The sequence below is a fragment of the Serratia aquatilis genome (assembly GCF_044865145.1).
In the GTDB taxonomy this organism is placed as follows: Bacteria; Pseudomonadota; Gammaproteobacteria; order Enterobacterales; family Enterobacteriaceae; genus Chania; species Chania aquatilis.
This window is the reverse complement of sequence record NZ_CP173186.1, coordinates 403,699-461,369: the sequence shown is the minus strand read 5'-3', so window position 1 is coordinate 461,369 and position 57,671 is coordinate 403,699. Positions and strand designations below refer to the sequence as shown.

Genomic DNA, 57,671 nt, shown 5'->3' with positions numbered 1-57,671 from the left:
TTCGCATGCGCCATAATGGCGGAGGCAATATGCTTTCTCATGGCTACCTCTTCAATAACGCTGAGCCAGGAAAGCCGCCAAATGGTAGCGGGTTACCTTTCCCCCAACGCGGTTCACAGCCTGTAGAAAGCAACCCCGAGCAAACGTCTTTCGACGGGTCACTGACAGGCTTACCATCAACATCAAAATACCGGGTTCCGGTGTATCCACAGGATGCACCGCGATACTGGCCACGCATGCACCAGCTACAAAGGCTGTGGATCTGCCGGGTCGGGATCACGATACCTTGCAGATCGGCGGGGGAAGACAGCGCAAACTGAATCACGGTGCTTGTGCCGGTGAGTTTCCGGTCGATATACCAGACGTTGACCTTTTCCTGTGTCGGATCGGCGTTGGGGTTGCCCTCTGGAAAGTTTCTGGCGTCAAGATAATGAGCGTAAGTGTCGCGGATGGTGACCTTGAACAGTGCCAGGTTCTGATAGGCCAGGCACATTGAACCTACCGTACCGTCGATATTCCCCACGGATAGCGTAGGGCTGGGTGCGGTACCATCGCTGGTCACCTCCAACCCTTCAATTTGCACCGGCCACGGCTTGTACTCTCGCCCTGCCCACCAAATCGATTTTGCTGGCAACTTGGCCGGATCGTCGGCCTTTTCCAGCTCTTCAGGGGTATATGGAATAGCGTGTCCGTGAAAGTACAAGACCGGCCCACCGTACTGACTGCCGTCAACGTCAAACAGGCGCACTTTGCTCCCAGGTTCTAATACCTGGTGATCGGTTTTAATAGACATGATGATTTCCTAAGGATGGAAGGCGGTTTCGAACGTGGCCGCGAGTTGATACATCGGCTCACCGCATGAGTTGTTACCCATCGCCGTCACCTGATAGGTTTTGCAGGTGTACAACCCCTGTTCAAAATGGGGCGTTGTCCACTTAAAGGCCTTATATCCCGCGTGCCGTTTAAAAAAGCCCCTGATTTCGTTGATGCGCTGCCAGTTACCGGTAAAGGTCATCGGCCAGTTTTGGGATTCACTGTTTAGCCCATCGCCGACGCGCTGCTTATAACCGTCGCCAAACTGCACCTCACGAACGCGGAAAGTGTGCTCACCAACAGGGTTAACGCGAGCTGGATGGGTAAATGTTTCCAGTGCCATTATCGTCCCCCTTTTATTGCCCTGGCGATCCTGCCGCCTTGGCCTAAGTCGCTACCAATCAATGCCCGGTAACGGTTATCAACAAACGCACCGATCTCACTGCCGAATTGCTCAAACCCTGAAGGTGCAGAGGTAGCCACGCCCCCGTTGCTATCAATATTGATAGTAACGATCGGCGCTCCACCACCCGCACTTGCCAGACTTGTCTGCCTGCCACCGACAGCGCGAACCCCCAGCGAACCATCAGCGGCACGCGTTAACGGCATAATGGCTTCCGGCCCGGCTTCCCCCATCAGGCCCATACCTTTGGCAAAGGCAAAATAAGTCGGAGAAGAAACGATACCGTTGCTGAAGGCACTAAGGCTTGGCGAGTCATAAACGCCGCCTTTAGCGTGGGGCACTACACTAGAGAAAAAGTCGCCGACTTTCCCTAAGCCCCCTCCAAAACCAGACAGGAATGATCCCATCCCTTTGATCGATTCTACGATGGCCATATTGAGCATGATTTTTCCGATAGCCCCTGCAACACTGCTTGCCCATTCTCGCCATGTGCCCTTGTTGCCATTTAACATTTCCGCAATGTTATTTACCATACCGCCCATCGCGTTCTTTCCCGCTGCTGCCACTTGCTCAGAGTAGTTCGAGGCAGTTTTAGCCCAATCCCCCAGGCCTTTGCTTAACCCACCCAACCAGCCTTGGTCTTCCTTAGGGTCTTCTGCCGTTTTTTTCCCATCAGCCTGGGTGGGGGTCACGCCTACACCATTATCCTTAGCCGGGTTAACCTCTTTGCCACGCGGCGTGTCTTGCACCATCAGCATGGATTGGGAGCGTGAAAACTCCACTGTGGACATTGATGCAAATTTTAAGCGGGCGCTAACATCGCCCAACTGCGCTGTAAGTTTAGTCAGGTCGCCCGGAGTAAGGGCCTCTACCACCGCCATTGCGGTGCTACGAACACTCACTAACTGGCTGCTGACACCCACCATTGCCAGTTGGCTTTGTGACGATGCACTTTCAAGCTTCCGACTACCTTGTACGAGGGCGTTAACGTAATCAGTAGTCAAGCGTGTTGCTTTGATGATTTCAGATTGAAGTGATACTAACCCGGCAGAAAAATCATCAATTGGTTTGCCAAGATCTGTTGACATAATTACCTCATAAAAAAACCCGCCGAAGCGGGTGGTTACCGAGCCAGTTGCTTGAAGCGGGCCTCAATATCAGCCCACTCGTCTTCCTCTTCCTGTTCGCTCCATTTGATTAAGGCGTCCGCGAGATCGACTTTGCCACCCTGAGCGTTATAGGTTGCTGCAGTAATCTGCGCTGCGTGGTAGTCACTACGCTCATCACCGATCGGGTTGATTTTGTCAAACTCCACCCACAGCCGCAGTTCGCTCACGCTCATGCTCTGCTGCAATTCGCCCAGAGTCCTGCCCAAACGAAGCGCCAGCTTCATCAGGAATTGGGTTTCTGGCTCGCGGGCTTTTTTGCTGCTTCCTCAATCGAGGTCTGCAGTTCAATCGCCTGACTGAGGAGGCGGGCATGAACAGGGCCATAAAAATCGATGACCTGATCAATATTCTCCTGCAGAAACACCGGTTGAAACTTCTCATCCAGTAGCACCTGAGTAAACAGCAACGCATCAGCACGCAGGTTGCGTTGTGTCTCTTCCGAGATGGACAGTTTTGCTGGCTCTTTCCCCTCTTCAGCAGGCACCGGCGTTATAATATCGCGCCATAGTCCCCAGGCCTGCTGCGAAGGCTCGCGCAGGATCACTTTTGCGCCTCCCCACTCGGCCACGCAAACCTCTTTGGTACGAAACCCGGCCATCGGCGCAGAGATTAGCGCCCTTAAATCAATTTTTGCCATTAGATATAACCCTTTATCAAGCCGTGACGGTCACAACACAGGTTGCGGTTTTAGCGTGGTCGTTGGTTTTTACGGTGATGGTGGCACTGCCCGCTGCCATCGCGGTGATCTTGCCTGCCGAATTCACCATGACTTTTGCTGCGTCGGAAGAGCTCCAGGTAACCGCGCGATTGGTGGCAGATCCAGGTGCAATGGTGGGCACCAGCGTTTCACTATTGCCCACCGACAACTTGGCGGTAGTTTTATTCAACAGCACGCCGGTTACCGGAATGTTGACAGAAAAGACTTCAATCGGTTTGCCAATAATCCGTAGCGTGTAGGAGGCAGAAACGACACCGCTGACCCCTGCCGTCCAACTGTTCTGGCGTACTTCAGCCAGGTACAGGTAACCGTTGCCTGACGGAAAAATAACGCGCACCGCACGGCGGGTATCGGTGTTATAAGCCTCCATCAGTGAACGCTGCGCTTCTTCATATGCCGTCCAGTTGCGGCTAATCGTCATTTCCGCTGGCGCTGATAAACCGTTGGTCATTTCTTTCTCGGTCGAGCATAGAGTGGTGACGTCAATGTCGTCTTTCTGCCCCCCGGTAAAGCTGAGTTCTTTGGTTGAACATGAGGCACTGAGCCAGGTGATCCCCGACTGTTCCACACTGGCAACCTCTGCAGCAGAGATGCTGAAAATCGTACCTTGTGATTTTTCGTAGTTACTGGTCATAGTATTTCTCCAAGCATAAAAAACCGCCAAGATGGCGGTCGGGTGATATCCCCTTCATACTTCAAGTTGCTTGGGTGTTAGCTGCCTTCGTTAACCCTAGTCACATAGTTTATCTATGCTCCTAGGGCTTCACTCAGTGGGCGCCTACAAGCAACTCGAATTTTTTTGGGTATAGAAATGGTTTTTTACTGAATGTAGGTAATTGAATGCAGCAAATCAGCAGAACCCCAGGTTGGGGTCTCTTCATCGCGGCGGTAGTTGTAGCCCATTGGTTTCAGGCTTTCGATTAACCCATCGAGTGCCGATATATTCTGCATGGCCGGGTAAATCTCCTTTTCCATCCATGCGTCCAGCGCTGAGTCAGGGCTGGATGATTTCAAGAAAATCTCAACGTGCAATACTGCCTGCCAACGATCGCCATCGAGATACTCCCCGGTTGATTTAGCCTCTGTCAGGTAAACTGCAACAGCCGGTAAATCTGTTACATCCACCAATGCCGGGCGACCATCAAATAGAGTGGCACCGGTGAGCGTTTTCTTTAGTGCCTGCAATAAAACGTTTCGAATTGAGGTATGAATAGTCATCGCTTAATCACCTGTTTTTACTGATTATTGAGCATGTCTGCTCACTCTGGTTCACCTTCAGGCGGTATTTCCTACCAGCACCTTTTTTGCCAGTTCAAATCGAGCCTTGCGGTCATCAATGCCATTCAGCCCCCCATTAATCAGCCGCGTCACACACTCAATATCGCGGGCACATTTACCGCAATTACGCGACTGCCAAAACCATCCGGCAGAGTGCATAGCGTGAATATCCAGCTCCAATAACTCAGGCTGCCCGACTAAATCCAGCTTTAGACCGGTGCTACATGCCCGGTAGTTATCCAATCCGGTCAGTTGCATTGGGCCGCGTCCACGATAGCGCCAGCCGTCGCCCGGAGCCTTGTTCCCCATGCGCCCGCCGTATACCAAGTTGGCAATGGCCTTCTGGCGATTGAGCGGCACTGATTTTTCACCGGCTTGTCGGCCCAACATGGCAATCTGATCTGGCGATAGCCGATGTCCGAACGTCGTCTTTAGCGACCGTTGGCTGTAATTAAATGACTCGACTGAGGCAGTAAACCCGGCCGATTCATGTCCTATCTGGGCGATAAACATTGCCTGCTCGATCGGAGTGGCGATGCTGAACGCGTTGAAGGTGGCCTCAACATGCGGAAACCAGCGCGTTGCTAACCCGGCGCTGATACCAGCCGCCCTTTGAAATTGATCTTGTGTCATTCGGATTACCTTGAATTTACCTTGAAGAGCTTTACTACGTTGCCCTTCGCGCACAAGACGAGCAGACAGAGGACAACGTTAATAAATAATTCAGCCGGGTCTGTCGTCCCCTCATACGCTCCCAACAGGATGCGAATAGATACCGAGCCAGTGGCGAACATCAGCCCCCAGGCCAGCAAGCCACCCCAAAGAGCAAATTCGGCACCGTTGCGGTTAAACAGAAACAGACGAACAAACGTGACTGTACATACAACAGCATTAATAAATGTCTCGGCATCATGAAGCGACATCGTCGCCCCCTTTTTTCTTTAGAAGCCCACCGCCGTTGATCATTATCAATACGCGGATCGCACAACCCGCCGCCAGTAATGCGCCTGCGGCATCCGCCCCCCGGTCGTATCCTGCCGGAAGGAAATCAACAATCCAGGCAGCGGCCGGTTTGTACATGGTCAAGCCAGCGGTAAAGCTACCTATCGCCAGCACCAAGCGGGAACGGATGCCATACTCTGAAGCGGAGACCACAAACAGGATCGCCCCTGCAAACGCCCCCAACACAACGTCAGCCGGTAATCCGGCAAAAAAGGTCAATATCGCAATGCTCGTTACTGTTCCGCTCGCCGCGGTTGTTCCCGCTACCGTTGTGGCAGTAACTGGTTCTGTCATATTCGTTCTCCTTTGTTCGCCGCCTGACGAACGCCGGGCGCACAAATGAAAAAAGCCCACCGAAGTGAGCTTTTAAAAATTAAAGTGATACTGCTTTATCCTGTTAGCGACTGACTGCGTAACCACTTTTATCAGACTACAATACTTTTTGCGTACGCGTTAGCAAAAAACTAAGAAAACTTTATATTTTTACTAATTAACTGAAAAACCAGTAAATTAAAGATAAGTTAGATCTGAAGATTTTAGTATCAATGAAGGGACCACGAAAACGACAAGGCCCGGGACGGGCCAAGTGATGTAACCAGGCTATAACTTGAAAGATAGAGGAGTAACTCTTTGAATTTTATAACTGAAGAGATTGAAATCATTATCGAGCAAGCATCGTCATGTAGCCACGCGATCTGGCTGAGGTTACTTCGACCATTAAAAATCGAGTTTTACATCTAACATCGCCAGACACCCGCCGATGAACCCTTCTGCGGTCTGCATTTCCTTCCTGACGGTTCCATCTGAACACTTACGTTTGCTGGCTATTCTGCGTAATGACACCCCATGGATGTGATGCCAAACGATAAGGTCATACTCGTCGGGTTTGTACTTCTTCAATCGTGCCACGCAGCCATCAATAATCAGACCATCATCATCAGAGCATGATTGCTTGCCGCAGGGCTTAGGCGGCAGCAGACCTTTAAAACCGGCGGCAATAGATGGGTAATCAATACCGCTATTTTCCCTGGCCCATACCCCCCACCGAGACAACACATCGTACATATCTCTCATTACCTTACCCCACAGTACACAATTGCGCCGAGCGCCACTAACCAATCAAAAGGCTTAAGCCGCAGAGCGGCAATAGAGGTGGTGTGAATGGCGAAAACCACCACAGCACAGCTATTGGCAGCCCGAATGCCTTTGCTTTTCATACTTCACATGCTAAAATCTAATTTAAATTAGATAATAAATACAAATTTATCATTGGTCAACAATAACTAAGATTAATTAGTTTTTACACATCGGCGGATTAGTAATGGATACCATCGGACAGAGAATCAAAGCCTTGAGAAAGGTAACGAAGACATCGCAAAAAGCACTGGGTAAGTTCTGTGGTGTGAGTGATGTGGCGGTCGGTTATTGGGAAAAAGACGTCAATGCCCCCGGTGGCGAAGCACTTTCAAAACTGGCAAAGTACTTCAATACCTCCATCGATTACATCCTGTACGGCACCGAGTTTGAAGGTTCCCTGATCACCAAAATGCTCCGAGTTCCGGTTATATCCTGGGTACAGGCGGGGGCATTTACAGAATCCAGACCGGATGAGGTTTTAAGTGAGACCAGCAAATGGGTTGAAACATCCTTACGCATTAGCAATAACTCGTTCGCGCTAGAGGTTAAAGGAGATTCGATGACCAACCCTTACGGGCTGCCAACCATTCCCGAAGGGGCGACTGTTATCGTTGATCCCGACGCAGAACCGACCCATGGCAAGATAGTTGTTGCGCGCCTGGGCGGTACCGATGAAGCAACGGTAAAAAAACTCGTTCTAGATGGGCATCAAAAATTTCTGGTCCCGCTAAATCCACGCTATCCAAACATTTCGATCAACGGCAACTGCGTCATTATAGGGGTTGTCAAAGGTGTGCAGTACGAGTTATAGCCCTTTACGCTTTATAAAAAGTTTAGTTTGGTGTTGGTCACTAGCCTTAGGAATTAAGTTAATCTGCCACCAGCGAACGGACTGGGCACTCGCGACGTAGCCACCCATTTTTGTTGTGCGGAGTGGCTGGCTACCTGAAATGTTTGGGATTCTACAATCGGCGATTACGCTTGAATATGATAAAATCGGTTTCTTTGCGTGCCGGGATACTTGCTAGGGATACTTGCTATGAGCTCAACCAATCAGGAAAAGCTGCTCGCGCAGGCTGAACAACTCTGTCAGCAACGCAATGTGCGACTGACCCCGCAACGGCTGGAAGTGTTACGCCTGATGGCTGAGCAGCCCGGTGCTATCAGTGCCTATGATTTGCTGGATCTGCTGCGCGTGGCGGAACCGCAAGCTAAACCACCTACGGTATACCGTGCTCTGGATTTTCTGCTGGAACAAGGATTTATCCACCGTGTCGAGTCTGCCAACAGCTATGTACTGTGCCATCACTTCGAACAACCGATGCACACCTCTGCTCTGTTTATCTGCGATCGCTGCGGGCAGGTTACCGAGCGCACTACCGAAGGGGTGGAAGAGACGTTACATCAACTCGCACAAGAGTCGGGGTTTGTGTTACGGCACAGCGTGGTTGAAGCTCACGGTTTGTGTTCCTGCTGTGTTGAGGTAGAAGCCTGCGAGAATAAGCACGACTGCAACCACGATCACAGTATTGTGACAAAGAGAAAATAAGCTCCACGTCAACGCACAATGTTCCCGTTATCGACCACTGGATCAAGTCCGCAGGTCCGCCAGCCAAACGCGTTAAGTCTCATCGCAAATTAGCTGCTGGCGGAAACCAGGTGCCCTGAACACTATGGCGGTGCCATATCCAACCCAACGCGGCACCTCGCAGCGCCAGAAATACTGCCAGAGCTAACCACAAACCATGGTTACCCAATACCGGCAGGGTCAGCAGGGTAAGCCCATAGCCAATCGCCGCCACTGCCATACTGTTGCGCATTTCAGTACCACGGGTGGCACCGATAAACATGCCATCCAGCAAATAGCACCAAACACCCACCAGAGGTAGCACAACCTGCCAAGGTAGATAATGACTGGCCAGTTCGCGAAGCTCGGGCAATGAAGTCAATGCTGCCACAATCTGCTGCCCGGCAATCAGGTAAACTATGGCAAAACCACATGCGACCAGACACGCTTGCCGACAAGCAGCACGCCATACTCGGCGCAATTGACGATCGTCCCGTGCACCATAGGCATAGCCCGAGTGGGCCTCTACCGCGTAAGCAAAACCATCTAGAGCGTAGGCAGTAAACGTCAGCAAATTCATTAGCACCGCATTAACCGCCACCACGTTTCCCCCCATGCGGGCCCCTAGGATGGTAAGGGCAGCAAAACAGAGTTGCAGTAATAGCGAGCGCAGCATAATGTCGCGGTTAAGCGCCAATAGCTGGCGCAGATTGCCACGCCAGGCGGTACGCAACATTGCCAGCGAAATACCGCGTAAACGTAATACCCGCCATGCCAAATATAGTCCCAGCAGCAAGGTTGCATACTCGGCAACCACCGTTGCTGCAGCCGCCCCCTGAACATTCCAGCCCAGTCCCATCACCAGCCAGATATCCAATACGATGTTCAGCAGATTACCGCTAATCAGTAAAATTACCGGTGCACGTATATACTGAACCCCCAACAACCAGCCCAACAGCACCATATTGGCTAATGCCGCAGGGGCACTCAACCAGCGGATCTCCAGAAATAGTTTTGCTTGCGCCAACACTTCCCTATCGCCACCCACTACGTGCAGCGCCAGCGAGATCAACGGCGTACGCAACACCACGATAGTCATCCCTGCCAACAGAGCCAGTAAAAATGGTTGCATAAAAGCGCGTGCCAATTTCAGTGGGTCTTGTGCTCCCAACGCCTGTGCTGTGAGGCCGGTAGTGCTCATGCGCAAAAACAGCATTAGCATAAACAGGAAGCTGGTCACCATTGAACCGACGGCGACACCACCAAGATAGCTCGGGCTGTCAAGATGACCGATAACGGCTGTATCCACCAGGCCAAGCAAGGGAACCGTTATATTGGAAAAGATCATCGGCAGTGCCAGACGCCACAGGGCTTTATCGGTATCACTGGTGAAAGCAGAAAACAGGCGCATAGCGATATGTTCCCGAGGAAAGTAAGTTGGATAGGGGTTCAGAAAAGATATCGCCCCAGAGCTAGCTGGGGCGATATATCCGTCATCTTTCAATCAGCCGCTTTAATGGCCGTAACCTGAAACATGCCGGCAGATAAAATGGGCGGCTACATACTCTAAATAATTCGAGTTGCAAGAAGGCGGCAACGCAACGAATCCCCAGGAGCTTACGCAAGTCAAGTGACTGGGGTGAGTGAGGAAAGCCAACGCACATGCACATGCAACTTGAAGTATGGCGAGTATATCGGTTGTAACGCTTAAATCCAGTTACCGTTGCGGATCACGCCAACGGCCAAGCCTTCGATAGTAAAATTCTGCTGACGCAGATCAACGACTATCGGCTGAAAGTCACTGTTTTCAGGCAGTAGCTCAACAACGTTACCGTGCTTCTTCAAGCGTTTTACAGTGACTTCGTCTTCAATACGGGCGACAACTACCTGGCCGTTACGCACATCCTGGGTTTTATGCACCGCCAGCAAATCACCGTCGAGAATGCCAATATCGCGCATTGACATACCGCTAACGCGCAACAGGAAATCGGCATTAGGTTTGAATAGGGAAGGATCGACTTTAAAGTACCCTTCGATATGTTGCTGAGCCAGTAGAGGCTCACCTGCCGCGACACGGCCAACCAAAGGCAACCCCTCTTCTTCTTCCATCAGCAAGCGGATACCACGAGAGGCACCGGAGACGATCTCGATTACGCCTTTGCGGGCCAGCGCCTTCAGATGCTCTTCAGCAGCATTTGGCGAACGGAACCCCAGACGTGTTGCGATCTCGGCACGCGTCGGTGGCATACCCGTTTGAGAAATATGATCGCGAATCAGGTCATAGACCTCTTGCTGTCTGGTCGTTAGTGCTTTCATTCCGCCCCCTGTTTGTTTATACAGTCTTGCTGTGAGTATATACAGGTAACTCTTGATTGGGAACCTAAGAATGAATAAAAATCAGGGATTAGCGCCCCCATTGACAACATTATCGCTTCAGTTTCCAACGAAATGCAGCCAAAGCACCGAGCCCCAAACAAACAACGCCAGAATAATCGCCAACGATACCGCCGCAGAGCCCATGTCTTTTGCTCGCCCTGATAATTCGTGATAGTCCGTCCCGATACGATCAACCACAGCCTCAATAGCACTGTTGAGTATTTCGACAATCATCACCAGCAGCACCGAACCAATTAATAAAATGCGCGCTATCGCCCCGACATCCAGCCAGCTCGCCAGTATGATAGCCAGCACGGCGGCAACCAGTTCCTGACGGAATGCGGCTTCATTGTGCCAGGCGGCGGATAACCCTTTATATGAATAACCCACGGCTTTGACGATACGCTTCAGGCCAGTTGCTTGATTTGCCATGTTAAGAGCACCTTTTACAGAGGTAAGTGATATAGCCACCATCATTCAGGCTGCGGGCTTATGACTTGCTATTTACTGAGTAACGCAGTGGTCAGTGCTGCAAGCTGGCATGCATGCGGTATAATCTAGTTAAGTCTATCCTTTGCCCTTGATGGCTCTGGATTTCCCAACACCAAAGACCCATTTTCCGGTTTCTGGTATGCTTGCGGCGGATTGCTAACAAGAGGCTTCATGTTGTTATGTCAGGTTGGCGTATAATTTATTATAAGTTATTGAGTTTACCAATGAAACTGTTGGTAAAAAGTAAGGTTATCCCTTCAGATCCGGTCACGGAGTTAGGGTTGGATCCCTCTCGGCCGATTTTGTACGTTTTACCCTATAATTCCAAAGCGGATTTGTTGACTCTGCGCACCCAGTGCCTGGAGCAAGATCTGCCCGACCCCCTTAAACCGCTCGAAATCGATGGCACCATTCTGCCTAGCCACGTGTTTATTCACGATGGTCCGCGTGTATTCCGTTATTACACGCCTAAAGAAGAGTCGGTAAAACTGTTCCATGATTATCTGGACCTGCATCGTAGCAACTCGGACCTTGATATTCAGATGTTGCCGGTATCGGTAATGTTTGGCCGCTCGCCGGGGCGCGAAGGCCATGGGGCACCACAGCTGCGTCTGCTGAACGGTGTGCAGAAATTCTTTGCCGTATTATGGTTGGGCCGAGACAGCTTTGTCCGCTTCTCCAATACCGTTTCTTTACGCCGCATGGCAACCGAACACGGTACAGATAAATCTATAGCACAGAAACTGGCTCGTGTGGCACGTATGCACTTCTCGCGCCAGCGTTTGGCCGCCGTCGGGCCTAGCCTGCCTGACCGCCAGGATCTGTTCAATAAACTGCTGGCTTCCAAGGCGATTGAAAAAGCCGTTGAAGACGAGGCGCGCAGTAAAAAGATCTCTCACGAAAAAGCGCAGCAGAATGCGATTGCATTGATGGAAGAGATTGCCGCCAACTTCTCCTATGAAGCGGTGCGTCTGTCCGATCGTGTACTCAGTTGGACTTGGAACCGTTTGTATCAGGGCATCAACGTCACCAATGCTGAGCGCGTGCGTCAATTGGCGCAAGATGGCCACGAGATTGTCTATGTCCCCTGCCACCGCAGCCATATGGATTATCTGCTACTTTCTTATGTGCTCTACCACCAAGGGCTGGTGCCACCGCACATTGCTGCGGGTATCAACTTGAATTTCTGGCCTGCCGGGCCGATTTTCCGTCGCTTGGGCGCGTTCTTTATCCGTCGGACTTTCAAAGGTAACAAACTCTATTCCACCGTCTTTCGTGAATATCTCGGTGAGTTGTTCACGCGCGGTTACTCGGTTGAATACTTTGTTGAGGGGGGACGTTCCCGGACTGGCCGCCTGCTGGATCCGAAGACCGGAACTCTTTCAATGACTATCCAGGCCATGTTGCGTGGCGGCACTCGCCCAATCACGTTGGTTCCCATTTACATCGGCTACGAGCATGTGATGGAAGTGGGTACCTACGCCAAAGAGTTGCGCGGGGCGACCAAGGAGAAAGAGAGCCTGTTGCAGATGCTGCGTGGCCTGCGCAAACTGCGCAACCTCGGCCAGGGTTACGTCAATTTTGGTGAGCCGCTGTCATTAACTTCTTACCTTAACCATCACGTCCCGCAGTGGCGCGACTCCATCGATCCAATCGATACCCCACGCCCAAGCTGGTTGACGCCAGTGGTCAACGATCTGGCGAGCCAGATCATGGTACGCATCAACAACGCTGCCGCTGCCAACGCCATGAATCTGTGCTCCACAGCATTATTGGCCTCGCGCCAGCGTTCGCTGACCCGTGAGCAATTGATTGAGCAGTTGGATTGCTACCTGCAACTGATGCGTAATGCGCCTTATGCTCGTGACGTAACGGTGCCTTCACAAACGCCGGAACAGTTGTTGGATCACGCGTTGAACATGAACAAGTTCGAGGTGGAAAAGGATAATATCGGTGACATCATCATTCTGCCGCGCGAACAGGCAGTACTGATGACGTACTACCGGAACAACATCCACCACCTGCTGGTTCTGCCATCGCTGATTGCTACTATCGTGATGCATCACCGCCGCGTGTCACGGGTTGAACTGTTGCGTCAGGTGAGCCTGATTTATCCGATGTTGAAAGCTGAGCTGTTCCTGCGTTACGAGAAAGATCAATTGCCGCAGGTACTGCAGCCGTTGATCGATGAGCTGGCACGTCAAAGGTTGATCTGTGATAAAGGGGACGATCTGGTGCTGAACCCGGCACGTATCCGTCCACTGCAACTGCTGGCTGCCGGTGTGCGTGAAACCTTGCAGCGCTATGCGATCGCCATGTCGATCCTCAGCGCAAATCCAAGTATCAACCGCGGGGCGCTGGAGAAAGAGAGCCGCATTATGGCGCAACGTCTGTCGGTGCTGCATGGCATCAACGCGCCAGAGTTCTTCGACAAAGAGGTGTTCTCCACCCTGGTGGCCACCCTGCGAGAAGAAGGCTATATCAGTGACAGTGGAGATGCCGTCCGCGAGCATACGATGGAGGTCTACACCATTCTGAGCGATCTGATCACCCCGGAAATCAAGCTGACGATAGAAAGCGTCAGTATGCCGGAAGAAACCAGCACGCCGCAGATAGCAGCCAAAACGGAAAAAGAAGACGAGTAACGCAGGTTACCGACTGACTGGGCACCCAATGGGTGCCCAGAGGTTGATGACAAAGTCGCCTTCTGACCCGAGATACTCGGGCCTAGCGCACCGAGGGGCGCTCCGACGGCTTACGCCGTTACGACCCCATCGGCACGCTCTCCCTAATAACGGGGTTTGTCAGCAGTCTGTGGGCACCCAATGGGTGCCCTTTTTACCTCTGCAGCAGGGTAATCAGAGATAGCTGAGCGCAATACCGATAAACAGCACCAGCCCGACATAGTTGTTATTCAGAAAGGCCCGGAAGCAGGCGTCGCGATCGCGGCTGACTATCTGCTTTTGTTGATGAATAAACAGTGCGCCAGCCAACAGCAGCGACCAATAAAACGCGCCCCCCAGATGCATCAACCAACCCACACCAAGCATCAGCAACAGCGTAACAAACTGCAGTATACCGACAATTAACTTGTCATGACGGCCAAACAGCACGGCCGTAGACTTGATACCAATCTTTAAATCGTCATCGCGGTCGACCATGGCGTACAGGGTATCGTAAGCCACCGTCCAGCAAATATTCGCCATGAACAGCAACCAGCAGCTCAAGGGGAGCGACTCACTGACCGCAGCATAAGCCATGGGGATCGACCAGCCAAATGCCGCACCGAGTACCACCTGCGGCAGATTGGTAACCCGCTTCATAAACGGGTAAATCCAAGCCAGCGCCAATGCCGCCAACGACAGCCAAATAGTCATGCTATTCAGTGTCAGTACCAGTGCAAAAGAAATCAGTACCAATGAAACAAACAGAATTTTGGCTTCTTTTTCACTGACGCGGCCACTGGGCATTGGCCGCCCAGCCGTGCGCTTCACATGCCCATCAAATGCGCGGTCAGCATAGTCGTTCACCACACATCCGGCAGCACGCATTAGAAAGACGCCAAGCACAAAAACCAGCAACACCGAGAATGATGGAACCCCTTCTCCCGCTAGCCAAAGTGCCCATAATGTAGGCCAAAGCAACAACAGCGTGCCGATGGGTTTATCAATGCGCATCAGGTGGCTATAGGCCTGCCACTTACTTTGAACTACGCTCCCTTCCACGATTTTTCTCCCATTATCATACCGGAGTACCCTTTTCCACGGCGTACAGTGGAGAAGCCGGTAAAAATAGCTCCGTCAGCAACAGTGGTTTCCCCGCCAGGCAGAGCCGGGAACGCCGCGCCCACAATGCATTCTGGCGGCCAACGTTGATATAATCACGGGTCAGGCTGTCACTACTGAACAAATAGCGGCCTAGTGGCACGGTTCCCAGATCCACCAGCGCCTGGTCCGGTCCGGTCAGCGTTTCCAACGGGATCACTGTCCGCCCCAATAACCAGGGTTCCCCATCCCCCAGCAGTACGATTTCACGCAACCAATAACGCTCACTATGCGGTAGATGCGTGGCCTCTTCGGTCAGGCTGTCACGCGTAACAAAACATTCGCGCTGCGGTTCTACATGCACGCGACCACAATGGCCTTCGAAACGGCGGGTCATGGATCCCAGTTCCATCAGCCAGTCACTGACAGAAGCAGGTATTGAGGAGTGCTCAGACAACCACTCAATGGGCGGTAGGATGGAATCCCTATTACCAGACATTGTTCTACTCCATGCCGGAAACCGCGCAGAATGGCCTCGTTCCAGACAATACAAATCGTTAACAGGTTGCTATTGTAACGCAGAAATACGAAAGCGGCAGGTCGATTCGTTAAGAAGTCTGTCTGGTGCTTAACCTGAAGGATGGGGAGGAAAACGCTACGCCGTTGTTGGGAAATAACTCAGCGACAGGCAAAAAAGGTGCGCCGAAACGCACCAATCATAAAGCCAGCATCGACGGTGTGGGGTATTACCCCTTGCCTTTCACACTGCCAATAAATGTATCACGTGCAGTAGTAGAACCCAGTTTTTCAGCCTCATTCATCAGTTTTAGTGCTTTATCAATATCGCCAGCCTTGACTGCCTGTTTGATGCCGTTATTGAAGTAAGCTTCGGTATCATTGAGCATTGGCTCAGACGGCGCTGAAGAGGTTGGGGCTGGAGCAGCAACTGGCGATGCGGCAGAGCCAACAACAACTGGCGCAGGTGCTGGGGAACTGACCAGCGGCAAGCCAATCATGACGCTCCCCATATTCTGCTCTGAGCGAACTTTCAGATTCAGTTCCCCCGTTGGACTATGTCGGGCAATTGGATCGGGAATATCAGGCACCGCATTGCCTACACCCATTGCATAAGCCTTGGCGGGATCGAGGAGTTGAGTAGTTGTCGCTAGATCCTGGCGGGTTGTGTAGACCAGTAGGTAAATCTGTTTTTGCCCCAACGCGGGGGTCAATTTTATGGTGCCTTCCAAGCGGTCGCTGGACATCACACCCGCACGTTCGTACGGAAAGTAACTGCTGGGATAAAATGCGGCAGGCCGTAACTGTTCATCCAATACCAGTACGCTAGGTGAAAACAGGCTACGATCATTTACCAGACTGCTGAGGGTAATTTCCAAGGTACCGCGGTCAGCAGGCAGGGTAAAACCGGCCACTTGCCCCTGAATATCACCTTGAGTCACTCTCTGACTCGAATCAGTAATTTTAAAACTCTCACTGGCTGGCGGTATTACCGGCGTCCAGGACAACTTTTGTAAAGTCTCGTGGGAGATGGTTGGTGCAACCGATATATCCGCAGGAGCATTGAATGACGCGGCTTGTGCCATCAGCGGTAATGCTGAACCGCAGACCAGTGACAGGTATAAAGCGAGTAGATTTTTTTTCATTGTAATAGCCCTTCCAAAAAGAGGCGGGAAGACTGACGTGCAACTGGCAAGAGCGCACGTCAGCCAAACTGATTAATGAAGGATTAATGCAGCCACACCTCTCGGCCAGCTGCATGTCTACTGATTACCACCAGGCCTCGAATTGCGCACCGAAGGTCACTTCACTATCACTGCCACGGCCGCCATTATTGACCGCTACCCCGTTGACATTGCCCCACTTTTCATCCCAGTTGGCATAGGTGGCGAAAACACGCAGTGCCGGACGCGACCAAATGCTGTCACCCGCCTGCCACTGTTGAGCCAAGGTCAGTTTATACTGGCTGTTGCGATCGTCGGTTTTTTGAGACCGGACGTTGTCATAGCCAGCTTCAAACAGCGTACTCATGATTGGAGTCCACTTGTACATTGGACGGATACCCACGGTGTACCAGGTAGTTCCGTTGTCGTTGTCCAGATTGATGTTCTGGTACATACCGACGTACATCATTTCCCAATCGTCGCCCATCTTCACTGCGCCGTGGTCCAACAAACGCAGCATATGGCCGTCGTTATTGACGCTGGCACCCTGGCTGTGGCCTGAGTTCCATGAAGTCATTGAGTCGGTAGCGTACTGCACAACGAACTTGTTAAAGCCGCCGAACATACTCTGAGTGTGTTCTAACGTGGCCATTACGCCATCTTTAGATGCACCTTCGGCCAGCTTGAAATCGTCTGCAGTATTTGCCCTGCCATAGTCGAAACCGAGTTCCAACGTACCACCAGGGTTGGTTTCCAATCCTGCCAAGCGCACATCGTATACGTCGTTAGAAGTTTTAGACTCATCTGAAAGCTGGTTGTTAATCCAGCGATATGATCCGCCTTCTTCTGTACTACGGGTAACGGCAAACGACAGTTTACCAAAGCCCAGATCGACGTTTTCCAGACCGGCACCCGGGCCAGAGATATCCCAGTAGTAGAAGTCGATCATATGGACATCATGACGCTGATAAAAACGCTTACCCGCCCAGATGTTAGCGCCTGGTAATGCAGCAATCAGGTTTTTACCCTGTACGTTGATTTCACGTAAAGCAGGATTGGTAGCTTCCCAGTCATTTTCCTGATCGATACCGTAAGCTAGGTTGGAGTCCAGGTAAAAGCTCTTATCACCGTCTTTCCACAACTCTTGACCCAGCTTTAATTCCGCATATGTATCGCATTCGTTACCAAGACGATACTTGCTTTGTGCTCCGGTAGCCTGGAAGCATTGTTGTTTACCACCGCTACCGGTCCAACCGATACCGGAACGTGCGTAACCATGGAAATCCACTGCCATTGCTTGTGTAGATAAAACTCCCGCGGCAATAGCCAGCGCCAAAGGAAGTTTGCGCAGAGTAGTCATCATTATTCTCCTGTTATACAAACTTTGATGCTTTAAACGCCCGGTTCCTGATGCAGCCGTTTACACGCTGTACCGTCCTCACGGAACAAGTGGCAGCGGTGCGGCGGCAACCCTATAGCGAATGTTGCACCTTCTTCTACCAGCACCACGTCGTTCTGGCGGTACACCAGGTTCTGACGGATTTCTGGAATTTGAATATGAATCTGGGTTTCATTGCCGAGCTGTTCCACCACCTGAACTTCCCCCATCAGCGCGACTGCTGATTCAGAGCTCGGTAGCAGATGTTCAGGGCGAATACCCAACGACAGATTGGCCCCAACTTCTACGCCCTCAGATTCAACCGGCAGCCACACCAGTTGGCGGTTAGGCATTGGCAGTTCAACCTGCACGCGATTGTGTTCCACGGCGGTAACCTTGACCGGCAGGAAATTCATTTTTGGTGAGCCGATGAAGCCCGCAACAAAGCGGTTGGCCGGGTAGTGATACAGTTCCAGCGGCTTGCCGATCTGGGCAACGCGCCCAGCGTCCAGTACCACGATTTTGTCGGCCAGTGTCATCGCCTCGACCTGGTCATGGGTGACGTAAATCATGGTGCGCTGCAAACGTTTGTGCAGGCGTGAGATCTCAATACGCATCTGTACGCGCAGGGCAGCATCCAGGTTGGAAAGCGGTTCGTCCAACAGGAACACATCAGGCTCTGCCACCAACGTACGGCCAATAGCTACACGCTGACGTTGCCCGCCAGACAGTGCTTTTGGTCGACGGTCCAATAAGTGTGCCAGTTGTAATACTTCTGAAACCTGGTTGACGCGCTGAGTGATTTCCGCCTTTTTTGCCCCTGCCAGCTTCAGGCCAAATGACATGTTGTCGGCCACGGACAGGTGCGGATAGAGCGCATAGGATTGAAACACCATGCCGATACCACGTTCGGAGGGTGGTACCTCATTCATGCGTTTTTCACCGATGAACAGATCGCCGGAGGTGATATCTTCCAACCCGGCAATCATGCGTAGCAGCGTCGATTTACCGCAGCCCGATGGCCCTACGAATACCACAAACTCACCATCATCGATGGTCAGATTGACGTCCCTGGAAATCACAGCCTCGCCAAAGGCCTTATAAACGCTGCGCAGTGTGACGCTAGCCATGCGTTACTCCCCTGCTTTCGCAGTTAACATTTCGTGTAAAAATGGCGGATGCAAAACCCGCCAAAAACCATTGATGACCTTCTTGGCTCTGCGCCATCTGCCAATCCAGAGGAACAGTCGCCTCAGACGGCACAACCGGCTGAGTATAAGGTTGCAGATTGATTAGCGCTTCAACGCATTGATCTTGATGGGTAATAAGTAAACGAAGTACACCATTTTCCTGACTGACAGGGCCCAGCTCGCCATACTGGATCACCGGCAATTTACGCAGCGCCAATAAGGCCTGGCAATAACGTAAAGTTGAGTGGCTATCCTGCTGTTGACGGCTGATCGCCAGCGCCCGATGTTCGATTGCCACTTGTTGATACCAATGAATTTCACCTGCGGTGACCTGTTCCGGCGCCTCATGCCATGGCATGGGTGTTTGCGCTCCGTTTGGGTCCTGCAAATTCGCCGCATGCGGCAACCCCAGCTCCTCGCCTTGATAGAGACAGATCGGTGCTGGCAACAATGCCAGCAGCGTCAGAAAGGCCTGAGCCGAACGGAGGTCGCCCTGCCCCCAATGGCTGACAACACGCGGCTGATCGACTTCGCCGGTACTCCAGATGTTTTCAGCCAGTCGGTTACGATGAGCATTCAACACTGAGACCAGTTTTTCGATACTGAAAGGCGCCACCTCGAGTGCCAAAGCACGGCGCGTATAGTGCTGTTGTGGTGCCGCTGTACGGCAGATACGGCTAACGCCTTCACCGTGCCAAAGTGCCAATCCATGCCCAACCACTTCTGCCTCAGTCCTGGCCGGTAACGCTGCTGGCAACAGCAAACCATCGACCGCCAGCGTCTTCAGGTAAGGCAGTGCGGCCATCATGCCGTGTTCATCGCCAACACCATCACCGTCCCCATCGCGGAAACTGACCGGATGGATCCGGTACAACGTAGGATGAGTAGCGGTAGACATTGACGACATAGATCCAGGCCTCTGCTGCACATGCGGTTAAAAACAATGCTGCCGATAGTGCGTTAATGGCAAGAATGGGTAATCATCCGTAACAGGATTTTTCATGGGGGAGGAGATGGGAGGATGAGAGAACGACGATGAACAACTAAAGTTCCCACCATCAAGCAAATATGTGATCTTCCTAGCAAAAAACACCCATCATTTTGGTGTTTAACGCCACAGAATAGAACGCTTTGCAAGCCAGATCACACAACTTGAGTATGGGGCGTAGATGGGGGGAGGATGAGAATATGGCGGTTTGTGACCCACTATGGGCGCGAAACCGCTCTCCTTACCGCAGTGCACATAAAAGGATTGGATTATGAATCGCAGCATGACAAAAACCGTACGCGCGCTTACGCTTTCTGCGTTAACAACGCTGGTACTCTCCTCTTCAGCCTTTGCCAAAATCGAAGAAGGTAAACTGGTTATCTGGATCAACGGCGACAAAGGTTACAACGGCCTGGCTGAGGTGGGTAAAAAGTTTGAGAAAGACACCGGCATCAAAGTAACCATTGAGCACCCGGACAAGTTGGAAGAGAAATTTCCACAGGTTGCCGCAACCGGTGACGGCCCAGACATCATCTTCTGGGCACATGACCGCTTTGGTGGTTATGCCCAGTCCGGCCTGTTAGCAGAAATCCATCCTTCCAAGGCTTTCCAGGAAAAAATCTATCCGTTCACTTGGGATGCGGTTCGTTTTGACGGCAAAATGATCGGCTACCCGATCGCAGTTGAAGCACTCTCTCTGATTTATAACAAAGATCTGATCAAAGACGCGCCAAAAACCTGGGAAGAGATCCCTGCACTGGATAAAGAGCTGCGTGCCAAAGGCAAGAGCGCCATCATGTGGAACTTGCAGGAACCCTACTTCACTTGGCCAATCATCGCCGCCGATGGCGGATTCGCCTTTAAATTCGAAGATGGTAAGTACAACATCAAAGACGTGGGCGTAGCGAATGCCGGCTCACAGGCTGGTTTACAGTTTATTGTCGACCTGGTGAAGAACAAGCACATCAACGCCGATACTGATTACTCAATTGCCGAGGGTGCATTCAACAAAGGCCAAACGGCGATGACCATCAACGGTCCATGGGCCTGGAACAACATTGAGCAGAGCAAAATCAATTATGGTGTAACACTGCTGCCAACCTTCCAGGGCAAACCGTCCAAACCCTTTGTTGGCGTACTTACTGCAGGCATCAACGCTGCCAGCCCGAACAAAGAACTGGCAACCGAGTTCCTGGAAAACTACCTGCTGACCGATCAAGGTCTGGCTGAGGTAAATAAAGACAAGCCATTGGGTGCAGTAGCGCTGAAATCGTTCCAGGAACAACTGGCGAAAGATCCAAGAATTGCAGCAACCATGCAGAACGCGCAAAACGGCGAAATCATGCCAAATATCCCGCAGATGAGTACATTCTGGTATGCAATGCGTAGTGCCGTGATTAACGCCATCACCGGCCGCCAGACAGTGAAAGCCGCGCTGGAAGATGCACATACCCGTATTACCAAGTAATAGCCTGGCAGTGCCTGCCACTGCCATCAACACGTAGTTCGTTGTGCGGGGTGCCAATGCATCCCGCTGTAATACCCCAGAAAGGAATGCCCTATGCAATTAGCTCACGCCGGTTTGCCAGCGCGAAGAAAATCGAAGTGGTGGCAGAGCGACTTACTGAAGTGGCTGTTTGTTGGCCTGTTCAGTCTGGCGACCTGCTATCTGATTGTGTTGATGTATGCGCAGGGAGAATATCTGTTTGCCATTCTGACGCTGGTATTGGTCAGCGCCGGACTCTACGTGTTCGCCAACCGCCGCGCTTATGCCTGGCGCTATGTCTATCCTGGCATCGCCGGTATGGGGTTGTTCGTACTGTTCCCACTGATCTGTACCATCGCTATCGCTTTCACCAACTACAGCAGCACGAACCAACTGACCTTTGAACGGGCTCAGTCCGTGCTTATGCAGCGCCAGTTCCAAACGGGGAAGACTTTTTCTTTTACGCTGTACCCAGCGGCAAACCAGCAGTGGCGTCTGCAGTTAACTCATCCTGACAATGACCAATTGTTGATTTCCGAGCCCTTCAGCCTGAGTGGCAACACCGCGCAAACGGTGAAACTGGCGGTGGAAAATAGCGAGCCTGGCGGTGAGCGCGCGACATTGCGTGATATTACCCTGAATCGTCAAGCTCTGGGCCAGCTCGTTGCAACCTTACCGGACGGTGGCGAGTTGCGCATGAGTTCCCTGCGTCAGTTCTCCGGTACCAGCCCGCTATACACGCTGGATCAGGATGGCAAAACGCTAACGGATAACCAGACCCAGATCCAATACCGCCCCAACCCGGAGGTTGGTTTCTATCAGGCGATTAATGCCGACGGTAGTTGGGCAAAAGATACCCTCAGCCCTGGCTTTACCGTAACCATCGGCTGGAAAAACTTCTTACGCGTGCTAAACGATGAGGGTATTCAGAAACCGTTCGTTTCTATCTTTGTGTGGACCGTGATGTTCTCGGTAATGACCGTTATCCTCACCGTTGCCGTTGGTATGGTGTTGGCTTGCGTCGTGCAGTGGGAAGCGCTGAAAGGTAAAGCGGTGTATCGGGTTCTGCTTATCCTGCCCTATGCCGTACCTTCATTTATCTCGATCCTGATATTCAAAGGGTTGTTCAACCAGAGCTTTGGTGAAATCAACCTGATGCTCAGTGCGCTGTTTGGTATCAAACCGGCCTGGTTTACCGATCCGATAACGGCCAAAAGCATGATCCTGATCGTTAACACCTGGCTAGGCTACCCGTACATGATGATCCTATGCATGGGGCTGCTGAAAGCGATCCCGGACGATCTGTATGAAGCCTCGGCGATGGATGGCGCAAGCCCGATGCAGAACTTTTTCCGCATCACTCTGCCGCTGTTAATCAAGCCGTTGACGCCGCTGATGATCGCCAGTTTTGCCTTCAACTTTAACAACTTTGTTCTGATCCAACTGCTAACTCGTGGTGGGCCAGACATGATCGGTACCACAACCCCTGCCGGTTATACCGATCTGTTGGTGAGCTACACCTATCGCATCGCGTTTGAAGGCGGTGGCGGACAAGACTTCGGGCTGGCGGCTGCTATTGCTACGCTGATATTCCTGTTAGTTGGCGCACTGGCGATCTTGAATCTGAAAGCCAGCAAGATGAACTTTGACTAAGGGAAAACGATAATGGCCATGGTACAACCTAAATCACAGCGAGTACGTCTGTGGATCACCCACCTTCTGATGCTCAGTTTTATTGCTCTGATTATGTTCCCGCTGCTAATGGTGGTGGCAATATCGCTGCGCTCCGGCAACTTTGCCACCGGTAGTCTGATCCCGGATCAGATCTCTTGGGATCACTGGCGGTTAGCATTAGGCATGAGCATTACCCATGCCGATGGTAGCGTAACCCCGCCGCCCTTCCCGGTGCTGTTGTGGCTGTGGAACTCGGTTAAGGTTGCGGCGATCACCGCCGTAGGCATCGTGACGCTCTCCACCACTTGTGCCTATGCGTTTGCCCGCATGCGTTTTCGCGGTAAGAGTACCCTGCTGAAAAGCATGCTGATCTTCCAGATGTTCCCAGCAGTCCTGTCGCTGGTGGCACTGTATGCGCTGTTCGATCGTCTGGGGCAGTACATTCCTTTTATCGGCCTCAATACGCATGGCGGGGTAATTTTTGCCTATATGGGCGGTATTGCGCTGCATGTCTGGACGATTAAAGGCTATTTCGAAACCATCGATAACTCGCTGGAAGAAGCTGCCGCACTGGATGGTGCCACACCGTGGCAGGCATTCCGTCTGGTGTTGCTACCACTTTCCGTACCGATTCTGGCAGTAGTATTTATTCTGTCGTTTATCGCTGCGGTCACCGAGGTGCCAGTCGCTTCCCTGTTGTTGCGTGACGTAGACAGCTACACGTTAGCCGTGGGTATGCAGCAATACCTCAACCCGCAAAACTACCTGTGGGGCGACTTTGCTGCTGCTGCGGTGCTGTCGGCAATCCCGATCACTGCCGTGTTCTTGTTGGCACAACGTTGGTTGGTTGGGGGCCTGACAGCTGGAGGTGTGAAAGGCTAGTTTTATATCGGGCTCGTTTGAGCCCGATGCTGTAAAGATCGCTGCAATACTTTTGATGTATTTTTCTCGCTTTGCCCTATGGACTTCAAGTTATATAACCGTGCCCATTCACCGGAGTTGGCTAGAGGATGAGAACGACACCGTAGCTTGAAACAACCTGTGTCTTTGGCGGCCTTCGCTGGGCCGCCATTTTTATCCCTGTCAGTTTACCTTACTGCCGTTTCAGCCGGTCACTGTTAGCCAGGTACAACGTCACGACCAGTAGTAAAATTGCTCCGGCATAAATCAGCGTATCGAAAGGGTTTTTGTGATCAACGATGATCAAACGAATAATCGCGGTAATACCAATGTAGATAAAGTAGCGCAGCGGAAAATGATATCCCGACTCAAAATACTTGACAATCAAGGCGATAAATTCGAAGTAAAGGAAATAAATCACAATCCCTTCAATCAGCAGATATGAAGAGGACGCCTCATTGTTAACAAATAGCACTTTGGCTAAATGAAAGGTTTCCTTAACTAAAAAAACCACCAGAATTGCCGCCAACAGCAACAATCCGAGATTTAATACCCGCTGCAATCCCTTCGCTACCACCAGCGAACGCGATGTGTTTGCCATGACTACCCCTATCGACTAATTGTTTATTTGAGAAAAACGCCAACATCGGCTTTTCTTAAAACTTGCCGCCAGCCTATATATTAAATAATTCAGGTTGCAGCAAAAAGGCGACAAGCGTCGGTTCGCAGAGGGAATTTTCAACAATGGAGGTGAAGCGGTAAGCCACAGCTTGAAGTTGCTAGGATTTAAGCGGAGGGATCATGCAAGATCCCTCCGAGATAGACACAACTAGCGGAAATTAATATCCCGATCGGAAGTCATGCCATACAACCGATATTTGCGCCCCAGCATCTGACCACCATCGCGAGTGAGTGGTGACCAGTTGACCTGGACACGGTTGCGCGAAGGCGTAACGGTCATCAACTCTAACGGGATTGAAATGTAGAAACCCTTGGTGAATGACCCTTCACCATACTCTTCCCGTGAAGCGTTTGTCATAGTGGCATAAGCACCAACCAAAACACCGCTGTCAAAGCGCTTAGCAATATCGACGGTTGCACCTTTGTCTTTGGCCAGATACTGACCTACGCTCACTGCAACCTGTATATCATCAGCAAAAGGCGGTCTCCAATACCCGGTAACATGGCCTGTCACGACATCGTAGTCCGCGAAGCGCATCATGTCTTTCCAATCACGCTGTTTCACCCAGTTGGCATTGACGCCGACCGCCCATTGGCTATCCAGAGGACGATACAACATTTCTGCACCGACGCCACCAAACATACTCTCCAGATATCCCCCATAGACCTGACCATATAAGCCATTACCAAAGGACTGGAAGTAGTTGGTTTGCAGATCGTTGATATATACATTGTTTTGAACGTACTCGCGAATATAGGTACGTACGCGAGGCAACTGGGAGTCTGGCGGCGGAGCCGTATAGTTAAATCTATCGTAGTTGTTCGTCAGGTTAGCAAATACGCTGCCGCTGGTTAATAAATGGTCCGTCACCCACCAACTGGCACTGCCCAATAACCCAATCTGGTACATATAGAATGACTCGGATCCCCCTATCGATTGGGTTAACGTAGGAGATAGTGTGAAACGTAACGCATCATCTTTGATGTAATAACCTTGCTGCGTCTCTTGTGGCAGTTGAGGATCGATGCGTTTCTGCTGCAGCACCTGCTCATGCCCCAATGGGTACCCTTCCAGTTGGGCACGTAAGCTCTTCACATCGGTACGCGTGGTGACTTGCGGCATGTTGTTACGCGTTTCAGTCACCTCCAGTGTATCTATACCTTCTGGAAGATGATTCATCAGAATACGGTTCGCCCGATCAACCCCTTCCTCAGAATAACGGTATTTGGTCTGCGCACCTGTCATGTAAAGGGTATTATCTTTAACCTGGATCTTAGGCGCAGCAAAGCCCGCATTATCCTCAAGATCGCTCAGTTGATTGGCCACCACATTCTGCTCCAACACTTTGCCCTGCGGGCTAGGCTGGTAGTCAGGTTTTGGCTGATCAAGATGAGTTTGTGATAATTGATTAAAATTGGTGCGTAAGGTAAACCCGGTCATAAAGGTATTCCCACGCTCATAACTCACATTAACATCAGCCCAATCCGTTATGCGATAGACGGCGCCAAAGTTGAACTTACTGTCCTGCTTGAGTTTACCCGCAAAATCACCGCGATAGTCATTACCCTCATATTCCATTTTCAGGCGCAGTGGCTGCCAGGGCGTTTGATACTCAACCCCGCCAAACAGCGAGGCGGGCCCCCGGAAAGAACTGCTGATATCAACTGTACCAGTAGTAATCTCGCCATTTTCACGGTGGCAAAAACGGTTACCGACGTCACACAACGGATTCCTGATATTGCCGCTGTTACCCAGATAGCCCCACCCCATACCCAAGGTAAAATCCAACGGGCCCCAGGCTTTGCTTGCAACCAGATATTCACCGTCAAACAGCCCGGTACCACCAATATCCCGCATACCCACAGAAACATCCGGCAGCCAATACCCTTCCTGCCAAAGGCGTACTTTCACATCCAGGGATTTGTCTTTATAAGTCTGATCGCCGCTGAAAGAGGGATCATTACTGTATTTACGCGTCCGCACATCGGTGTAGCGAAGGGTCGTTTCCAGCCAAGGCATCGGTTGGATGGATACAGAATAAAAACGGTATTGGTCATTATCGCGGTAGTTAAAGCTGAATTCGCCCTCTTCTGCCATACGGGCGCTTGGGGTCTGCAGCAAACCGACACCGCCGAAATCAGTCTGAGAGGGTCCAAGAATTGCCGGGTATGAAGCCGCCTGACAGGCGCTCGCAACAGACAGCGCAACTAGGCTAAGTAAGTAACGTTTTTTCATCAGTCTGGGATCCGGTGCGTCAATAACGAAATAATTTGCTCGTTGATGTCTTTATAATCTTTAGGCAGTGCGGAAACGGCAAACCCGAGAAATAAAACATCCCCTGGCGTCAATTCATTATGCTGCCGATTCCAGTAGGCAATCGGAACAGGTTGCGCCTTCCCCTGTGCAGTGATAATCCAGGCGTTACTATTCTCAGACCCCTTGAGAGTCTTAAGCCCGTCAAGGTAATCGCTGACGTCTTTCCCAGGCAGGTAATCTCGCTTGCCGTTAGGCGCCAATGCCCCCAATACCTTTACGCTATGCGGTGCTGGTGCCAAAAACAGCTGATACTCTCCAACCAACCGATGGTTTTGGTCTGGACGCAGCTGCAGAAAATCAGGATCAAGTTGCACAAATTGGCGGCCAACAACGTTAAGCTCGGCAATTTGCGAACGAACAGTGTCTACCGTAGACGCCAGGGACGCATCATCCTCGCTCCGCAAGAGCGAACTGAGCTGAGCAAGGCGGGCCAATAACTGTTGTTTCTTCTGCTGCTGGATCTGGGTTGCGCCGCGTTCAGCAATTGCGGCACCTTGCCACCAAATATCGCCGGGTAAGGCCGGGTTGTTAACCACCAGATCTTCTAAAGTTGGCACATTCTCTAACGTGAACGATGCCTTGCCTGGATAGGAAACCGTTATTCGGCTATCTGCAATCGCAACGTTAATAAACAGGCACAGTAATGCGCTGAAAAGCAGATTAATCTTTTTCATTATGCCTCTGCTTCAATATTGTAATTTCAATCGGGAAATAGTCCGCGCCCAGAGATTGCAATGACTTAGTCACTTTGCCAGTCTGAGGGTCTATCCAAAAGCGATTCACCCAGCTTTTGCCCAAGTCATCAACATCAACCTTCTCTTCAATAAGATGGTACATCTGGCGTTTCCCACCAATAACCAGAGGATCATCTGCTAATCGATGAAATACGGATTTGGCGTAGCCAGAACGGACCAGGCCTTCTTCAGTCCAGGAGAGCATGTATGACCAACTAGCTCCATCGACCAATCGCCTTGGGTCTGCCAAGGGATCTTGCTCAAGATTAGAGACGCTGAGCAAATTATCATTCCACTCCAGCGTTTTGACGACTCGTCCGTTTCTTAACACCATCAGAGTACGGTCCTGACTGACCCATTTTTCTTCGCCGTTTTCAAACGCGCCGAGCACCATCACTATCTGTTGCTGTCCATTAATACGAACATACGCGCTAGGCACGGAAAGGCTCTGGATCTCCTGATCTGTCAGTTCAATGTCCGACGACTCAAATAAGAGATGATAGATAGTATCATTAACGTTTTTTTGTGACGACGTACAGGCCTGGAGACAAAGGCATATGAATAACAAAGGTAGGTAGCGCAATTGAGCAATCCCAGCACGTAGATAAAAAAAAGAATAACCGCTTTATAGCCTTGGCAGCTGAAGCGACAGAAGTAGTATGACAGCCTTCCATAGCTAACCCTATTGGGCTGTTAACCGTAGCCTTGAAATCTGCTATTGGCAATTACAACCAAGCGCATCATTGACTCAGGTTAACTCGTCAGACGCCACTTACTGCCTGCACTGCAACACAAGGTGCGGTTATTCTTTTACGGTTTATTTCGTTCTAGTCGTGGTAGTAATAGAAGCACTAGTAGGAGAGATACCCTCGTCATCACCGCTGTTTTCTGCCACTAAACCACAAGCTGCCGCAACCGCAACTACTCCCACGCCTGTAGCAATTGCTTTACCCTTTGCCCCAAGAGCAGGGAAAGCAGCCCAAGAGTTGGAAGCGCCGAGCAAAGCGAGCGCTACTAATGCTGGATACAATACCTTTTTCATACAAAACCCTCTCTATAATGGTGAATCAAGTACCTTAGGAACCTTTTCCTAAACGTCTCATGATAGACACTTCGCACTTAAAGATGCAGCAAAGCCGCCCAGAGGCAATGCCAACTGACGGTCAAGTAGCGAAGGTAGCTACCCTCTGCACCTTGAAAGTATGCTGAGCTAGGACCGATAGCCTCGGTTCTTATAACACAATTAAGAATTAAAAAAAAATCACCTGGGGAATTTAGGAAAAAGCCCACGCTCTTAATGTAGTTAATATTTCTAATAGAATAGATTTACTGCATAGTAAATATATTGAGTCGCTCTAGCTAAAGTTTTTCATGTTGCAGATTAGAGATATCTGAAAGAATCATCTGAAGCTTGGCAAAAGCAACTTCACTCATGCCTCACCACTATATTTCAGTGCTTAGCGCTAATCTACCACGCCAGATAATATTCACATTGCCTATGTGTGGACGGCTAAAGGCAAGTTTCGCCTAGCCACATGGCAATCTATGCGCCAGTGACTCAAGAACTTGCCACCTGCACGTAACTCAAATTATTTTGAGTATAGTGGCATAAGTTTTTGAGTTAAAAAAATGCCGGTCAATAAAACCGGCATCAGGTCAAAACATCACATGGATATTTCGCAGGTCAGGCAATCAGCGCCAGGCTTTAAAGCGATTGATCAGTCCATTGGTGGAGCTGTCATGGCTCGATACCGCTTCTGTACCCGCCAGTTCCGGCAGAATACGGTTCGCCAGTTGTTTACCCAGTTCAACACCCCATTGGTCGAAGGTAAAGATGTTAAGGATGATCCCTTGGGTAAAGATCTTGTGTTCATACAGGGCAATCAGGCTACCCAGGCTAAACGGGGTGATCTCCCGCATCAAAATGGAGTTGGTTGGACGGTTGCCTTCAAACACTTTGAATGGAGCAACATGCTTGACGTCCTCAGGCTTTTTGCCCTGTGCGGCAAACTCTTCCTCTACGACTTCCAGTGATTTACCAAACGCCAGCGCTTCCGTTTGAGCAAAGAAGTTTGATAACAGCTTGGCGTGATGATCGCTCAATGGATTGTGGCTGATGGCTGGAGCAATAAAGTCGCAAGGTACCAGTTTGGTGCCCTGATGAATCAGCTGATAGAAAGCATGCTGGCCATTGGTACCTGGCTCCCCCCAGATAATCGGGCCGGTCTGGTAGTCTATCGGGTTGCCGTTGCGGTCAACGTTTTTGCCGTTAGACTCCATGTTGCCCTGTTGGAAATAGGCGGCAAAACGGTGCATATATTGGTCGTAGGGTAGAATTGCTTCGGTTTCTGCGCCGAAGAAGTTGTTGTACCAGATACCGATCAGTGCCAACAGTACCGGCAGGTTTTGCTCCGTTGGCGTCTGCGCAAAGTGTTTATCCATCTCATGCGCACCACTCAGCAACTGTTCGAAGTTTTCAAAGCCCAGAGACAGTGCGATAGACAAACCAATTGCCGACCACATAGAGTAACGCCCACCCACCCAGTCCCAGAACTCGAACATGTTGTCAGTGTCAATGCCAAACTCGGCAACGGCTTTGCCATTGGTCGACAACGCAGCAAAGTGTTTCGCCACGTGTTTTTGATCGCCAGCGGTATTCAGGAACCAATCGCGCGCGCTGTGGGCGTTGGTCATGGTTTCCTGAGTAGTGAAGGTCTTGGATGCTACCAGGAACAGCGTAGTCGCTGGATCCAGGGTCTTTAGCGTTTCGGCAATGTGTGTGCCATCCACGTTGGAGACAAAGTGCATATTCAGGTGGTTTTTATAGGGACGTAACGCTTCGGTTGCCATATAAGGACCGAGGTCTGAACCACCAATACCGATGTTTACCACGTCGGTGATCGGCTTACCGGTATAGCCTTTCCAGTCACCACCAATCACGCGGTCACAGAACTGCTTCATCTTCGCCAGTACCGCATTGACTTCAGGCATGACGTCTTTGCCGTCAACGATGATCGGGATGTTACTACGGTTGCGTAGCGCAACATGCAGCACCGCACGATCCTCAGTACGGTTGATTTTTTCGCCAGCAAACATCGATTTGATTGCACTGTGCAGGTCGGTTTCTGTGGCTAATGCCTGCAGTTTTTCCAGGGTTTCTGTGGTGATGCGGTTTTTGGAGTAATCCACCAGCATCTGATCGTTGAAAGTGGCAGAGAACCTGGAGAAACGATCGTTATCCTGAGCGAACAGATCGCGGATCTGAACGTCCTTCATTTGTTCAAAATGTTGCTGCAGGGCTTGCCAAGCAGCGGTTTGACTAGGATTGATATTTTTCATGGCAACGCTCTTATGCTTGAGAATGAATGTGAAGTGATTGGCCGATTGTAGCCTGTTCGCCTGTGATTATGATCTCTTTTCTTGCGTTAGCGGTTAACTGCCGTAAGTTAACACCTCATTTTTACCTTTGGACAACAAACCCTCTTTATTTCAGCTATCAGTGTGGTGAAAACGCAATTGAAATCGGAAGCGTTATTCTTTTTTACGCTAACACGGTAGCGGTAATATATTCCCGCTGGGGCAGATGCGATGCCAGAAGTGTAACGAGCAAGGCTCGCATGGCCCTAAGTTGAAAATCCCTCAACCTATGCCCGTTGACAGCGGCGTGTAAACCCGTTATCTCTATCAACCTACTTGCGCACTAGGTGTGCAAGCCAGAAGAGGCGCGTCGCCCAGGTAAAGTGTCAGAGGAGCCGTAATCCTATGATGGCGCTGGAGGGGGAGCGACGCCGAGACGTGATGCGAGCGGCAATCAGCACGTCGACTACAGGGGCTGAATCCCCTGGGTTGTCACCATGGGCCACCTCTGAGAGGGCGGTCAGCAAGGTGGGGCGCTTCTGGGTGTATCGTAGTTTTAACCTCTACGCCTGCTCCCTGTTTACCGCTCTTCCCTTGTGCCAAGGCTATGGAATTTAAATGCCATCTGAAATGGCATCCCTGACACGAGGTTTTAAATGAATCAAGCAATATCCCTGAACGCGATAGTCGTAGCCAAATTCGGCGGTACCAGCGTAGCCGACTTCGACGCTATGAATCGCAGTGCCGACGTAATACTTGCCAATCCCAATGTTCGTCTGGTGGTTCTTTCCGCTTCCGCCGGGATCACTAACCTGCTTGTCGCATTGGCTGAAGGCTGTGATGCCGAGAAACGGATCTACCAAATCGATGAAATCCGCCGCATTCAATACGCTATTCTTGAGCGTCTCGATAATCCGGCGGTGATCCGCGATGAAATTGACCGCATGCTGGAAAATATCACCATGCTGTCAGAAGCAGCCGCCTTGGCAAAGTCTACCGCTTTGACAGACGAATTGGTCAGCCACGGCGAACTGATGTCAACGCTGCTGTTTGTAGAACTCCTGCGCCGGCGTCAGGTCAAAGCAGAATGGTTTGATGTTCGCAAAGTGATGCGTACCGATGACCACTTCGGTCGCGCCACACCGGATAACACCGCGCTGAAGGAATTGGCACAAACATTATTAAAACCGCGTCTGCAAGAGGCTCTGGTGATTACTCAGGGCTTTATCGGTTGTGAACCCAAGGGCCGCACCACTACTCTGGGCCGTGGTGGTAGCGACTACACCGCCGCACTGCTCGGTGAAGCATTGAGCGTCAGCCGCGTAGATATCTGGACAGACGTGCCGGGCATTTATACCACCGATCCACGTGTAGTGCCGGGTGCCAAGCGTATTGATAAAATTGCTTTTGAAGAAGCGGCGGAAATGGCCACCTTCGGTGCCAAAATACTGCACCCGGCCACCTTGTTGCCCGCCATGCGCAGCGATATTCCGGTATTTGTCGGTTCGAGCAAAGAGCCAACTGCTGGTGGTACGCTGGTATGCAATACCACAGAAAACCCGCCATTGTTCCGCGCATTGGCATTGCGCCGCAGACAAACCTTGCTCACACTACACAGTTTGAACATGCTGCATGCGCGCGGTTTCCTGGCCGAAGTTTTCAACATTCTGGCGCGCCACAATATCTCCGTGGATCTGATCACTACCTCTGAAGTCAGTGTTGCACTGACCATGGATACCACAGGGTCTACCACCACCGCAGGTAGCCTGCTGACCACGTCCCTACTCACCGAGCTCTCCTCACTGTGCCGGGTGGAAGTTGAAGAGAACCTGGCTCTGATTGCGCTGATTGGCAACAAGCTTTCTCAGGCTTGTGGCGTAGGTAAAGAGGTATTTGGTGTACTGGATCCGTTCAATATTCGCATGATTTGCTACGGTGCCAGCAGCTATAACCTTTGTTTCCTGGTGCCAGGCGACGATGCTGAACGTGTGGTCCAAACGCTGCATCACAATCTGTTTGAATGATAGATTAATTCCCAGGCGCAGGCTCTCTGCGCCTCCTTATTAAAATTCTTATAAATCATAGAGGTTCAGCGTACTGAACCGTCGGCAACACAGAATCACATCACGTTCAATATTGGCTAAGGATAACCATATTCATGCTGGCAAAAATCACGCGCTTATTCCCGTTGTGGGCTGTACTGCTCTCTATTACTGCCTACTACACACCGGCGACTTTTACCGGTATCAGCCCATATGTCAGCCCGCTGTTGATGCTGATCATGTTCGCAATGGGTGTCACGCTGCGCCTAGAAGATTTCAAACGCGTGTTGTCACGCCCTGGCCCGGTAGCGGCGGGGATCTTTCTGCATTACCTGATTATGCCGCTGGCTGCCTGGCTCCTGGCGATGCTCTTCCGTATGCCGCCAGACCTTTCCGCCGGGATGGTATTGGTCGGCAGCGTAGCCAGCGGTACCGCCTCCAACGTGATGATCTACCTGTCTAAAGGTGACGTGGCTCTGTCTGTGACTATTTCTGCCGTATCTACGCTGGTTGGCGTTTTTGCTACCCCTTTGCTGACGCGTCTGTATGTCGATGCCAAGATCAGCGTTGACATCATGGGAATGCTGCTGAGTATCCTGCAGATTGTAGTGATCCCTATCGGGCTGGGTCTGATTATCCATCACACTTTCACCAAAACGGTCAAGCGTGTTGAACCCTATCTACCCGCACTGTCTATGGTCTGTATCGTAGCGATTATCAGTGCCGTCGTCGCGGGCAGCCAAAGCCATATTGCCTCGGTGGGGTTAGTGGTGATTATCGCAGTGATCCTGCATAACGGTATCGGATTACTGAGTGGCTACTGGGGTGGCAAGCTGTTCGGGTTTGATGAATCAACCTGCCGTACACTCGCCATTGAAGTCGGTATGCAAAACTCCGGGTTGGCTGCAACTCTGGGCAAGATCTACTTCTCGCCGCTGGCGGCGCTGCCAGGGGCGCTGTTTTCGGTATGGCACAACCTGTCCGGTTCACTACTGGCAGGTTACTGGTCCGGCCGTCCTATCAAGAAAAAAGAGTGACCCTGCTCAGCGGAGCGGGGGCGTGAATTAACGCGCCCGCTCATTTCATGTTTGGCGAGGTAGCGCCAACTCATGCCACTTCACGCAAAGTAACCGCTTCCCATTGCAACCCGATCTTGCTGCCGTCGGGGCGTAAATCGGCCACCGAGCGGTTAAGCACGTCTACCAATAACTCAACGCCACAGGCTTGCACACGATAACGCACCACATTCCCCAACAGGCTGTGGCTGACAATAACGGCGTCAATGCCCTGCCCGGCAGGTAAAAACTGGATCGATTCTGGGCGAATAGCAACTTGTCCGTTGAAGACTTGCCCGGTCAATGCCTGTGCCTGGTCAGCGCACAACAGGTTATAACTGCCGATAAAGCCGGCAGCGAAAGCACTGCTCGGCTGTGTATAGAGGATTTCCGCATTATCGCTTTGTACGATTTCCCCTTTGTTCATTAGAACAATACGGTCAGATAACGTCAGCGCCTCTTCCTGATCGTGGGTAACAAAAATGGCCGTCAGGTTTAACTCACGCTGGATGCGGCGGATTTGTTCACGTAGATGTTTGCGAATGCGGGCATCCAGAGCAGAGAGGGGTTCATCCAGCAACAGCAGGCGCGGCCTGGTGACCAGTGAGCGCGCCAATGCCACACGTTGGCATTGCCCCCCCGAAAGCTGGTGTGGGTATCGCTTTGCCAACTCGGTCAACTCCACCAAGGCCAACACTTCCAGAACCCGTTCGCGGGTCTGCGCGCCCGGCAATTTCTGCATTTTGAGGCCAAAAGCGACATTCTCCTCCACGGTCATGTTGGGGAATAACGCATAGCTTTGAAATACCATGCCAATACCGCGCTTTTGGGGAGACAGGGGCACCAGATCCTGCCCTTGTAACAAAATTTGCCCACCGTCGACTGGCGTCAGCCCTGCCAGGCAACGCAGTAAAGTAGACTTTCCGCACCCGCTGGGCCCCAGCAGGGTGACGAACTCCCCTTCTTCAGCGCTGAAGTCAATGTTGTGAAAGACCTGTGTATCACCGTAGTGCTTGTTAAGACGGGTAACGCTGAGATATGCCATATGATTAACCCTTCTGTCTATTTAGCTGATTCGCCAGCCAGGTGACAAACAACACCACGGCGAAATAGGAAATGACCAATGCACTACTGAAATGGCCGCTACCGCTGCGTTTATTGAATAGATAAACCTGCAAAGTTTCATACTGGCTGCCCACCAGCAGGTTAGCGAATACAAACTCGCCAATCAGGAATGAGAACGACAACAGCACGGCAATCATCCCTCCCTTGCGTAAATTTGGCAGCACTACCAGCAATGCTGCCTGCCAGGTGCTAGCCCCCAGCAACTGCGCCGCATCCATCAGATCGCGCAAGTTGATCGCCTGCATATTGTTGCTGATGGCACGATAAATAAACGGCAGCGTGATAGTGAAATAGCAACCAATCAAAATCCACGGCGTGCCAAGCAGTGGCAAGGGATCGGTGGCAAACAGTTGCATCAAACCGACGGAAGAGACCACCGGCGGCACGGCAAACGGCAGCAGGATCAGTACATTCATCACCGCATCCAGACGCGGGAAATAGTAAGCAATCACAAACATGACCGGCAGGATCACCACCACGGCCAGCACCAGCGTGCCAAAGCAGATGATCAGCGAATGCCACAGCGCCTGCAGAAAACGCGGGTCGCTCCACAATGCGGCAAACCACTTCAGCGTAAAGCCATCGGGCAGGATAGTAGCGCCCCACTGCGTAGCCAATGCGTAGATCAGCGTTGCCGCCAGGGGCAGCAGTAAAATCACAAACAAAAGCGCTACCACTATGCGGTGATAGAGCATTTCAACACGCAGCATGGGTAACCTCTTCTAAATCAAGAGCGTGCATTAACATACCCCCTGCGCAGTAACCATTGATGCACCACGGTGATAAATACCAATATGGCCACCAGCAGCATCGCCAGTGCGCTAGCCAAATTCGGATCGAGAGAAATATCCCCGGCAACCAACGCCGAGATACGGATCGGGATCACGTTGAAATTACCGGTAGTTAGCGCATAGACCGTCGCATAAGCCCCCAGAGCATTGGCAAGCAGAATGACAAACGTCCCCATCAGCGCCGGAGCCAAAACTGGCAGGCCAATATAGCGCCAGAAGTGCCATGGACCGGCCCCCAACAGTGCCGCAGACTCACGCCAGTCTTCACGTAACGCATCGAAAGCCGGGTACAGTAACAGCACACCCAGTGGGATCTGGAAGTAGGTGTAAAGCACAATCAACCCGGTTTTTGAGTAGAGATTAAAGCCTTCCATCAAGCCATATTGGCGCAGCAATAACGTCAGACAACCATTCAGGCCAAGCAGGATGACAAACGCAAACGCCAATGGTACCCCGGCAAAGTTGCTGGTCATGTTGGTAAATGACATAACAAAATCGTGCAACCTGGTAGGTCCTAAGCGGCGAAGTGAGTAACTACCCACTAATGCGATCGCCAGGCCGTAAACGCTCGACCACAGTGAAATCTCTAACGAGAATTGAAATGCCTGCAAGTAGAATGGCGAGGTCAGCACATCCACATAGTTACCCCAGCCCCAACCGCTGCTAGTACTAAAGAAACTGCTGACCGCAATCCAGATCATTGGGGCGATCTGAAACGCGCTAAACAACAGGATAAATGGCAACAAGCACAGCGCCGCGATCCACTTAGCTTTCATCATTAACCTTCATAGCAGCAACCCACGGCAGCGAGGTTTGTCGTGAGGTACTTGCAGCAGTTCGCACAGCGTGCCGCACAACTCCGTCTGCTGTGGGTTAGCATCGTTAAGGCTAAACGCAGCACCAAACACAAACAGCGGCACTTGACGCTCTTCCGGCAGGATGCCGCCATGGCTACGATCGTCATTCATGCCATGATCGGCAGTGACCATCACCTGATACCCTGCCTCTAGCCAACTGGCGAGATAGTGAGACAGCAAACCATCTGCATTACGTGCCGCATTACGATACTGCGGCGAAGATAGGCCGAAGCGATGTCCGGCATCGTCGATGTTCATCGGATGGATCAATAGAAAATCCGGGTTATAGCAACGGCGCAGATTTTCAGCATCATCAAACAGATGTGAATCAGGATAGCGGTCGTCGTAGTAGAAGTGACCATGCTGGATCGGTAATGCGGGATCATTGGTATGGCGATCCCGCGCAGCATCAAACGGCGTTCGGTTATAGAGCTCACTGAACCAATGGTAAGCCGCCGCTGCGGTAGTCAGCCCGGCGGAGTGCGCATAATGAAATACGCTTTGTTGGCGTGATAACCGCGCTACCTGATTATGTACAATGCCACTTTCCACTGGCGTAACGCCGGTGAGAATGCATTCATACAGTGGGCGCGAGAGCGAGGGTAGCTCGCTCTCCATCAGATATAGCCGGCCATGCCCTGCCGCACATTCGGCCTGCAGATAGCCCATGGCATCATGCGCAACCTGATAGTTGAGGCCATCCAGCAGTACGAGGATTGTCTTCATTATGTATTAACTCACTGTTGCATAAACATAATGACGTTTTCCTGCCACAGACGCGGCAGCGCTTTGGCACTCTGCTCCCATTCGGACGGATCGGCAATAGGGTGTGCCTTGTGATACTGTTCTGCTGGCAACAGTTTGGCCTTTACCTCATCCGGTAAGGTAATGTGTTCAGCACGGATCGGGCGCGCATAACCATCGGCCAGGTTAATCTGACCTGCATCTGAGAAAATATACTCGCGCGCCAGCTTGGCCGCATTAGGGTGTTTGGCATACTTGTTGATGATCGTGGTGTAACCGGAAGTAATGGAGCCGTCAGATGGGATCAACACTTCGAAACGGGTTTTGTCGATTTGATCGCGATAGTTCAGACCGTTGAAATCCCAGACAACCCCCACCTGTACTTCACCTTTTTCCAATGAGGAGATTGCAGGATTACTCAAACTAAGGCGCCCTGCCTTGGCCAACTTGCCAAAAAACTCCAACCCCGGTTTGAGGTTTTTCTCGTCGCCCCCCATCGCGTAGGTCGCAGCCAGTACCCCACTGGCGGCCTGTGATGCGGTCCCAACATCACCAATGGTTACATGGTAATCACCTTTCAGCAGATCGGCCCAACTGTGGGGGATCTCCTTCACCAACTGCTTGTTGACGATAAAAGCGATAGTACCGGTATAGGCCAACGCCCAGTGCCCATCTTTGTCCTTTGCCCAATCAGGGATCTGTGACCAGGTTGTCGGCTTGTATGCCTGAGTCACCCCTTTTTGTACCGCAATCGGACCGAAAGCCGCACCAACATCACCAATATCGGCCGTTGCATTGCCTTTCTCAGCATCAAATTTAGCGATCTCCTGTGCCGAGCTCATGTCGGTATCGAGATGCTTCAGGTTGTATTCGCTCAACAAATCAGCCCAGGTTCCTTTCCAGTTGGCCCAGGTATCAGGCATACCGATACTGTTGACTTCGCCTTCCTGCTTGGCGGCTTGGATCAGTGTGGCTAAATCACTATCGGCGGCCCAGCTCATCTGGCTGGTCAGCAAAATGGCACTGGTTAACACAGAAGCGCACAAACGTCTCATAACTGATGCTCCGAGTGGTGTGGTAGTGTAATGTTTCTGGACTAGTCCAGGGCTAACCAAGCCAATCTAGCGAACAATTGTGAAAGTTAGATGTCAGCCAAAAAAACAGCGCTTCTATTCGTGCGTTGTCCAACTGAGGGAAATGTTGAATGAGTGAAGTAGCAACCACCGTCGCCACTATCGGTCAGAGACTGCACGCTCGGATTATCGCGGGGGAATTCACGGCAAACGGTCGATTACCCTCAGAACGCACGCTCAGTGAACAGTTTTCTACAACCCGTATCACTCTGCAGGAGGCGCTGGGTCAACTCGAAATTCAAGGGGTTATTTACCGCCAGATGCGGCGCGGTTGGTTTATTTCGCCTCCGCGCTTGCGTTATAACCCGCTGGAGCGCAGCCATTTTCACGCCATGGCCGAACAACAGGGGCGACAAGCGGCTACCTCGGTGATCGACGCCAGTACGATAACTGCCAGCAACCTCATAGCCAAACGGTTAGAACTGCCTGAGGCGGCACCGGTATACCGCATCCGCCGTCTGCGGCATATTGATGGCCGCGCGGTGCTTTACTGTGAGCACTATCTCAACCCGGCATTTTTTTGCGGCATTCTGCAGGCGGATCTGACCCAATCGTTAACCACAATGTACGCGGAACGCTTTGGCATTGACTATGGCAGGGTGCGCTTTGATATGTTGCCCACGCTTTTGACACAGGAAGCCGCATCAGCCTTGAAAGTCGCTTCAGGCAGCCCTGCATTGTTTATTACCCGGATCAATCGCGATCAGCACGATCGTGTGATCGATTGCGATCTGGAATACTGGCGTTATGATGCACTGCATATTGATGTGGAGGCCGTCGGATAACAACAACAGCCTCCAATCAACACATAGGCAACTTGCCACTAATCCGCATCGTACCCCAGATTTGGGGCTAACCAGCGCTCCACTTCGGCGACTTTCATCCCCTTGCGCAGCGCGTAATCCTCCACCTGGTCACGTTGGATTTGTGCCACCGCGAAATACTTGCTCTCAGGGTGGCTGAAATACCAACCAGAAACCGCCGCGCCTGGCCACATGGCAAAGGACTCCGTCAGTTTCATACCAGTATGGCGGTTAACATCCAGCAACTGCCAGATTTCCGCCTTCTCGGTGTGCTCCGGGCAAGCAGGGTAGCCTGGTGCAGGGCGAATACCCTGGTAATTCTCACGGATCAGTTCTTCGTTACTCAGATTTTCATCTGCGGCAAAACCCCAGTGCTGCTTGCGAACCTGTTCGTGTAGGTATTCAGCAAACGCCTCCGCCAAACGATCGGATAGGGCTTTAATCATGATCTTGTTGTAATCATCATGCTTGGCGTCGTAAGCCGCCGCCAGTTCATCCTCTTCCAGCCCCCCAGTGACGGCGAAAGCACCTAAGTAGTCAGCTTTACCGCTGCTTTTAGGCGCCACAAAATCCGCCAAACAGTAGTTGGCGAAATCCGTTTTTTCCGTCTGTTGCCGCAGATGATGGCTGACCACCAGCACCTGTTCGCGGCTTTCGTCCTGGTAGACTTCCACATCATCGCCCACGCGGTTGGCCGGGAACAGGCCGTAGACGCCTCGCGGGTTAAGGCTAGCATTGGCTGCCAGGCTATCCAGCATCTGGTTAGCGTCCTGGAGCAGGCGTTTAGCTTCTTCCCCTACCACTTCATCTTGCAGAATGCGCGGATATTTACCCGCCAGCGACCAGGTCATAAAGAACGGTGTCCAGTCGATGTAGTGGCGCAGCGTGTCAATGCTGGCCTCCACCGGGAATACGCCCAATTTTTTCGGCACCGGTGGCTGGTAGTTTTCCCAATCCAGCACCATGGCGTTTTCCCGCGCCTGTTGCAGGCTGACCGGCGGAGTGCGCGGTTTCTTACGCCCGTGCTGGATACGCACGGTTTCATACTCTTTCCGCGTGCGGGCAACGAACTCATCCCGCTGGTTATCAGACAACAGTGCAGCCACCACGCCGACGGTGCGTGATGCGTTTTGCACGTAAGTTGTCGGGCCGCTGTAGTTTTGCTCGATTTTCACCGCGGTATGCGCCTTGGAGGTCGTCGCGCCACCAATCAGTAAAGGTAAGGTAAAGCCCTGCCGCTCCATCTCTTTGGCAACGTTGACCATTTCATCCAGCGAAGGGGTGATCAGGCCGGATAGGCCGATAATATCCACTTTCTCTTCGCGGGCGGTTCTCAGGATTTTTTCGGTCGGTACCATCACGCCCAGATCGATGATTTCGTAGTTATTACATTGCAGCACCACACCCACGATGTTTTTACCGATGTCGTGCACGTCACCTTTCACCGTCGCCAGCAGAATTTTGCCCGCCGTTGTGCCTTTCTCTTTGCTGGCTTCAATATAAGGCTCAAGATAAGCCACCGCCTGTTTCATCACCCGCGCGGACTTCACCACCTGAGGCAGGAACATTTTCCCTTCGCCGAACAGATCGCCTACCACGTTCATTCCGGCCATCAGCGGCCCTTCGATCACTTCAATCGGCCGTTCTGCCTGCTGACGTGCCTCTTCGGTATCCAATTCAATGAACTCAGTGATCCCTTTGACCAACGAGTATTCCAGGCGCTTGTCTACCGGCCAGCCTCGCCATTCAGCCTGCTGTATCGCCACTTCGCTGTCTTTGCTACTACGGAATTTCTCTGCCAGCTCCAGTAAACGCTCCGTACCATCCTGGCGACGGTTGAGGATCACATCTTCTACCGCTTCACGCAGCTCTGCACTCAAGTCATCGTAGATCGCCAATTGCCCGGCGTTGACGATCCCCATGTCCATACCGTTACGAATCGCGTGGTATAAAAATACTGCGTGGATCGCTTCACGCACCGGATCGTTTCCGCGGAAAGAGAATGATACGTTGGACACTCCGCCGGATATCATGGCATGCGGTAGATGAGTTTTAATGTCACCACAGGCTTCGATAAAGTCGACGGCATAGTTGTTATGCTCTTCGATACCGGTCGCCACAGCAAAAATATTCGGGTCAAAAATAATGTCTTCTGGTGGGAACCCCACCTGTTCGGTCAGGATGTGGTAAGCACGGCGGCAAATCTCGAACTTGCGCTCGCGGGTATCGGCCTGGCCCACTTCGTCGAATGCCATGACCACCACCGCTGCACCATAGCGGCGCACCAGCTTGGCATGCTGGATAAAGGCTTCCTCGCCCTCCTTCATCGAAATTGAGTTGACGATCCCTTTGCCCTGAATACATTTCAGACCCTTTTCGATCACGCTCCATTTGGATGAGTCGATCATGATCGGCACGCGGGCGATGTCCGGTTCACCTGCAATCAGGTTGAGAAAACGCACCATCGCTGCTTCAGCGTCGAGCATCCCCTCATCCATATTGATGTCGATAATCTGTGCGCCGCTTTCTACCTGTTGCCGCGCCACGGCCAGCGCTTCGTTGTACTTATCTTCTTTGATCAGCCGTTTGAAACGCGCGGAACCGGTGACGTTAGTGCGCTCACCTACGTTGACGAACAGCGACTTGGCATCGATATTCAGCGGTTCAAGGCCGGACAGCCGGCAAGCAACGGGTAACTGCGACAGTTGCCGTGGCGGCACACCATCAACCGCTTTAGCCATCGCAGCAATATGCGCTGGGGTCGTGCCACAGCAGCCACCGATGATGTTCAAGAAACCGGCTTGTGCCCATTCCCCTACCTGCCTGGCCATTTCCTCAGCATCGAGGTCATATTCGCCGAACGCATTGGGTAAACCGGCATTGGGGTGGGCTGTCACGTAGCTTTCGGAGATGCGTGCCAACTCAGCCACGTACTGGCGAAGTTCATCCGGACCCAAGGCGCAGTTAAGACCAAAGGTCAGCGGCTTGACGTGGCGCAGCGAATTGTAGAACGCTTCCGTAGTCTGGCCGGAAAGAGTACGCCCCGAGGCATCGGTGATCGTACCTGAAATCATGATTGGTAGCGTAATACCTAACGCTTCAAACTCGGTTTCCACCGCAAAGGCGGCAGCTTTGGCATTCAGAGTATCGAAGATGGTTTCGATCATGATCAGATCGACACCGCCTTCCACCAGCGCACGGGTTGATTCGCGATAAGCGTCTACCAGTTGATCAAAAGAGACATTGCGGAATGCCGGATCGTTAACGTCTGGCGAAATTGACGCGGTGCGGTTGGTTGGCCCCAGAACGCCAGCAACATAGCGCGGTTTCTCTGGGGTGAGTGCGGTATACTCATCGGCGCAGGCACGGGCTAACACGGCTGCCTGATAGTTAATCTCGGCAGAGAGCGACTCCATATGGTAGTCGGCCATGGCAATGGTTGTTGAGTTGAAAGTATTGGTTTCAATGATGTCGGCACCTGCGGCCAGATAACCATTGTGGATTGCGGTAATCACTTCCGGTCTGGTAAGCACCAGCAGGTCATTATTGCCTTTCAGATCGCTTTGCCAATCAGCAAAACGTTCACCACGGTAGTCCGCTTCCTCCAGCCGATAGCTCTGGATCATGGTTCCCATACCGCCGTCCAACACTAAAATACGCTGCGCTAACTGCTGACGCAGTTGTTCCACTCGATTTATCACTGTAGCCCCTTCACACCCGATTATCCGCCAACGCCCTGTACCCATCAGCTTTCGAGTCGCGGCTCGGCCATTACTTGAAAGATGAGGGGCCTGCCATCCTAGCACAGGTTATGCTGGCAAAGGTGTGAGCGGGTATTGAGAGTTTTTCAGGTTCATCGGGTAACAGATCGGATGAGCAGATTAGTGTATTGCAATTCATACTATAAAAACGAAAATGAATTCCATCATACGGAAAATAGAAGGTGAATCATGGTCAATTCCATACCCGCCAAACGTGGCAAGAAGCCCCGCAGTGCAACACCCACCACCAGTGCCACGACGGGACAGGTCCAGTCACTGACTCGAGGTCTGAAATTACTGGAATTTATTGCCGAAGCACATGGCAATGTCGCATTGACCGATCTGGCTCAGCAGGCCGGGTTGCCTAACTCCACTACCCACCGCCTGCTGACCACCATGCAGCAACAAGGTTTTGTGCGCCAGGTCGGCGACCTTGGTCTGTGGACCATGGGCGCACACGCGTTCATCGTTGGTAGCAGCTTTCTACAAAGCCGCAATCTGTTGGCGATGGTGCACCCGATGCTACGTCGCTTGATGGAGGAATCGGGTGAAACGGTCAATCTGGCGGTGATGGACAAGGCTGAAGATCAGGCAGTGATTATCGATCAGGTCCAGTGTACTGCGCTGATGCGCATGTCTGCACCGATCGGCGGTAAACTACCCATGCACGCTTCTGGCGCAGGTAAAGCCTTTCTGGCCAGCATGCCGGACGACCAAGTCACTAAACTCCTGCATAAAAAAGGCATGCATACCTATACCCCTTATACCTTGACGCCACATAATCTAAAGGAAGGATTGGCGCTGATCCGCAAGCAGGGGTTTTCCTTCGATGATGAAGAGCATGCTCTCGGCTTACGTTGTATAGCTGCCTGCATTTTTGACGAGCATCGCGAAGCCTTTGCTGCCATCTCCATCTCCGGCCCGGTTTCACGCATGACTGACGATCGCGTAACCGAATTGGGTGCCTTGGTGATCCACGCCGCGAAAGAAATTAGCCTGGAATATGGCGGTGTGCGTTAGCGCTACGCTTTCCTCTCATCCACGGAGCCCTTTGGATGAGAGGCACACCATCGCTGTTGTGTTTCTGTGATGTTCTGTAGTGAGATTGTTTCCCCGCCAGCTAAAAACATGAAACCGATCACAGTTAGCGATCCTGGATAATAAAGTCGATTGCTACCGGCATCACTTACCTCGACAATGTTACCCATAACATGTTACCGGTAACAATTAGAATATACTAAGCTATTGCGGCCATCGGCAACGTTTGCCAGGGTTGCACACTGTGAGGACGGTATGATTGACGACACTCTGGCACGCGTAACACAACGCATCGTAGAACGTTCGAAGAAAACCCGCTCCGTCTATCTGACGCGCATTTCCACAGCACGTTCACAAACCGTACATCGTTCACAGCTGGCCTGTGGCAATCTGGCGCATGGCTTCGCCGCCTGCCAACCCGAAGAGAAAAACGCACTAAAAAATATGGTACGCAGTGATATCGCCATTATCACTGCCTACAACGATATGCTCTCCGCCCATCAGCCATATGAAAACTATCCGCAAAGCTTGAAACAGGCACTGCGCAGCGTCGGGGCCGTGGGTCAGGTTGCCGGTGGGGTGCCCGCCATGTGTGATGGAGTGACGCAAGGGCAAGATGGCATGGAGCTTTCGTTGATGAGCCGCGACGTGATTGCCATGTCTGCCGCGATTGGCCTTTCGCATAACATGTTCGATGGTGCGCTGTTCTTGGGCATTTGTGACAAAATTGTGCCTGGGTTGGTCATGTCAGCTCTTTCATTCGGGCATTTACCCGCCGTGTTTGTGCCTGCCGGGCCGATGAGCAGCGGTTTACCGAATAAAGAAAAAGTCCGGGTACGCCAACTGTATGCCGAGGGCAAAGCCGATCGCCACGCCCTGCTGGAAGCAGAAGCCGCCTCTTATCACGGCATCGGCACCTGTACCTTCTACGGAACGGCAAATACCAATCAGATGGTCATGGAGGTCATGGGTCTGCATCTGCCTGGGGCCTCTTTTATTCACCCGAATACCCCGCTGCGTGACGCGCTGAATGATGCGGCGGCGCGCCAGGTGACTCGCCTGACTGAAACTGCCGGTAACTATCTGCCAATCGGCCAACTGGTTGATGAGAAAGTGGTGGTCAACGGTATCGTATCGCTATTGGCAACCGGAGGATCCACCAACCTGACGATGCATATGGTCGCCATGGCCAGGGCTGCCGGTATCATTATCAACTGGGACGATTTCTCTGAGCTTTCTGACGCCGTGCCTTTGCTGTGCCGCATCTATCCCAACGGCCCGGCGGATATAAACCAGTTTCAGGCCGCGGGTGGCGTACAGCTGGTGGTGCGTGAGCTGTTAAAAAATGGCCTGTTGCATCAGGATGTGCATACCATCGCCGGTTTTGGCCTCGAGCGTTACACTCAGGAACCCTGGCTGGACAATGGTCAGTTAGCCTGGCGCGAGGGCGCGGATTGTTCGCTAGACCGCAACGTTATTGCCAGCGTCGACCAGCCGTTTGAACATCACGGTGGAACCAAAGTACTTTCCGGCAATCTTGGACGCGCCGTGATGAAAACGTCAGCGGTGCCCGTCGACAACCAGATTATCGAAGCCCCAGCAATGGTGTTTGAAAGCCAGCACGATATAATGCCTGCCTTCGAAGCCGGTAAGCTGGATCAAGATTGTGTGGTGGTAGTCCGTTTCCAAGGGCCGCAGGCCAACGGCATGCCTGAGTTGCACAAACTGATGCCGCCACTTGGCGTACTGATGGATCGCGGTTTCAAAGTGGCACTGGTGACCGATGGCCGTCTGTCCGGTGCTTCTGGTAAGGTGCCTGCGGCTATTCACGTTACACCAGAGGCTTATGCGGGAGGCGTGCTGGCAAAGGTGCACGACGGCGATATGATCCGAGTGAATGGCCGCACTGGCGAGTTACAACTGTTGGTTGATGACCAGGAGTTGGCTCTGCGCACGCTTTCCAGCCCCGACTTGTCAAGCCAAGCTGTCGGTTGTGGCCGCGAGCTGTTCAGCGCATTGCGCAGCCAACTTTCTGGTGCTGAACAGGGCGCCTGCTGCATAGCATTTTAGTTAGCGCCCCAAGAGCCAACTTCAGCCTGCGGAAACTTCTGCATAATCGGCAGGAAAGCGCTGGCTGAAACGCCGTTTTTTGCGATAGGCAAACACATCTTCTATATGCCCCTCTCTGATGCGCTGCTGTAGACCACGCCAGTAATCCGCTTCAAAAAGATCGCTATGCATCTCTTCAAAGATGTTTCGAATGCGTTTGTCACCACACAGGAAATGACGGAATTCTTCGGGAAAAACGTCGTTAGGCGAAACGCTATACCAAGGTTCACTGGCCAGTTCATCTTCTGGATAACGCGGCGGTGGGATCTCGCGGAAATTCACCTCGGTCATGTAGCAAATTTCGTCATAGTCATAGAACACCACGCGCCCATGCCGAGTAACGCCAAAGTTCTTGAACAGCATATCGCCGGGGAAAATATTAGCCGCCGCCAACTGTTTGATGGCATTGCCGTACTCTTCGATGGCATCATGCAACTGCTGGTCGTCAGCCTGCTCCAGATAAAGATTCAGCGGCGTCATACGCCGTTCCATATACAAATGCTTTATCACGATCCGATCGCCGAGATCTTCGAGTTTCTCCGGTACTTCACGCTGCAACTCTGCTAACAGTTCAGGACTGATTCGCACCTTATCTACCACGAAGTTCTCATATTCCTGTGTATCAGCCATACGCCCGACACGATCATGCTCCTTAACCAACTGGTAGCAGGCCATCACCTGCGCTTGAGTCACTTCTTTCTGCGGAGCAAATTCGTCTTTGATGACCTTGAATACCCGATCGAAGGAAGGCAATGTAAACACCAGCATCACCATACCTTTGACGCCCGGCGCAATAATGAATTGTTCGTGAGACTGCGCCATAAAGGTCAGGTATTCGCGATAGCATTCGGTTTTACCATGCTTCTGGCAGCCAATTGCCATGTACAGCTCGGCGGTGGTCTTGCCTGGCAGAATTTCCCGCAGCCACTCAACCATTGCCGCTGGCAGCGGGGCATACACCATAAAGTAAGAACGGGCGAAGCCAAAAACGATGCTGGCCTCCTCCTTGCTGGTCAGGCAAGTATCAATAAACAACTCTCCGGCATCGCTACGGTGTATTGGCAGTAGAAAAGGGAATACGCCCTCAGCCAGCCGCAGCTTACCTACCAGCCAAGCCGCTTTGTTACGGTAAAACAGTTCATTGGCGATCTGGAAAGTCGCACTAGCCAATTGTTGCGGGTGGAAAGTTTGTACTAAGGCCCGGGTGATATAGCGGATGTCGCGCGGCAGGTCCTCCCAAGGCAAGCGCAGTGGTAAATCGGTTAGCAGATTGTGCAGCATTCCGGCTAAATCGCCGTTTGGGGCGACATTACGCGCCAGAGGCCGAGGGATATCGCGAAAACGCCGTTCAGGCTGAGAACTGAAGACAAACAGCTTTTCCGGTGTGAGATCGCGGTGTTGGAATAAGCGGCAGTAAACCGAATTGAAGAAGCTTTCCGCAATCTCAAAACGCGGGTAGTCGGGTAACAGATCGGTATAAACCGCTTTAACCCTGTTGGGGAAATCCGCATCGTAATATTTCTGCCCAGTAATGCATTTCAGTTGCTCAACCACCAGGCCGACATGGTGGTCGTAAAGATGGATACGCTGCTTCATCGCCAACTGAACAGCGGGCCAATCTGCCTGTTCAAAACGTTGTTGCGCTCCGGCAGTGACTTCAAGAAAGCGACCATATTGGGCATCAAAGCCCTGCAAGATCGTCTGTGCGATCAACAATTCCAGTTTTGCCGCCATTGTTTGCCTCTGCCGTCAATCAATAAAACAAGGGCTTGGTCTGCCAAGCCCACAGAAATCAAACCTAGGCATTGTCCCTCAACTGTCCGTGGTGCTCACCTACAGCTAAAGGACACAGCCTGATTCATCAGAATTGTTCTTCTTCTGTAGAACCGGTCAGAGCAGTTACCGAAGAAGCACCACCTTGAATGATGGTAGTCACTTTATCGAAATAACCCGTCCCAACTTCCTGTTGATGGGAGGCAAAGGTGTAACCACGCTCCACTGCGGCAAATTCCGGCTGTTGCACTTTTTCCACATAGTGCTTCATACCTTCACCACGTGCGTAAGCGTGGGCCAGATCGAACATGTTGAACCACATGCTATGGATCCCGGCCAGCGTAATGAACTGGTACTTGTAACCCATGGCTGACAGTTCATCCTGGAAGCGTGCAATAGTATGGTCGTCCAGGTTCTTCTTCCAGTTGAAGGACGGAGAACAGTTGTAGGCCAGCAACTTACCTGGGTATTTGGCATGGATCGCATCGGCAAAACGTTTAGCCGCCTCTAGATCAGGCTTAGAGGTTTCGCACCATACCAGGTCGGCGTAAGGCGCGTAGGCCAGACCACGACTGATCGCCTGCTCGATGCCTGCATGTGTACGGAAGAAACCCTCAGGAGTGCGTTCACCAGACACAAAAGAACTATCGTACGGATCGCAATCCGAAGTCAGTAAATCCGCTGCATCGGCATCGGTACGGGCGATCAGCAAGGTGGGTACGCCAAGAACATCGGCGGCCAGCCGCGCGGCCACCAACTTCTGGATCGCTTCTTGGGTTGGTACCAGAACTTTGCCGCCCATATGGCCGCATTTTTTCACCGCAGCCAATTGGTCTTCAAAGTGAACCCCAGCCGCTCCCGCCTCAATCATCGCCTTCATCAGTTCAAAGGCATTCAGTACTCCACCAAATCCGGCTTCTGCATCCGCCACAATGGGTAAGAAATAATCGGTGTAACCCTCACTGCCCGGTTCAATCCTGTTCGCCCACTGTATCTGGTCAGCACGGCGGAAGGTATTGTTGATACGCTCAACCACCGCCGGAACGGAGTCTACCGGATACAGAGACTGATCTGGATACATGGCAGAAGCGGTGTTGGCATCGGCAGCGACCTGCCACCCAGAGAGATAAATCGCTTCTACCCCCGCCTTCGCCTGTTGTAGTGCTTGACCTCCCGTTAATGCGCCAAGGCTATTGACATAACCTTTACGGGATTTCCCGTGCAGCAGTTCCCACAGTTTGGCTGCTCCGTTTTGCGCCAGTGTGCAGACCGGATTAACCGAACCACGCAGAGTAATGACATCTTCGGCACTATAAGGCCGGGTAATACCTTCCCAGCGTGCTGATTTCCATTCCTGTTCCAATTGTTGGATCTGTTGAGTACGAGAGGTGGTCATATTTTTATCCTTTTTAGTGAGGTAGGGTTCAACAGACCGATAGAATCTGACTTTATGAGCAACACCAATCTAACGGTGGCCAGCATAAGCGCCAGATTTACCGGTTTCAGGCCAGTAATTCGTAGCCGGGTAAAGTCAGAAAATCGATTAATTCATCTTGTGTAGTGATGCGCTCCATCAGCTGTGCAGCCTCGCTGAATCGGCCTGCGTGATAGCGCATCTCCCCCACTTCCTCGCGGACAACCAACATTTCTTCTTTAAGCATTTGGCGAAACAGTGCTTTGGTTACCAGTTGACCATTGCTCAAGCTTTTCTCATGGTGGATCCATTGCCAGATAGAAGTACGTGAAATCTCAGCGGTAGCAGCATCTTCCATCAAGCCATAGATCGGTACGCAGCCGTTGCCGGAGATCCAGGCTTCAATGTATTGCACCGCTACACGAATGTTGGCACGCATACCGCTTTCGGTCCGCTCACCGTCACAGGGCTCTAGCAACTGTGCTGCAGTAATAGGTGCGTCATGTTCGCGCAATACGTCCAATTGGTTCTGGCGATCGCCAAGCACACGGTTAAAAACCTCCATCACCGTATCCGCCAGCCCAGGGTGTGCCACCCAGGTACCGTCATGGCCGTTGGTCGCCTCTAGTTCTTTATCCGCTCGCACTTTTGCCAATACCATGGCGTTTTGTTCCGCATCTTTACTGGGGATAAACGCAGCCATCCCGCCCATCGCAAAAGCACCGCGCTTGTGGCAGGTCTTGATTAGCAGCCGTGAATAGGCGCTGAGGAATGGTTTGTTCATGGTAACGGACTGACGATCTGGCAAGACGCGATCACTATGATTTTTCAACGTTTTGATATAGCTGAAAATATAATCCCAACGCCCACAGTTCAGCCCAACAATATGCTCGCGCAGGTGATAGAGGATCTCGTCCATCTGGAAGACTGCAGGCAGTGTTTCAATCAATACGGTGGCCTTAATGGTGCCGCGCGGTAGTTCGAAACGATCCTCGGTAAAACTGAATACTTCGCTCCACCAGGCGGCCTCCTGCCAGGACTGGGTTTTCGGCAGATAGAAGTAGGGGCCACTGCCCTTTGCCAATAACTGACGATAGTTATGGAAGAAATACAGTGCAAAATCGAACAGCCCACCGGGGATCGCCTCACCCTGCCACTGTACGTGCTTCTCTGGCAGATGGAGGCCGCGTACGCGAGCGATCAATACGGCTGGATTGGGCTTGAGTTGGTAAACTTTCCCTGTCTCATTGGTGTAAGAGATGGTGCCATTCACCGCATCACGCAGGTTGATTTGCCCATCGATAACTTTGTCCCAGCTTGGGGCCAATGAGTCCTCAAAATCAGCCATGAAGACTTTGACATTCGCATTCAAGGCATTAATCACCATTTTACGTTCAACCGGGCCGGTGATTTCTACTCGACGGTCTAGTAAATCGCTGGGAACGCCTCGGATTTTCCATTCAGAATTACGAATGGAATTAGTTTCCGAAATAAAATCCGGTAGTTCACCGCGATCTATTTCTTCTTGCCAACCAGTACGTGCCGCCAGCAGCTCATCACGCTGCGGGGTAAATTTTACTACCAGATCTGTCAGGAACTCGACTGCATCATCCGTGAGTACCTGCCGTTCAGTTTCACCGAAACCCTGCGTAAAGCTTAACTTTCTGCCTGTTGCCTGCTGCGTCATTGTCTTTATCCTTTCCATCATTCCACACCGTCAATGCCGGCCGGTCGAAGTATTGTTGTCGGAAATCACTACAATTCAGGGTGAAAAAGAGGCCCGAAACTGGTCAGTCGTTATCCTGTCCAACTTTAGAATAGCTAACAAAATGTAAAAATCAAAAACGATTTCCATTTTTTTTATTAAAATTTTATTAATTTTTTATTATCAATAAGTTACGTAATTGCACAAATTTTAAAAACAAGGAAGCACATTCCATTAAATAGAATTAATTTTATCTAATTGTTTTTTAAGTGATTTACTGATTTTAGAATGCAGTGAAAGAGGCGGGGATCGCAGAGTGCTCTATAACGGTCTCGATTCAGCCGTCATAGAGCAGATTGAAAAGTTACTCGAGGGTAGGATTCATATGACGCAGATCGAACGGTGTGATCTGGTAAACGTAGTAATTCAGCCAGTTAGAAAATAGTAGATGGCCATGGCTACGCCATGAAGCTAATGGCGGAAGTTGCGGGTTGTCATCAGGAAAGTAGTTGAGTGGGATCGGGGGATTGAGACCTGCATCTTTATCACGACAATATTCTCCTGCAAGCGTCAGGGGATCATATTCTGGGTGCCCGGTAACAAATGCCAAGCGCTTATCCTTACTAGCGAAAAGATACGCTCCAGCAAGCTCGGACTCCGCCAAAACATCCAGATCGGTATACTGGCGAATTATATCAGTCGGAAAATCCGCATAACGCGAGTGAGGGGCCAGAAACGTCTCATCAAAACCTCGGGTCAGCAACGCATGTTGCTGTAGTGTCTGATGCCGGTAAACACCCGAAAGCTTTACCTCACGCGTTTTCTTGGGAATACCGTACAAAACGTTCAGCGCCGCTTGTACCGCCCAACAGACAAACAACGTTGATGTAACATGGTTTCTGGCCCAGGCAATAACACGTTCAATCTGCGGCCAATAGGCGATATCACAAAAATCAACCAGGCCTAGTGGGGCACCGGTTACGATCAGGCCATCATAGTTCTCATCCTGAATATCCTCAAAGTTACAGTAGAAATTATTCAGGTGTTCGGCTGGTGTATTCTTTGACTCACGGCAATCAATACGCAGCAGTTGAATATCGATCTGTAATGGGGAGTTGGAAAGTAACCGTAAAAACTGATTTTCAGTTTCGATCTTTTTTGGCATCAGGTTGAGGATTAGCACTTTTAACGGCCTGATTTCCTGTGTTTTTGCTCGCGAGGATGTCATCACAAAGACATTCTCATTGCGCAAGAAATTTACCGCAGGTAACTCATCAGGAACACGAATCGGCATTGCTTGACCCTCACACATCCATTTATACGTTTAGACTTCTAGATGCCCGAAGATAGCGTTTTTTAAACCCCATGTCGAGTATTCAACATAAAGGTGAAAATCTTTCATAACCGGAAAGAAGAAGCGAGCAATGCTAAAGACTCTGTAAGCTGTTTATAAACGGCTTAAACGCAAAAAGGCCACCCTCATGGGTGGCCTTCTGCTAAATTGATGCTTGGCAGTGTCCTACTCTCGCATGGGGAGACCCCACACTACCATCGGCGCTACGGCGTTTCACTTCTGAGTTCGGCATGGGGTCAGGTGGGACCACCGCGCTATTGCCGCCAAGCAAATTCTTTAATTCTTTTTGCCGAACTTCCAATTACTTCAATAAAGTGGTGCTGATACCCAGAGTCGAACTGGGGACCTCACCCTTACCAAGGGTGCGCTCTACCAACTGAGCCATATCAGCACACAAATTTGATGCCTGGCAGTGTCCTACTCTCGCATGGGGAGACCCCACACTACCATCGGCGCTACGGCGTTTCACTTCTGAGTTCGGCATGGGATCAGGTGGGACCACCGCGCTATGGCCGCCAGGCAAATTCGTTTCATTCCAACCGCTTCACGCTCACTCGCGTACAGCCATCAGAACCAATCTAGGAACTTCGCTGAAAATCAATTTCTCTCTCAAATTCAAAACACCTTCGGTGTTGTAAGGTTAAGCCTCACGGATCATTAGTACTGGTTAGCTCAATGCATCGCTGCACTTACACACCCAGCCTATCAACGTCTTAGTCTTAAACGTTCCTTCAGGGACCTTAAAGGCCCAGGGAAGACTCATCTCGAGGCAAGTTTCGCGCTTAGATGCTTTCAGCGCTTATCTTTTCCGCACTTAGCTACCGGGCAGTGCCATTGGCATGACAACCCGAACACCAGTGGTGCGTTCACTCCGGTCCTCTCGTACTAGGAGCAACCCCTCTCAATCTTCCAACGCCCACGGCAGATAGGGACCGAACTGTCTCACGACGTTCTAAACCCAGCTCGCGTACCACTTTAAATGGCGAACAGCCATACCCTTGGGACCTACTTCAGCCCCAGGATGTGATGAGCCGACATCGAGGTGCCAAACACCGCCGTCGATATGAACTCTTGGGCGGTATCAGCCTGTTATCCCCGGAGTACCTTTTATCCGTTGAGCGATGGCCCTTCCATTCAGAACCACCGGATCACTAAGACCTACTTTCGTACCTGCTCGAGCCGTCACTCTCGCAGTCAAGCTAGCTTATGCCTTTGCACTAACCTCACGATGTCCGACCGTGATTAGCTAACCTTCGTGCTCCTCCGTTACTCTTTGGGAGGAGACCGCCCCAGTCAAACTACCCACCAGACACTGTCCTCACCCCGGATTACGGGGCCGAGTTAGAACATCAAACATTAAAGGGTGGTATTTCAAGGTTGGCTCCATGCAGACTGGCGTCCACACTTCAAAGCCTCCCACCTATCCTACACATCAAGGCTCAATGTTCAGTGTCAAGCTATAGTAAAGGTTCACGGGGTCTTTCCGTCTTGCCGCGGGTACACTGCATCTTCACAGCGAGTTCAATTTCACTGAGTCTCGGGTGGAGACAGCCTGGCCATCATTACGCCATTCGTGCAGGTCGGAACTTACCCGACAAGGAATTTCGCTACCTTAGGACCGTTATAGTTACGGCCGCCGTTTACTGGGGCTTCGATCAAGAGCTTCGCGTTGCCGCTAACCCCATCAATTAACCTTCCAGCACCGGGCAGGCGTCACACCGTATACGTCCACTTTCGTGTTTGCACAGTGCTGTGTTTTTATTAAACAGTTGCAGCCAGCTGGTATCTGCGACTGGCTTCAGCTCCGAGAGCAAGTCTCTTCACCTACGCGCCAGCGTGCCTTCTCCCGAAGTTACGGCACCATTTTGCCTAGTTCCTTCACCCGAGTTCTCTCAAGCGCCTGAGTATTCTCTACCTGACCACCTGTGTCGGTTTGGGGTACGATTTGATGTTACCTGATGCTTAGAGGCTTTTCCTGGAAGCTTGGCATCAACCACTTCGCCACCGTAGTGACTCGTCATCACGCCTCAGGGTTGATATGCAACCGGATTTACCAGGTCACACCCCCTACACGCTTAAACCGGGACAACCGTCGCCCGGCTAGCCTAGCCTTCTCCGTCCCCCCTTCGCAGTAACACCGAGTACAGGAATATTAACCTGTTTCCCATCGACTACGCCTTTCGGCCTCGCCTTAGGGGTCGACTCACCCTGCCCCGATTAACGTTGGACAGGAACCCTTGGTCTTCCGGCGAGCGGGCTTTTCACCCGCTTTATCGTTACTTATGTCAGCATTCGCACTTCTGATACCTCCAGCAGACCTCACAGTCCACCTTCAACGGCTTACAGAACGCTCCCCTACCCAACAACGCCTAAGCGTCGCTGCCGCAGCTTCGGTGCATGGTTTAGCCCCGTTACATCTTCCGCGCAGGCCGACTCGACCAGTGAGCTATTACGCTTTCTTTAAATGATGGCTGCTTCTAAGCCAACATCCTGGCTGTCTATGCCTTCCCACATCGTTTCCCACTTAACCATGACTTTGGGACCTTAGCTGGCGGTCTGGGTTGTTTCCCTCTTCACGACGGACGTTAGCACCCGCCGTGTGTCTCCCGTGATAACATTCTTCGGTATTCGGAGTTTGCATCGGGTTGGTAAGCCGGGATGGCCCCCTAGCCGAAACAGTGCTCTACCCCCGAAGATGAGTTCACGAGGCGCTACCTAAATAGCTTTCGGGGAGAACCAGCTATCTCCCGGTTTGATTGGCCTTTCACCCCCAGCCACAAGTCATCCGCTAATTTTTCAACATTAGTCGGTTCGGTCCTCCAGTTAGTGTTACCCAACCTTCAACCTGCCCATGGCTAGATCACCGGGTTTCGGGTCTATACCTTGCAACTATTCGCCCAGTTAAGACTCGGTTTCCCTACGGCTCCCCTATACGGTTAACCTTGCTACAAAATATAAGTCGCTGACCCATTATACAAAAGGTACGCAGTCACCCCCATTAAGAAGGCTCCCACTGCTTGTACGTACACGGTTTCAGGTTCTATTTCACTCCCCTCGCCGGGGTTCTTTTCGCCTTTCCCTCACGGTACTGGTTCACTATCGGTCAGTCAGGAGTATTTAGCCTTGGAGGATGGTCCCCCCATATTCAGACAGGATGTCACGTGTCCCGCCCTACTCATCGAACTCACAGGATGTGCATTTTAGTGTACGGGGCTATCACCCTTTACTGCGCGACTTTCCAGACGCTTCCACTAACACACACCCTGATTCAGGTTCTGGGCTGTTCCCCGTTCGCTCGCCGCTACTGGGGGAATCTCGGTTGATTTCTTTTCCTCGGGGTACTTAGATGTTTCAGTTCCCCCGGTTCGCCTCGTTAAGCTATGTATTCACTTAACGATAGTGCAACGAATTGCACTGGGTTTCCCCATTCGGGTATTGCCGGTTGTAACGCTTCATATCAGCTTACCGACACTTATCGCAGATTAGCACGCCCTTCATCGCCTCTGACTGCCTAGGCATCCACCGTGTACGCTTAGTCACTTAACCTCACAACCCGAAGGTGTCTTTCGACGCACTTCGTGCTGTAAACATTTGAGAGACTCTCTGACAGGTTAGTTCTTATCTCAATAGTTCTACGGAGAGATAAGTTTCAGCTGTCAGGTTTCAATTTTCAGCTTGTTCCAGATTGTTAAAGAGCAAAATACTTCGCAGCATACTGTTGCCAGTACACTCTGAAGTATTATCAAGGACTATATGGTGGAGCTAAGCGGGATCGAACCGCTGACCTCCTGCGTGCAAGGCAGGCGCTCTCCCAGCTGAGCTATAGCCCCATACGTCCGTGCAGATACCTTTGATTACCACTCGTAAAAGAGTTAATTCTTTCTCAGACAAGGCGCGATCTCGCGACGCATATTGAAATATGCGAGTGAGGAAGCAACGCAGTATGAGGAAGAATTTGGTAGGCCTGAGTGGACTTGAACCACCGACCTCACCCTTATCAGGGGTGCGCTCTAACCACCTGAGCTACAAGCCTATAAAGGTATTTCTGCTCGTTACTTTTTCATCAGACAATCTGTGTGGACACTGCACTCAACTGCATATCTTTAGGTAAGGAGGTGATCCAACCGCAGGTTCCCCTACGGTTACCTTGTTACGACTTCACCCCAGTCATGAATCACAAAGTGGTAAGCGCCCTCCCGAAGGTTAAGCTACCTACTTCTTTTGCAACCCACTCCCATGGTGTGACGGGCGGTGTGTACAAGGCCCGGGAACGTATTCACCGTAGCATTCTGATCTACGATTACTAGCGATTCCGACTTCACGGAGTCGAGTTGCAGACTCCGATCCGGACTACGACATACTTTATGAGGTCCGCTTGCTCTCGCGAGGTCGCTTCTCTTTGTATATGCCATTGTAGCACGTGTGTAGCCCTACTCGTAAGGGCCATGATGACTTGACGTCATCCCCACCTTCCTCCGGTTTATCACCGGCAGTCTCCTTTGAGTTCCCACCATCACGTGCTGGCAACAAAGGATAAGGGTTGCGCTCGTTGCGGGACTTAACCCAACATTTCACAACACGAGCTGACGACAGCCATGCAGCACCTGTCTCACGGTTCCCGAAGGCACTAAGCTATCTCTAGCAAATTCCGTGGATGTCAAGAGTAGGTAAGGTTCTTCGCGTTGCATCGAATTAAACCACATGCTCCACCGCTTGTGCGGGCCCCCGTCAATTCATTTGAGTTTTAACCTTGCGGCCGTACTCCCCAGGCGGTCGACTTAACGCGTTAGCTCCGGAAGCCACGCCTCAAGGGCACAACCTCCAAGTCGACATCGTTTACAGCGTGGACTACCAGGGTATCTAA

48 protein-coding genes, 3 tRNA genes, 4 rRNA genes, 1 pseudogene and 1 riboswitch (2 of these 57 only partly in view) are annotated in these 57,671 nt (G+C 51.6%); of the genes and pseudogenes, 11 read left to right on the top strand and 45 right to left on the bottom strand.

Translation table 11 applies throughout. The features are described 5' to 3' along the window. From SAQUA_RS02070 to SAQUA_RS02010, 13 genes and pseudogenes are all read right to left on the bottom strand, one after another. A protein-coding gene (locus SAQUA_RS02070) for a C40 family peptidase (protein WP_380677300.1) crosses the window boundary here: on the bottom strand, positions 1–41 show its start. The gene continues 667 nt to the left of window position 1, outside the view; the window shows 41 of its 708 coding nt (coding positions 1–41); it begins with the start codon at positions 39–41; its stop codon lies beyond the left edge, outside the window. Positions 42–43: 2 nt separating this feature from the next. Continuing rightward, positions 44–793 (bottom strand): phage minor tail protein L, encoded by a 750-nt coding sequence (locus SAQUA_RS02065; RefSeq protein WP_380677298.1) that lies wholly within the window; start codon positions 791–793, stop codon positions 44–46. 9 nt (positions 794–802) lie between these two features. Next, positions 803–1,156: a phage tail protein gene (locus tag SAQUA_RS02060; protein WP_380677296.1), complete on the bottom strand. Its 354-nt coding sequence runs from the start codon at positions 1,154–1,156 to the stop codon at positions 803–805. Then, a complete protein-coding gene (locus SAQUA_RS02055) occupies positions 1,156–2,304 on the bottom strand; it encodes a phage tail tape measure protein (RefSeq protein WP_380677294.1) in 1,149 nt (382 codons plus the stop codon). The genes SAQUA_RS02060 and SAQUA_RS02055 overlap by 1 nt, the downstream gene beginning before the upstream one ends. 35 nt (positions 2,305–2,339) lie before the next feature. Next, positions 2,340–2,609 carry a DUF4035 domain-containing protein gene (locus tag SAQUA_RS02050; RefSeq protein WP_380677292.1) on the bottom strand — a complete coding sequence of 90 codons (270 nt, stop codon included), beginning with the start codon at positions 2,607–2,609 and terminating at the stop codon, positions 2,340–2,342. Continuing rightward, positions 2,609–3,022: a phage tail assembly chaperone gene (locus tag SAQUA_RS02045; RefSeq protein ID WP_380677290.1), complete on the bottom strand. Its 414-nt coding sequence runs from the start codon at positions 3,020–3,022 to the stop codon at positions 2,609–2,611. The genes SAQUA_RS02050 and SAQUA_RS02045 overlap by 1 nt, the downstream gene beginning before the upstream one ends. Positions 3,023–3,038: 16 nt before the next feature. Further along, entirely contained in the window at positions 3,039–3,245 is a 207-nt protein-coding gene (locus SAQUA_RS02040; RefSeq protein WP_404413194.1) for an Ig domain-containing protein, read from the bottom strand. Between the two features lie 54 nt (positions 3,246–3,299). Next, positions 3,300–3,737, bottom strand: a pseudogene (locus SAQUA_RS02035) (phage tail protein); the annotation flags it as partial. A 185-nt stretch (positions 3,738–3,922) separates the two neighbouring features. After that, positions 3,923–4,321, bottom strand: coding sequence for a phage tail terminator protein (gene gpU / locus SAQUA_RS02030; protein ID WP_380677288.1), 399 nt, complete (start codon positions 4,319–4,321; stop codon positions 3,923–3,925). Positions 4,322–4,378: 57 nt separating this feature from the next. After that, positions 4,379–5,014 carry a glycoside hydrolase family 19 protein gene (locus tag SAQUA_RS02025; protein ID WP_380677286.1) on the bottom strand — a complete coding sequence of 212 codons (636 nt, stop codon included), beginning with the start codon at positions 5,012–5,014 and terminating at the stop codon, positions 4,379–4,381. A 5-nt stretch (positions 5,015–5,019) separates the two neighbouring features. Then, positions 5,020–5,304, bottom strand: a complete 285-nt coding sequence (locus SAQUA_RS02020) for a phage holin family protein (protein ID WP_380677284.1) — start codon at positions 5,302–5,304, stop codon at positions 5,020–5,022. Beyond that, positions 5,291–5,677 carry a putative holin gene (locus SAQUA_RS02015; protein ID WP_380677282.1) on the bottom strand — a complete coding sequence of 129 codons (387 nt, stop codon included), beginning with the start codon at positions 5,675–5,677 and terminating at the stop codon, positions 5,291–5,293. Before SAQUA_RS02015 ends, SAQUA_RS02020 begins: the two co-directional genes overlap by 14 nt. Before the next feature lie 423 nt (positions 5,678–6,100). Beyond that, entirely contained in the window at positions 6,101–6,457 is a 357-nt protein-coding gene (locus tag SAQUA_RS02010; protein WP_380677280.1) for an antiterminator Q family protein, read from the bottom strand. A 247-nt stretch (positions 6,458–6,704) separates the two neighbouring features. Between SAQUA_RS02010 and SAQUA_RS02005 the strand changes: the two genes are divergently transcribed. Together SAQUA_RS02005 and zur are read left to right on the top strand one after the other, a co-directional pair. After that, positions 6,705–7,331: a LexA family protein gene (locus SAQUA_RS02005; RefSeq protein WP_380677278.1), complete on the top strand. Its 627-nt coding sequence runs from the start codon at positions 6,705–6,707 to the stop codon at positions 7,329–7,331. Positions 7,332–7,559: 228 nt separating this feature from the next. After that, entirely contained in the window at positions 7,560–8,069 is a 510-nt protein-coding gene (gene zur, locus SAQUA_RS02000) for a zinc uptake transcriptional repressor Zur (protein WP_380677276.1), read from the top strand. 79 nt (positions 8,070–8,148) lie between these two features. On the opposite strand, the gene dinF is transcribed toward zur, so the two are convergent. The 3 genes from dinF to SAQUA_RS01985 form a co-directional block, all read right to left on the bottom strand. Then, positions 8,149–9,498, bottom strand: coding sequence for an MATE family efflux transporter DinF (gene dinF / locus SAQUA_RS01995; RefSeq protein ID WP_380677274.1), 1,350 nt, complete (start codon positions 9,496–9,498; stop codon positions 8,149–8,151). A gap of 296 nt (positions 9,499–9,794) precedes the next feature. Continuing rightward, complete coding sequence (gene lexA / locus SAQUA_RS01990; RefSeq protein WP_380677272.1) at positions 9,795–10,403, bottom strand: transcriptional repressor LexA; 609 nt, start codon at positions 10,401–10,403, stop codon at positions 9,795–9,797. Between the two features lie 117 nt (positions 10,404–10,520). Next, positions 10,521–10,895 (bottom strand): diacylglycerol kinase, encoded by a 375-nt coding sequence (locus tag SAQUA_RS01985; protein WP_380677270.1) that lies wholly within the window; start codon positions 10,893–10,895, stop codon positions 10,521–10,523. Positions 10,896–11,134: 239 nt separating this feature from the next. On the opposite strand from SAQUA_RS01985, the gene plsB reads away from it, so the two are divergent. Next, positions 11,135–13,600 carry a glycerol-3-phosphate 1-O-acyltransferase PlsB gene (gene plsB, locus SAQUA_RS01980; RefSeq protein ID WP_380677268.1) on the top strand — a complete coding sequence of 822 codons (2,466 nt, stop codon included), beginning with the start codon at positions 11,135–11,137 and terminating at the stop codon, positions 13,598–13,600. Positions 13,601–13,813: 213 nt separating this feature from the next. Here the strand turns inward: plsB and ubiA are convergent, their stop codons facing one another. The 6 genes from ubiA to SAQUA_RS01950 all read right to left on the bottom strand — a co-directional run bounded on the left by ubiA (position 13,814) and on the right by SAQUA_RS01950 (position 19,873). Continuing rightward, the gene (ubiA, locus tag SAQUA_RS01975; protein WP_380677266.1) at positions 13,814–14,680 is read right to left on the bottom strand and encodes a 4-hydroxybenzoate octaprenyltransferase; all 867 of its coding nucleotides are present in this window, start codon (positions 14,678–14,680) and stop codon (positions 13,814–13,816) included. Between the two features lie 16 nt (positions 14,681–14,696). After that, complete coding sequence (ubiC, locus tag SAQUA_RS01970) at positions 14,697–15,218, bottom strand: chorismate lyase (protein ID WP_380677264.1); 522 nt, start codon at positions 15,216–15,218, stop codon at positions 14,697–14,699. Between the two features lie 247 nt (positions 15,219–15,465). After that, entirely contained in the window at positions 15,466–16,380 is a 915-nt protein-coding gene (malM, locus tag SAQUA_RS01965; RefSeq protein WP_380677262.1) for a maltose operon protein MalM, read from the bottom strand. Positions 16,381–16,504: 124 nt separating this feature from the next. Continuing rightward, positions 16,505–17,758 (bottom strand): maltoporin, encoded by a 1,254-nt coding sequence (locus tag SAQUA_RS01960; RefSeq protein ID WP_380678212.1) that lies wholly within the window; start codon positions 17,756–17,758, stop codon positions 16,505–16,507. A gap of 32 nt (positions 17,759–17,790) precedes the next feature. After that, positions 17,791–18,906: a maltose/maltodextrin ABC transporter ATP-binding protein MalK gene (malK, locus tag SAQUA_RS01955; protein ID WP_380677260.1), complete on the bottom strand. Its 1,116-nt coding sequence runs from the start codon at positions 18,904–18,906 to the stop codon at positions 17,791–17,793. Beyond that, positions 18,899–19,873 carry an alpha-amylase family glycosyl hydrolase gene (locus SAQUA_RS01950; RefSeq protein ID WP_380677258.1) on the bottom strand — a complete coding sequence of 325 codons (975 nt, stop codon included), beginning with the start codon at positions 19,871–19,873 and terminating at the stop codon, positions 18,899–18,901. Before SAQUA_RS01950 ends, malK begins: the two co-directional genes overlap by 8 nt. Positions 19,874–20,225: 352 nt before the next feature. Between SAQUA_RS01950 and malE the strand changes: the two genes are divergently transcribed. The 3 genes from malE (at position 20,226) to malG (ending at position 23,996) form a co-directional block, all read left to right on the top strand. Beyond that, positions 20,226–21,422 (top strand): maltose/maltodextrin ABC transporter substrate-binding protein MalE, encoded by a 1,197-nt coding sequence (gene malE, locus SAQUA_RS01945; RefSeq protein WP_380677256.1) that lies wholly within the window; start codon positions 20,226–20,228, stop codon positions 21,420–21,422. Between the two features lie 93 nt (positions 21,423–21,515). Further along, on the top strand, positions 21,516–23,093 hold the full coding sequence (gene malF / locus SAQUA_RS01940; protein ID WP_380677254.1) for a maltose ABC transporter permease MalF: 1,578 nt from the start codon (positions 21,516–21,518) through the stop codon (positions 23,091–23,093). Between the two features lie 12 nt (positions 23,094–23,105). Beyond that, the gene (malG, locus tag SAQUA_RS01935; RefSeq protein ID WP_380677252.1) at positions 23,106–23,996 is read left to right on the top strand and encodes a maltose ABC transporter permease MalG; all 891 of its coding nucleotides are present in this window, start codon (positions 23,106–23,108) and stop codon (positions 23,994–23,996) included. A 211-nt stretch (positions 23,997–24,207) separates the two neighbouring features. On the opposite strand, the gene psiE is transcribed toward malG, so the two are convergent. The 6 genes from psiE to pgi all read right to left on the bottom strand — a co-directional run bounded on the left by psiE (position 24,208) and on the right by pgi (position 31,085). Further along, a complete protein-coding gene (gene psiE, locus SAQUA_RS01930; RefSeq protein WP_380677250.1) occupies positions 24,208–24,615 on the bottom strand; it encodes a phosphate-starvation-inducible protein PsiE in 408 nt (135 codons plus the stop codon). A gap of 228 nt (positions 24,616–24,843) precedes the next feature. After that, positions 24,844–26,931 (bottom strand): YjbH domain-containing protein, encoded by a 2,088-nt coding sequence (locus SAQUA_RS01925; protein ID WP_380677248.1) that lies wholly within the window; start codon positions 26,929–26,931, stop codon positions 24,844–24,846. Continuing rightward, positions 26,931–27,686 (bottom strand): capsule biosynthesis GfcC D2 domain-containing protein, encoded by a 756-nt coding sequence (locus tag SAQUA_RS01920; protein ID WP_380677246.1) that lies wholly within the window; start codon positions 27,684–27,686, stop codon positions 26,931–26,933. Before SAQUA_RS01920 ends, SAQUA_RS01925 begins: the two co-directional genes overlap by 1 nt. Further along, positions 27,673–28,314: a YjbF family lipoprotein gene (locus SAQUA_RS01915; protein ID WP_380678210.1), complete on the bottom strand. Its 642-nt coding sequence runs from the start codon at positions 28,312–28,314 to the stop codon at positions 27,673–27,675. The genes SAQUA_RS01920 and SAQUA_RS01915 overlap by 14 nt, the downstream gene beginning before the upstream one ends. A 249-nt stretch (positions 28,315–28,563) precedes the next feature. Further along, complete coding sequence (locus SAQUA_RS01910) at positions 28,564–28,788, bottom strand: hypothetical protein (RefSeq protein ID WP_380677244.1); 225 nt, start codon at positions 28,786–28,788, stop codon at positions 28,564–28,566. A 650-nt stretch (positions 28,789–29,438) separates the two neighbouring features. Continuing rightward, on the bottom strand, positions 29,439–31,085 hold the full coding sequence (gene pgi / locus SAQUA_RS01905; RefSeq protein WP_380677242.1) for a glucose-6-phosphate isomerase: 1,647 nt from the start codon (positions 31,083–31,085) through the stop codon (positions 29,439–29,441). Between the two features lie 370 nt (positions 31,086–31,455). Next, positions 31,456–31,650, top strand: a riboswitch (Lysine riboswitch). Positions 31,651–31,759: 109 nt separating this feature from the next. Here pgi and lysC point away from each other — a divergent pair. Both lysC and panS read left to right on the top strand, forming a co-directional pair. Then, on the top strand, positions 31,760–33,127 hold the full coding sequence (gene lysC / locus SAQUA_RS01900; protein ID WP_380677240.1) for a lysine-sensitive aspartokinase 3: 1,368 nt from the start codon (positions 31,760–31,762) through the stop codon (positions 33,125–33,127). 134 nt (positions 33,128–33,261) lie between these two features. Next, on the top strand, positions 33,262–34,182 hold the full coding sequence (panS, locus tag SAQUA_RS01895; protein WP_380677238.1) for a ketopantoate/pantoate/pantothenate transporter PanS: 921 nt from the start codon (positions 33,262–33,264) through the stop codon (positions 34,180–34,182). A 70-nt stretch (positions 34,183–34,252) separates the two neighbouring features. Here the strand turns inward: panS and SAQUA_RS01890 are convergent, their stop codons facing one another. Genes SAQUA_RS01890 through SAQUA_RS01870 form a run of 5 tightly spaced genes read right to left on the bottom strand, consistent with a single transcriptional unit; the run spans position 34,253 to position 38,772 of the window. After that, entirely contained in the window at positions 34,253–35,245 is a 993-nt protein-coding gene (locus tag SAQUA_RS01890; RefSeq protein ID WP_380677236.1) for an ABC transporter ATP-binding protein, read from the bottom strand. Between the two features lie 4 nt (positions 35,246–35,249). Then, positions 35,250–36,035: an ABC transporter permease gene (locus SAQUA_RS01885; RefSeq protein ID WP_380677234.1), complete on the bottom strand. Its 786-nt coding sequence runs from the start codon at positions 36,033–36,035 to the stop codon at positions 35,250–35,252. A 17-nt stretch (positions 36,036–36,052) separates the two neighbouring features. After that, positions 36,053–36,892 carry an ABC transporter permease gene (locus SAQUA_RS01880; protein ID WP_380678208.1) on the bottom strand — a complete coding sequence of 280 codons (840 nt, stop codon included), beginning with the start codon at positions 36,890–36,892 and terminating at the stop codon, positions 36,053–36,055. A gap of 9 nt (positions 36,893–36,901) precedes the next feature. Beyond that, complete coding sequence (locus SAQUA_RS01875; RefSeq protein WP_380677232.1) at positions 36,902–37,699, bottom strand: alkaline phosphatase family protein; 798 nt, start codon at positions 37,697–37,699, stop codon at positions 36,902–36,904. 11 nt (positions 37,700–37,710) lie between these two features. Then, on the bottom strand, positions 37,711–38,772 hold the full coding sequence (locus SAQUA_RS01870; RefSeq protein ID WP_380677230.1) for an ABC transporter substrate-binding protein: 1,062 nt from the start codon (positions 38,770–38,772) through the stop codon (positions 37,711–37,713). Between the two features lie 149 nt (positions 38,773–38,921). On the opposite strand from SAQUA_RS01870, the gene SAQUA_RS01865 reads away from it, so the two are divergent. Continuing rightward, the gene (locus tag SAQUA_RS01865; protein WP_380677228.1) at positions 38,922–39,635 is read left to right on the top strand and encodes a UTRA domain-containing protein; all 714 of its coding nucleotides are present in this window, start codon (positions 38,922–38,924) and stop codon (positions 39,633–39,635) included. A gap of 38 nt (positions 39,636–39,673) precedes the next feature. Here SAQUA_RS01865 and metH read toward each other — a convergent pair whose 3' ends face one another. Then, positions 39,674–43,399 (bottom strand): methionine synthase, encoded by a 3,726-nt coding sequence (gene metH / locus SAQUA_RS01860; protein ID WP_380677226.1) that lies wholly within the window; start codon positions 43,397–43,399, stop codon positions 39,674–39,676. A 204-nt stretch (positions 43,400–43,603) separates the two neighbouring features. On the opposite strand from metH, the gene iclR reads away from it, so the two are divergent. Together iclR and edd are read left to right on the top strand one after the other, a co-directional pair. Then, positions 43,604–44,434 carry a glyoxylate bypass operon transcriptional repressor IclR gene (iclR, locus tag SAQUA_RS01855; RefSeq protein WP_380677224.1) on the top strand — a complete coding sequence of 277 codons (831 nt, stop codon included), beginning with the start codon at positions 43,604–43,606 and terminating at the stop codon, positions 44,432–44,434. A gap of 273 nt (positions 44,435–44,707) precedes the next feature. After that, a complete protein-coding gene (gene edd, locus SAQUA_RS01850; protein ID WP_380677222.1) occupies positions 44,708–46,522 on the top strand; it encodes a phosphogluconate dehydratase in 1,815 nt (604 codons plus the stop codon). Positions 46,523–46,543: 21 nt separating this feature from the next. Here edd and aceK read toward each other — a convergent pair whose 3' ends face one another. The 11 genes from aceK to SAQUA_RS01795 all read right to left on the bottom strand — a co-directional run. Beyond that, the gene (gene aceK, locus SAQUA_RS01845; RefSeq protein ID WP_380677220.1) at positions 46,544–48,295 is read right to left on the bottom strand and encodes a bifunctional isocitrate dehydrogenase kinase/phosphatase; all 1,752 of its coding nucleotides are present in this window, start codon (positions 48,293–48,295) and stop codon (positions 46,544–46,546) included. Positions 48,296–48,422: 127 nt separating this feature from the next. Beyond that, positions 48,423–49,730 (bottom strand): isocitrate lyase, encoded by a 1,308-nt coding sequence (gene aceA, locus SAQUA_RS01840; protein WP_380677218.1) that lies wholly within the window; start codon positions 49,728–49,730, stop codon positions 48,423–48,425. Between the two features lie 106 nt (positions 49,731–49,836). Then, on the bottom strand, positions 49,837–51,435 hold the full coding sequence (gene aceB, locus SAQUA_RS01835; protein WP_380677216.1) for a malate synthase A: 1,599 nt from the start codon (positions 51,433–51,435) through the stop codon (positions 49,837–49,839). A gap of 382 nt (positions 51,436–51,817) precedes the next feature. Further along, positions 51,818–52,747, bottom strand: a complete 930-nt coding sequence (gene metA / locus SAQUA_RS01830) for a homoserine O-succinyltransferase (RefSeq protein ID WP_380677214.1) — start codon at positions 52,745–52,747, stop codon at positions 51,818–51,820. Between the two features lie 212 nt (positions 52,748–52,959). After that, positions 52,960–53,075 (bottom strand): 5S ribosomal RNA (gene rrf / locus SAQUA_RS01825). Between the two features lie 47 nt (positions 53,076–53,122). Next, positions 53,123–53,198, bottom strand: a tRNA-Thr gene (locus tag SAQUA_RS01820). Between the two features lie 13 nt (positions 53,199–53,211). Next, positions 53,212–53,327, bottom strand: a 5S ribosomal RNA gene (gene rrf, locus SAQUA_RS01815). A gap of 116 nt (positions 53,328–53,443) precedes the next feature. Continuing rightward, positions 53,444–56,353 (bottom strand): 23S ribosomal RNA (locus tag SAQUA_RS01810). A gap of 208 nt (positions 56,354–56,561) precedes the next feature. Then, positions 56,562–56,637: transfer RNA gene (locus SAQUA_RS01805), tRNA-Ala, on the bottom strand. Positions 56,638–56,763: 126 nt separating this feature from the next. Then, a tRNA-Ile gene (locus tag SAQUA_RS01800) sits at positions 56,764–56,840 on the bottom strand. Between the two features lie 75 nt (positions 56,841–56,915). Further along, a 16S ribosomal RNA gene (locus tag SAQUA_RS01795) occupies positions 56,916–57,671 on the bottom strand (it continues 787 nt past the right edge of the window). The 16S, 23S and 5S rRNA genes sit together here with 3 tRNA genes alongside, the layout of an rRNA operon.

Bases quoted from the DNA above. Each gene is read 5' to 3' on its own strand.
- SAQUA_RS02005 (WP_380677278.1), top strand. From the start codon at position 6,705: ATGGATACCATCGGACAGAGAATCAAAGCCTTGAGAAAGGTAACGAAG.
- malE (WP_380677256.1), top strand. From the start codon at position 20,226: ATGAATCGCAGCATGACAAAAACCGTACGCGCGCTTACGCTTTCTGCG.
- plsB (WP_380677268.1), top strand. From the start codon at position 11,135: ATGTCAGGTTGGCGTATAATTTATTATAAGTTATTGAGTTTACCAATG.
- SAQUA_RS01890 (WP_380677236.1), bottom strand. From the start codon at position 35,245: ATGGCATATCTCAGCGTTACCCGTCTTAACAAGCACTACGGTGATACA.
- metH (WP_380677226.1), bottom strand. From the start codon at position 43,399: ATGGGTACAGGGCGTTGGCGGATAATCGGGTGTGAAGGGGCTACAGTG.
- ubiC (WP_380677264.1), bottom strand. From the start codon at position 15,218: ATGTCTGGTAATAGGGATTCCATCCTACCGCCCATTGAGTGGTTGTCT.
- SAQUA_RS01925 (WP_380677248.1), bottom strand. From the start codon at position 26,931: ATGAAAAAACGTTACTTACTTAGCCTAGTTGCGCTGTCTGTTGCGAGC.
- lexA (WP_380677272.1), bottom strand. From the start codon at position 10,403: ATGAAAGCACTAACGACCAGACAGCAAGAGGTCTATGACCTGATTCGC.
- SAQUA_RS01885 (WP_380677234.1), bottom strand. From the start codon at position 36,035: ATGCTGCGTGTTGAAATGCTCTATCACCGCATAGTGGTAGCGCTTTTG.
- SAQUA_RS02050 (WP_380677292.1), bottom strand. From the start codon at position 2,609: ATGAAGCTGGCGCTTCGTTTGGGCAGGACTCTGGGCGAATTGCAGCAG.
- pgi (WP_380677242.1), bottom strand. From the start codon at position 31,085: ATGAAAAATATCAATCCTAGTCAAACCGCTGCTTGGCAAGCCCTGCAG.
- SAQUA_RS02060 (WP_380677296.1), bottom strand. From the start codon at position 1,156: ATGGCACTGGAAACATTTACCCATCCAGCTCGCGTTAACCCTGTTGGT.
- SAQUA_RS02020 (WP_380677284.1), bottom strand. From the start codon at position 5,304: ATGTCGCTTCATGATGCCGAGACATTTATTAATGCTGTTGTATGTACA.
- SAQUA_RS01865 (WP_380677228.1), top strand. From the start codon at position 38,922: ATGAGTGAAGTAGCAACCACCGTCGCCACTATCGGTCAGAGACTGCAC.
- SAQUA_RS01920 (WP_380677246.1), bottom strand. From the start codon at position 27,686: ATGAAAAAGATTAATCTGCTTTTCAGCGCATTACTGTGCCTGTTTATT.
- SAQUA_RS01880 (WP_380678208.1), bottom strand. From the start codon at position 36,892: ATGAAAGCTAAGTGGATCGCGGCGCTGTGCTTGTTGCCATTTATCCTG.
- edd (WP_380677222.1), top strand. From the start codon at position 44,708: ATGATTGACGACACTCTGGCACGCGTAACACAACGCATCGTAGAACGT.
- dinF (WP_380677274.1), bottom strand. From the start codon at position 9,498: ATGCGCCTGTTTTCTGCTTTCACCAGTGATACCGATAAAGCCCTGTGG.
- aceB (WP_380677216.1), bottom strand. From the start codon at position 51,435: ATGACGCAGCAGGCAACAGGCAGAAAGTTAAGCTTTACGCAGGGTTTC.
- SAQUA_RS01960 (WP_380678212.1), bottom strand. From the start codon at position 17,758: ATGACTACTCTGCGCAAACTTCCTTTGGCGCTGGCTATTGCCGCGGGA.
- SAQUA_RS01985 (WP_380677270.1), bottom strand. From the start codon at position 10,895: ATGGCAAATCAAGCAACTGGCCTGAAGCGTATCGTCAAAGCCGTGGGT.
- malG (WP_380677252.1), top strand. From the start codon at position 23,106: ATGGCCATGGTACAACCTAAATCACAGCGAGTACGTCTGTGGATCACC.
- panS (WP_380677238.1), top strand. From the start codon at position 33,262: ATGCTGGCAAAAATCACGCGCTTATTCCCGTTGTGGGCTGTACTGCTC.
- metA (WP_380677214.1), bottom strand. From the start codon at position 52,747: ATGCCGATTCGTGTTCCTGATGAGTTACCTGCGGTAAATTTCTTGCGC.
- SAQUA_RS01950 (WP_380677258.1), bottom strand. From the start codon at position 19,873: ATGTCGTCAATGTCTACCGCTACTCATCCTACGTTGTACCGGATCCAT.
- iclR (WP_380677224.1), top strand. From the start codon at position 43,604: ATGGTCAATTCCATACCCGCCAAACGTGGCAAGAAGCCCCGCAGTGCA.
- SAQUA_RS02045 (WP_380677290.1), bottom strand. From the start codon at position 3,022: ATGGCAAAAATTGATTTAAGGGCGCTAATCTCTGCGCCGATGGCCGGG.
- SAQUA_RS02025 (WP_380677286.1), bottom strand. From the start codon at position 5,014: ATGACACAAGATCAATTTCAAAGGGCGGCTGGTATCAGCGCCGGGTTA.
- SAQUA_RS01875 (WP_380677232.1), bottom strand. From the start codon at position 37,699: ATGAAGACAATCCTCGTACTGCTGGATGGCCTCAACTATCAGGTTGCG.
- aceA (WP_380677218.1), bottom strand. From the start codon at position 49,730: ATGACCACCTCTCGTACTCAACAGATCCAACAATTGGAACAGGAATGG.
- lysC (WP_380677240.1), top strand. From the start codon at position 31,760: ATGAATCAAGCAATATCCCTGAACGCGATAGTCGTAGCCAAATTCGGC.
- SAQUA_RS02065 (WP_380677298.1), bottom strand. From the start codon at position 793: ATGTCTATTAAAACCGATCACCAGGTATTAGAACCTGGGAGCAAAGTG.
- malF (WP_380677254.1), top strand. From the start codon at position 21,516: ATGCAATTAGCTCACGCCGGTTTGCCAGCGCGAAGAAAATCGAAGTGG.
- zur (WP_380677276.1), top strand. From the start codon at position 7,560: ATGAGCTCAACCAATCAGGAAAAGCTGCTCGCGCAGGCTGAACAACTC.
- SAQUA_RS01870 (WP_380677230.1), bottom strand. From the start codon at position 38,772: ATGAGACGTTTGTGCGCTTCTGTGTTAACCAGTGCCATTTTGCTGACC.
- SAQUA_RS02010 (WP_380677280.1), bottom strand. From the start codon at position 6,457: ATGAGAGATATGTACGATGTGTTGTCTCGGTGGGGGGTATGGGCCAGG.
- SAQUA_RS02015 (WP_380677282.1), bottom strand. From the start codon at position 5,677: ATGACAGAACCAGTTACTGCCACAACGGTAGCGGGAACAACCGCGGCG.
- psiE (WP_380677250.1), bottom strand. From the start codon at position 24,615: ATGGCAAACACATCGCGTTCGCTGGTGGTAGCGAAGGGATTGCAGCGG.
- gpU (WP_380677288.1), bottom strand. From the start codon at position 4,321: ATGACTATTCATACCTCAATTCGAAACGTTTTATTGCAGGCACTAAAG.
- SAQUA_RS01910 (WP_380677244.1), bottom strand. From the start codon at position 28,788: ATGAAAAAGGTATTGTATCCAGCATTAGTAGCGCTCGCTTTGCTCGGC.
- malM (WP_380677262.1), bottom strand. From the start codon at position 16,380: ATGAAAAAAAATCTACTCGCTTTATACCTGTCACTGGTCTGCGGTTCA.
- aceK (WP_380677220.1), bottom strand. From the start codon at position 48,295: ATGGCGGCAAAACTGGAATTGTTGATCGCACAGACGATCTTGCAGGGC.
- SAQUA_RS02055 (WP_380677294.1), bottom strand. From the start codon at position 2,304: ATGTCAACAGATCTTGGCAAACCAATTGATGATTTTTCTGCCGGGTTA.
- malK (WP_380677260.1), bottom strand. From the start codon at position 18,906: ATGGCTAGCGTCACACTGCGCAGCGTTTATAAGGCCTTTGGCGAGGCT.